Source organism: Micromonospora sp. NPDC003944, assembly GCF_053605225.1.
This window is the reverse complement of the sequence record NZ_JBSGIV010000011.1, coordinates 57,672-115,342: the sequence shown is the minus strand read 5'-3', so window position 1 is coordinate 115,342 and position 57,671 is coordinate 57,672. Positions and strand designations below refer to the sequence as shown.

Annotated in this window: 47 protein-coding genes (2 of these 47 cut by a window edge); 29 read left to right on the top strand and 18 right to left on the bottom strand. The window is 72.0% G+C overall.

Annotation, left to right across the window (positions count from 1 at the left end; all coding sequences use genetic code 11):
* The 6 genes in view from ACWER9_RS08140 to ACWER9_RS08115 are tightly spaced (at most 42 nt apart) and all read left to right on the top strand, a layout consistent with a single transcriptional unit that may run on beyond the window.
* On the top strand, positions 1-497 hold the 3' portion of the coding sequence (locus tag ACWER9_RS08140) for an aliphatic sulfonate ABC transporter substrate-binding protein (RefSeq protein WP_452301123.1). It extends 466 nt beyond the left edge of the window; only the last 497 of its 963 coding nucleotides appear in the window; its start codon lies off the left edge, out of view; the stop codon is at positions 495-497.
* Positions 494-1,327 (top strand): ABC transporter permease, encoded by an 834-nt coding sequence (locus ACWER9_RS08135; RefSeq protein WP_452301122.1) that lies wholly within the window; start codon positions 494-496, stop codon positions 1,325-1,327. Before ACWER9_RS08140 ends, ACWER9_RS08135 begins: the two co-directional genes overlap by 4 nt.
* Entirely contained in the window at positions 1,300-2,031 is a 732-nt protein-coding gene (locus ACWER9_RS08130) for an ABC transporter ATP-binding protein (protein WP_452301121.1), read from the top strand. Before ACWER9_RS08135 ends, ACWER9_RS08130 begins: the two co-directional genes overlap by 28 nt.
* A 14-nt stretch (positions 2,032-2,045) precedes the next feature.
* On the top strand, positions 2,046-3,452 hold the full coding sequence (locus tag ACWER9_RS08125) for a selenium-binding family protein (protein WP_452301120.1): 1,407 nt from the start codon (positions 2,046-2,048) through the stop codon (positions 3,450-3,452).
* A complete protein-coding gene (locus ACWER9_RS08120) occupies positions 3,449-4,078 on the top strand; it encodes a hypothetical protein (RefSeq protein WP_452301119.1) in 630 nt (209 codons plus the stop codon). The genes ACWER9_RS08125 and ACWER9_RS08120 overlap by 4 nt, the downstream gene beginning before the upstream one ends.
* A gap of 42 nt (positions 4,079-4,120) precedes the next feature.
* Positions 4,121-5,137 (top strand): methyltransferase, encoded by a 1,017-nt coding sequence (locus ACWER9_RS08115; protein ID WP_452301118.1) that lies wholly within the window; start codon positions 4,121-4,123, stop codon positions 5,135-5,137.
* Positions 5,138-5,229: 92 nt separating this feature from the next.
* Here ACWER9_RS08115 and ACWER9_RS08110 read toward each other — a convergent pair whose 3' ends face one another.
* Positions 5,230-6,081, bottom strand: coding sequence for an alpha/beta fold hydrolase (locus ACWER9_RS08110; RefSeq protein ID WP_452301117.1), 852 nt, complete (start codon positions 6,079-6,081; stop codon positions 5,230-5,232).
* 138 nt (positions 6,082-6,219) lie between these two features.
* Between ACWER9_RS08110 and ACWER9_RS08105 the strand changes: the two genes are divergently transcribed.
* Complete coding sequence (locus tag ACWER9_RS08105) at positions 6,220-7,086, top strand: metallophosphoesterase family protein (protein ID WP_452301116.1); 867 nt, start codon at positions 6,220-6,222, stop codon at positions 7,084-7,086.
* On the opposite strand, the gene ACWER9_RS08100 is transcribed toward ACWER9_RS08105, so the two are convergent.
* From ACWER9_RS08100 to ACWER9_RS08090, 3 genes are all read right to left on the bottom strand, one after another.
* On the bottom strand, positions 7,076-7,747 hold the full coding sequence (locus ACWER9_RS08100; protein WP_452301115.1) for an HAD family hydrolase: 672 nt from the start codon (positions 7,745-7,747) through the stop codon (positions 7,076-7,078). The genes ACWER9_RS08105 and ACWER9_RS08100 overlap by 11 nt on opposite strands.
* 484 nt (positions 7,748-8,231) lie before the next feature.
* Positions 8,232-10,619 (bottom strand): galactose-binding domain-containing protein, encoded by a 2,388-nt coding sequence (locus ACWER9_RS08095; RefSeq protein ID WP_452301114.1) that lies wholly within the window; start codon positions 10,617-10,619, stop codon positions 8,232-8,234.
* Positions 10,620-10,743: 124 nt separating this feature from the next.
* Complete coding sequence (locus tag ACWER9_RS08090; RefSeq protein WP_452301113.1) at positions 10,744-11,796, bottom strand: GDP-mannose 4,6-dehydratase; 1,053 nt, start codon at positions 11,794-11,796, stop codon at positions 10,744-10,746.
* Between the two features lie 210 nt (positions 11,797-12,006).
* On the opposite strand from ACWER9_RS08090, the gene ACWER9_RS08085 reads away from it, so the two are divergent.
* From ACWER9_RS08085 to ACWER9_RS08040, 10 genes are all read left to right on the top strand, one after another.
* Positions 12,007-13,125: a sugar transferase gene (locus tag ACWER9_RS08085; RefSeq protein WP_452301112.1), complete on the top strand. Its 1,119-nt coding sequence runs from the start codon at positions 12,007-12,009 to the stop codon at positions 13,123-13,125.
* Positions 13,118-14,683 (top strand): oligosaccharide flippase family protein, encoded by a 1,566-nt coding sequence (locus tag ACWER9_RS08080; protein WP_452301111.1) that lies wholly within the window; start codon positions 13,118-13,120, stop codon positions 14,681-14,683. The genes ACWER9_RS08085 and ACWER9_RS08080 overlap by 8 nt, the downstream gene beginning before the upstream one ends.
* The gene (locus ACWER9_RS08075) at positions 14,680-15,525 is read left to right on the top strand and encodes a class I SAM-dependent methyltransferase (RefSeq protein WP_452301110.1); all 846 of its coding nucleotides are present in this window, start codon (positions 14,680-14,682) and stop codon (positions 15,523-15,525) included. The genes ACWER9_RS08080 and ACWER9_RS08075 overlap by 4 nt, the downstream gene beginning before the upstream one ends.
* Entirely contained in the window at positions 15,525-16,832 is a 1,308-nt protein-coding gene (locus ACWER9_RS08070) for a glycosyltransferase family 2 protein (RefSeq protein ID WP_452301109.1), read from the top strand. The genes ACWER9_RS08075 and ACWER9_RS08070 overlap by 1 nt, the downstream gene beginning before the upstream one ends.
* Positions 16,825-17,988, top strand: a complete 1,164-nt coding sequence (locus ACWER9_RS08065; protein WP_452301108.1) for a glycosyltransferase — start codon at positions 16,825-16,827, stop codon at positions 17,986-17,988. The genes ACWER9_RS08070 and ACWER9_RS08065 overlap by 8 nt, the downstream gene beginning before the upstream one ends.
* Entirely contained in the window at positions 17,985-19,301 is a 1,317-nt protein-coding gene (locus ACWER9_RS08060) for an O-antigen ligase family protein (RefSeq protein ID WP_452301107.1), read from the top strand. The genes ACWER9_RS08065 and ACWER9_RS08060 overlap by 4 nt, the downstream gene beginning before the upstream one ends.
* The gene (locus tag ACWER9_RS08055; protein WP_452301106.1) at positions 19,298-20,245 is read left to right on the top strand and encodes a glycosyltransferase family 2 protein; all 948 of its coding nucleotides are present in this window, start codon (positions 19,298-19,300) and stop codon (positions 20,243-20,245) included. Before ACWER9_RS08060 ends, ACWER9_RS08055 begins: the two co-directional genes overlap by 4 nt.
* Positions 20,245-21,444, top strand: a complete 1,200-nt coding sequence (locus ACWER9_RS08050) for a glycosyltransferase family 4 protein (RefSeq protein WP_452301105.1) — start codon at positions 20,245-20,247, stop codon at positions 21,442-21,444. The genes ACWER9_RS08055 and ACWER9_RS08050 overlap by 1 nt, the downstream gene beginning before the upstream one ends.
* On the top strand, positions 21,444-23,462 hold the full coding sequence (locus ACWER9_RS08045) for a hypothetical protein (protein WP_452301104.1): 2,019 nt from the start codon (positions 21,444-21,446) through the stop codon (positions 23,460-23,462). The genes ACWER9_RS08050 and ACWER9_RS08045 overlap by 1 nt, the downstream gene beginning before the upstream one ends.
* Positions 23,463-23,530: 68 nt before the next feature.
* A complete protein-coding gene (locus ACWER9_RS08040) occupies positions 23,531-24,394 on the top strand; it encodes a TylF/MycF family methyltransferase (protein WP_452301103.1) in 864 nt (287 codons plus the stop codon).
* A 73-nt stretch (positions 24,395-24,467) separates the two neighbouring features.
* On the opposite strand, the gene ACWER9_RS08035 is transcribed toward ACWER9_RS08040, so the two are convergent.
* A complete protein-coding gene (locus ACWER9_RS08035) occupies positions 24,468-25,514 on the bottom strand; it encodes an LCP family protein (RefSeq protein ID WP_452301102.1) in 1,047 nt (348 codons plus the stop codon).
* A gap of 176 nt (positions 25,515-25,690) precedes the next feature.
* Here ACWER9_RS08035 and ACWER9_RS08030 point away from each other — a divergent pair, with 176 nt between their 5' ends.
* From ACWER9_RS08030 to ACWER9_RS08005, 6 genes are all read left to right on the top strand, one after another.
* Positions 25,691-25,840, top strand: a complete 150-nt coding sequence (locus ACWER9_RS08030) for a hypothetical protein (RefSeq protein WP_278146409.1) — start codon at positions 25,691-25,693, stop codon at positions 25,838-25,840.
* Positions 25,837-26,379 (top strand): hypothetical protein, encoded by a 543-nt coding sequence (locus ACWER9_RS08025; protein WP_452301101.1) that lies wholly within the window; start codon positions 25,837-25,839, stop codon positions 26,377-26,379. The genes ACWER9_RS08030 and ACWER9_RS08025 overlap by 4 nt, the downstream gene beginning before the upstream one ends.
* Positions 26,369-27,919, top strand: a complete 1,551-nt coding sequence (locus ACWER9_RS08020) for a glycosyltransferase (protein WP_452301100.1) — start codon at positions 26,369-26,371, stop codon at positions 27,917-27,919. Before ACWER9_RS08025 ends, ACWER9_RS08020 begins: the two co-directional genes overlap by 11 nt.
* 6 nt (positions 27,920-27,925) lie before the next feature.
* Positions 27,926-28,789 carry a choice-of-anchor P family protein gene (locus tag ACWER9_RS08015; protein ID WP_452301099.1) on the top strand — a complete coding sequence of 288 codons (864 nt, stop codon included), beginning with the start codon at positions 27,926-27,928 and terminating at the stop codon, positions 28,787-28,789.
* A 7-nt stretch (positions 28,790-28,796) separates the two neighbouring features.
* Positions 28,797-29,957, top strand: coding sequence for a non-hydrolyzing UDP-N-acetylglucosamine 2-epimerase (wecB, locus tag ACWER9_RS08010; RefSeq protein ID WP_452301098.1), 1,161 nt, complete (start codon positions 28,797-28,799; stop codon positions 29,955-29,957).
* A gap of 128 nt (positions 29,958-30,085) precedes the next feature.
* Positions 30,086-31,561, top strand: coding sequence for an acyltransferase family protein (locus tag ACWER9_RS08005; RefSeq protein ID WP_452301097.1), 1,476 nt, complete (start codon positions 30,086-30,088; stop codon positions 31,559-31,561).
* Between the two features lie 66 nt (positions 31,562-31,627).
* On the opposite strand, the gene ACWER9_RS08000 is transcribed toward ACWER9_RS08005, so the two are convergent.
* From ACWER9_RS08000 to ACWER9_RS07990, 3 genes are all read right to left on the bottom strand, one after another.
* The gene (locus ACWER9_RS08000) at positions 31,628-32,869 is read right to left on the bottom strand and encodes a YeiH family protein (protein ID WP_452301096.1); all 1,242 of its coding nucleotides are present in this window, start codon (positions 32,867-32,869) and stop codon (positions 31,628-31,630) included.
* Positions 32,869-33,015, bottom strand: coding sequence for a hypothetical protein (locus ACWER9_RS07995; protein ID WP_452301095.1), 147 nt, complete (start codon positions 33,013-33,015; stop codon positions 32,869-32,871). The genes ACWER9_RS08000 and ACWER9_RS07995 overlap by 1 nt, the downstream gene beginning before the upstream one ends.
* A 366-nt stretch (positions 33,016-33,381) precedes the next feature.
* A complete protein-coding gene (locus ACWER9_RS07990) occupies positions 33,382-35,256 on the bottom strand; it encodes an adenylyl cyclase (protein ID WP_452301094.1) in 1,875 nt (624 codons plus the stop codon).
* Positions 35,257-35,715: 459 nt separating this feature from the next.
* Between ACWER9_RS07990 and ACWER9_RS07985 the strand changes: the two genes are divergently transcribed.
* A complete protein-coding gene (locus tag ACWER9_RS07985) occupies positions 35,716-38,757 on the top strand; it encodes a BTAD domain-containing putative transcriptional regulator (RefSeq protein ID WP_452301093.1) in 3,042 nt (1,013 codons plus the stop codon).
* 7 nt (positions 38,758-38,764) lie between these two features.
* Here ACWER9_RS07985 and ACWER9_RS07980 read toward each other — a convergent pair whose 3' ends face one another.
* From ACWER9_RS07980 to ACWER9_RS07950, 7 genes are all read right to left on the bottom strand, one after another.
* On the bottom strand, positions 38,765-39,376 hold the full coding sequence (locus tag ACWER9_RS07980; RefSeq protein ID WP_452301092.1) for a dihydrofolate reductase family protein: 612 nt from the start codon (positions 39,374-39,376) through the stop codon (positions 38,765-38,767).
* 16 nt (positions 39,377-39,392) lie between these two features.
* The gene (locus ACWER9_RS07975; protein WP_452301091.1) at positions 39,393-39,947 is read right to left on the bottom strand and encodes a hypothetical protein; all 555 of its coding nucleotides are present in this window, start codon (positions 39,945-39,947) and stop codon (positions 39,393-39,395) included.
* Between the two features lie 17 nt (positions 39,948-39,964).
* Complete coding sequence (locus ACWER9_RS07970) at positions 39,965-41,809, bottom strand: prolyl oligopeptidase family serine peptidase (RefSeq protein ID WP_452301090.1); 1,845 nt, start codon at positions 41,807-41,809, stop codon at positions 39,965-39,967.
* On the bottom strand, positions 41,810-43,588 hold the full coding sequence (locus tag ACWER9_RS07965) for an N-acetylglutaminylglutamine amidotransferase (protein WP_452301089.1): 1,779 nt from the start codon (positions 43,586-43,588) through the stop codon (positions 41,810-41,812).
* A 98-nt stretch (positions 43,589-43,686) separates the two neighbouring features.
* A complete protein-coding gene (locus ACWER9_RS07960; RefSeq protein WP_452301088.1) occupies positions 43,687-46,359 on the bottom strand; it encodes a glutamate--cysteine ligase in 2,673 nt (890 codons plus the stop codon).
* Between the two features lie 212 nt (positions 46,360-46,571).
* The gene (locus ACWER9_RS07955) at positions 46,572-47,924 is read right to left on the bottom strand and encodes a cellulase family glycosylhydrolase (RefSeq protein ID WP_452301087.1); all 1,353 of its coding nucleotides are present in this window, start codon (positions 47,922-47,924) and stop codon (positions 46,572-46,574) included.
* A gap of 124 nt (positions 47,925-48,048) precedes the next feature.
* Positions 48,049-48,651: a dihydrofolate reductase family protein gene (locus tag ACWER9_RS07950; RefSeq protein WP_452301086.1), complete on the bottom strand. Its 603-nt coding sequence runs from the start codon at positions 48,649-48,651 to the stop codon at positions 48,049-48,051.
* A 211-nt stretch (positions 48,652-48,862) separates the two neighbouring features.
* On the opposite strand from ACWER9_RS07950, the gene ACWER9_RS07945 reads away from it, so the two are divergent.
* Positions 48,863-49,840 (top strand): aldo/keto reductase, encoded by a 978-nt coding sequence (locus ACWER9_RS07945; protein ID WP_452301085.1) that lies wholly within the window; start codon positions 48,863-48,865, stop codon positions 49,838-49,840.
* Here ACWER9_RS07945 and ACWER9_RS07940 read toward each other — a convergent pair.
* Positions 49,834-50,598 (bottom strand): YqjF family protein, encoded by a 765-nt coding sequence (locus ACWER9_RS07940; RefSeq protein WP_452301084.1) that lies wholly within the window; start codon positions 50,596-50,598, stop codon positions 49,834-49,836. The two genes, ACWER9_RS07945 and ACWER9_RS07940, sit on opposite strands and share 7 nt — an antisense overlap.
* A 37-nt stretch (positions 50,599-50,635) precedes the next feature.
* Entirely contained in the window at positions 50,636-51,811 is a 1,176-nt protein-coding gene (locus ACWER9_RS07935; protein WP_452301083.1) for a winged helix DNA-binding domain-containing protein, read from the bottom strand.
* Between the two features lie 271 nt (positions 51,812-52,082).
* Between ACWER9_RS07935 and ACWER9_RS07930 the strand changes: the two genes are divergently transcribed.
* From ACWER9_RS07930 to ACWER9_RS07920, 3 genes are all read left to right on the top strand, one after another.
* Entirely contained in the window at positions 52,083-53,006 is a 924-nt protein-coding gene (locus ACWER9_RS07930; protein WP_452301082.1) for an RNA polymerase sigma factor, read from the top strand.
* Between the two features lie 111 nt (positions 53,007-53,117).
* Positions 53,118-54,002 (top strand): alpha/beta fold hydrolase, encoded by an 885-nt coding sequence (locus ACWER9_RS07925; RefSeq protein ID WP_452301081.1) that lies wholly within the window; start codon positions 53,118-53,120, stop codon positions 54,000-54,002.
* 133 nt (positions 54,003-54,135) lie between these two features.
* Entirely contained in the window at positions 54,136-54,597 is a 462-nt protein-coding gene (locus ACWER9_RS07920; RefSeq protein ID WP_452301080.1) for a DUF5709 domain-containing protein, read from the top strand.
* Between the two features lie 54 nt (positions 54,598-54,651).
* On the opposite strand, the gene ACWER9_RS07915 is transcribed toward ACWER9_RS07920, so the two are convergent.
* Positions 54,652-56,232 carry a DHA2 family efflux MFS transporter permease subunit gene (locus tag ACWER9_RS07915; RefSeq protein WP_452301079.1) on the bottom strand — a complete coding sequence of 527 codons (1,581 nt, stop codon included), beginning with the start codon at positions 56,230-56,232 and terminating at the stop codon, positions 54,652-54,654.
* A 305-nt stretch (positions 56,233-56,537) separates the two neighbouring features.
* On the opposite strand from ACWER9_RS07915, the gene ACWER9_RS07910 reads away from it, so the two are divergent.
* Positions 56,538-57,671 carry the 5' portion of an aldehyde dehydrogenase family protein gene (locus ACWER9_RS07910; protein ID WP_452301078.1) on the top strand. Its footprint extends 291 nt past the window's final position, so only the first 1,134 of its 1,425 coding nucleotides appear in the window; its start codon is at positions 56,538-56,540; its stop codon lies off the right edge, out of view.

Below are 57,671 nucleotides of genomic sequence, written 5' to 3'. Positions count from 1 at the left end.
ACAACATGACGCTGAAGGACATCCAGGTCAAGTACCTCAAGCCCGCCGAGGGTCGGCCCGCGTTCGACGGCAACCAGATCGACGCCTGGGTGATCTGGGACCCGTACTTCGCCCTGGCCGAACAGCCGGGGGTCCAGGTGCTCGCCGACGCGACAGGCCTGGCCAGCAACCGCGAGTACGTCCTGGCCTCGCCGAAGGCGGTCGACAAGCGGTCGGACGAGATCCGGGCGTTCCTGCAGCGCTACCGCGAGGTGACCGACTGGGGCATCGCCCACCCCGAGGAACGCGCCAGCACCCTCGCGCCGGAGCTGAAGATCCCGCAGGACGTCACGAGCCGGGCCCTGGCCCGCAGCGCCAAGCCCCTCGCCCCGGTCACCCCGGCGATCGGCGACGAGCTCCAGGCGATCACCGACAGCTTCATCGCCCTGGACCTCATCCCGGGGCCTGTCGACCTCCGCTCGCGGGTCGACGACCGGTTCAGCGCGGTGTTCGAGTGAGCCGGACGACGCTCGTCGAGGCGCCCGACGAGGTCACGGCGGCGGCGCCTGTCGTACCCCGTCGTCAGCGGCCGGCCCGGCGCTGGCGACGGGTGGTGAGCCCGGTGGTGCTGGTCCTGGGCTGGGAGTTGGCCGCGCGGACCGGGCTGCTGGCGGCCGAGAAGCTGCCCGCACCGAGCGACGTCCTGGCCACCGGGTGGCGGCTGAGCCGGGACGGCACACTCGCCGTCCACCTGCTGGACTCCCTCACCCGAGCCGGGGCGGGCCTGCTGATCGGCGGTCTCCTGGCCCTGGTCCTGGGCACCGTGGCCGGGCTGCTGCGGCTCGGCGACGACCTGGTCGACCCACCGGTGCAGATGGCCCGGATGCTGCCGCACCTCGGGCTCGTCCCGTTGCTGATCATCTGGGTCGGCATCGGTGAGTCACTCAAGATCAGCCTGGTGGCGCTCGGCGCGTTCTTCCCCATCTACTTCAACACCTACGCCGGTATCCGGGACATCGACGAACGGCTTGTCGAGGCGGCCCGCACCTGCGGCCTGGGCCAGGCCGCCCGGCTGCGCCACGTGGTGCTGCCCGGCGCGCTTCCGTCGCTCTTCCTCGGCCTGCGGCTGGCGATCGGGGCGGCCTGGCTCAGCCTGGTCGTCGGCGAGCAGGTGAACGCCCAGACCGGGATCGGCTTCCTGATGATGGAGGCGCGCGAGTTCAGCCAGAGCGACGTGGTGGTCCTCGGCCTGCTCGTCTACGCCCTGCTCGGGCTGATATCCGACCTTGCGTTGCGCGTTGCGGAGAGGAGGATGTTGACATGGCGTCGCGGACTGCGGGCCACCTGAACGGCACCGAGCCGGTGCTGACCGCCCACGCGGTGCGCCGGGCGTTCGGGCCGACGGTCGTGCTGGCCGGGGTCGACCTGACCATCGCCCGCGGTGAGGTGGTGGCCCTGCTCGGCGGCAGCGGTTCCGGCAAGAGCACCCTCCTGCGGATCCTCGCCGGGCTGGACGGCGAGGCCGGCGGGACGAGCGTCGTGCACGGCACCGCCGCCGTGGTCTTCCAGGAGCACCGGCTGCTGCCGTGGAAACGCGTGGCCGACAACGTCGGGCTCGGGCTGTCCGGCGCGGACGGCCCGGGGCGGATCCGGCGGGCGCTGGCCGAGGTCGGTCTCGCCGAGCGGGATCGCGCCTGGCCGGCCGAGTTGTCCGGCGGGCAGGCGCAGCGGGTGGCCGTGGCGCGGGCCCTGGTCCGTGAACCGGACCTGCTGCTGCTCGACGAGCCGTTCGGTGCCCTGGACGCGCTGACCCGACTGCGGATGCAGATCCTGCTGCGCCGGCTGCGCGCCGAGCACGGCTTCGCCGCCCTGCTGGTCACCCACGACGTGGAGGAGGCACTGCTGCTCGCCGACCGGATCCTGCTCCTCGACGAGGGCCGCATCGCCGCCGAACTGCCCGTCGACCTGGGCCCCACCCGTACGCCGGACGACCCGGCCTTCGGCGCGCTGCGCCGCCACCTGCTCGACCGACTCGGCGTTCCCACCACCTGACGAGCGGAGCTGCGATGACCCGCTGGACCCCCGACCCCACGTTCTACCCCTCGCCCCGAGAGGCGGTGACCGCACCGGCGGAGAAGCTCGCCTACGTGGCGGCCTTCGACCGGGCGGCAAGCCGTCCGGACGCCATCGCTGTGCTGGACACCGACCCCGACTCCCCCGACTACGGCCGGGTCGTCGGCTGGACCGACCTGCCGTACGTCGGTGACGAACTGCACCACTTCGGCTGGAACGCGTGCAGCAGCGCGCTCTGCCCGACCGCCCCGCACCCGCACGTCGAGCGGCGCTACCTGATCGTGCCCGGCCTGCGGTCGTCGCGCATCCACGTGCTCGACACCCAGCCCGACCCCCGTCAGCCGCAGGTCGTCAAGGTGATCGGGGCGGAGGAGCTGGCCAAGCGGGCCGGCTACTCGCGGCCGCACACCGTGCACTGTGGCCCGGACGGCATCTACCTCTCCGCCCTCGGCGGCGCGGACGGCGAGGAGGGCCCGGGTGGCATCGCCATCCTCGACCACACCACCTTCGAGGTCCGCGGGGCTTGGGAGGCCGACCGGGGGCCGCAGTTCCTGGCGTACGACGTGTGGTGGCACCTGACCCAGGACGTGCTCGTCACCAGCGAGTGGGGCACCCCGTCGATGATCGAGGACGGCATCATCGGCGAGTTGCTGCTGGGCCGGCGCTACGGGCACGCCATCCACTTCTGGGACCTCGCGAAACGCCGACACGTGCAACGGGTCGACCTGGGTGATGCGTACCAGATGCCGCTGGAGTTGCGGCCGGCGCACGACCCGACGAAGTCGTACGGGTTCGTCGGGGTGGTGATCAGCGTCGAGGACCTGTCCGCGTCGATCTGGTTGTGGCACCGCGACGGGGACGCCTGGGCGGTCACCAAGGTGATCGACATCCCGGCCGAGCCGGCGGACCCGAAGGACCTACCCGACCTGCTCAAGCCGTTCGGGGCGGTGCCGCCGCTGGTGACCGACATCGACCTGTCCGTGGACGACAGGTTCCTCTACGTCTCCTGCTGGGGCACCGGGGAGCTGCGCCAGTACGACGTCAGCGACCCCCTGCACCCGGTGCAGACGGGTTCGGTGCACCTCGGCGGGATCGTCCGCCGGACCCCGCACCCGTCCGCGCCCGACGAGGCCCTCGCGGGTGGCCCGCAGATGGTGGAGGTCAGCCGGGACGGTCGGCGGGTCTACGTCAGCAACTCGCTCTACGGCGCGTGGGACGACCAGTTCTACCCCGACGGGGTGGGCGCCTGGCTGGCCAAGCTCGACGTCGACGTGGCCGCCGGCGGGCTCACCCCCGACGAGCGGTTCTTCCCGCACGGGGAGGAGTTCCGGGGCCTGCGGGTGCACCAGACCCGCTTGCAGGGCGGTGACGCGTCCTCCGACTCGTACTGCTTTCCGTGACCGTCACCACCCTGGCGACGCTCGCCGCGCTCGGCGCGTTCCATGGTCTGAACCCGGCGATGGGGTGGCTGTTCGCGGTGGCCCGCGGCCTGCAGGAGCGCGACCGGTCGGCGTTGCTGCGCGCCCTGCCGCCGATCGCGGCGGGGCACCTCGCCTCGGTGGCGATCGTCGCGGCGTTGGTCGCCGCGACCCGGTCGGTGACGGCGAGCACCGCCCTCGCGGTGGTCGGCGGGGTGCTGCTCGTGGCCTTCGGGCTGTGGCGGCTGCTCTCCGAGCGGCACTTCCGCTGGGCGGGGATGCGGCTGTCGGCGGCGCAGCTCGCCGGTTGGTCGTTCCTGATGTCGTCGGCGCACGGGGCGGGGCTCATGCTGTTGCCGGTGCTGGTGGCCGAGCCGGTGCCAGGGGATCACTCCGGGCACCTGGCCGCCGCGCCGGTGGGCGCGCTGTCCGGCCTGGCGGCGGCCGGGGTGCACACCGTGGCCATGCTCGGCACCGCCCTGGTGGTGGCACTGCTGGTCTACCAGGTGCTCGGGGTGGGCGTGCTGCGTCGGGCCTGGTTCAACGTGGACCGGCTCTGGGCGGGGGTGCTGGTGGCCGCGGGGTTGGTGACGCTGATCCGGGCGTGACCATCCATCGTGGAAACGTCCGATGTGTGATCTCATGGCCTGGTGATCACTCCCACTCCCCTCATGCGCCTGGTGGCCGGTGTGTGGGGCTTCAAGACACTCGCGGCCGGCGTCGAGCTGGGTCTGTTCACCCGGTTGGCCGGCGGTCGGACGATGACGGTCGAGCAGGCCGCCGCCGAGTTCGGGCTGCCCGACCGACCCGCGGACCTGCTGCTGGCGGCAAGTGCCTCGCTCGGGCTGCTGGAGAAGGCCGGCGACGCGTACCGCAACTCGGAGTTGGCCGAGCAGTTCCTGGTCGAGGGTCGCCCGTACTACTTCGGTGCGCAGGTCCGCTACTCGGACCTACGCACCTACCTGCCCTGGCACCGCATCGGCGACGCGCTGCGCACGGACCGGCCGTTGACCTGGGACCCGGAGGCCCAGCAGTCGATGTTCGACACCGCCGACCCGGAGATGCTGGCGCAGTTCTGGGACGCGATGTTCTCCACGTCCAGCTTCACCGCGAGCGCGTTGGCCGACGCGTACGACTTCTCCGCGCACCGCCGGCTGCTCGACGTGGGCGGCGGTGCCGGCGCGTTCCCGATCGAGTTCTGTCGCCGCCTGCCCGACCTGCGGGCGACGGTCCTGGATCTGCCACACGTCTGCGTACGGGCCCGGGAGCGGATCGCGGAGGCCGGCCTGACCGGGCGGATCGACGCGGTGGCCGGCGACTTCCTCGCCGACCCGGCGCTGCCGGGCGGGCACGACGTCATCCTGCTCAGCATGATCCTGCACGACTGGGACGAGCCGACGAACCGGGAGCTGCTGGCCCGGTGCCACGCGGCGTTGCCGCCCGGCGGGGCGATCGTCGTCTGCGAACTGCTGCTCAACGACGAGCGCACCGGGCCCCCGGAGGCCGCCCTGATGGGGATGAACATGCTCGTCGAGACCGAGGGCGGCCGCAACTACTCGGGCGCCGAGTACGCGGCCTGGCTCACCGACGCCGGCTTCGTGGACGTGCGGACGGTGCCGTTCGACGCGCCCGGCGCCAACGGCGCGGTGGTGGCCCGCCGGGCCTGAACGCGGACGACACCCGGCCCCGGGTGCGAAACCATGGGCCGGGTGTCGCAGCGCCGTGCTGGCGCTGGCGTCCGAGCGGCTACCGGTACGGGTCAGGCGCGAGCCTTGGCCGGCTGCTTCATGAAGTCCATGATCGCCTTGTTGACCTCGTCGGCGTGGGTCCACGGGATGCCGTGCGGCGCGCCCTTGAGCGTGACGAGCTGGCCGGTGGGCATCATCGGTGCGAGCCGCTGACCGGTCACCGGGTACGGCAGCACCCGGTCCTGGTCACCCTGGACGATCAACACCGGAATGTTGATCTTCGGCAGGTCGGGGCGGAAGTCTTCCTGCCAGGCGTCCACGCTGTCGTGGGTGGCCTTGCCGGAGGCCATCGCGCCGATCTGCCAGTGCGCCCGGTACGCCTCCTCGCTGACCCGCTTACCCATGTTCTGGTCCGGGTTGAAGAACGCGTCGCAGAAGGACGTCAGGTAGGCGAAGCGGTCCTTGATGATGGCGTCCTGGAAGCCCTTGAAGAGGCCCCGGTCGACGCCCTCCGGGTTGTCGCTCGCCTTGGCCAGCATCGGTTGCAGCGGGCTGAGCAGCACGGCCCGGCTCACCCGTTGCGAGCCGTAGTTACCCAGGTAGCGGACCACCTCGCCGGTGCCCATCGAGTGACCGACCAGGGTCACCTCGTTGAGGTCCAGCTCGGTCATCAACACGTCCAGGTCCGCCGCGAACGTGTTGTAGTCGTACCCGAACGCCGGCTGCGCCGAGTTACCGAAACCGCGTCGATCAATGGTGATCGTCCGGTATCCGGCGTTGAGCAGCGCGGTGGTCTCCTTCTCCCAGGTCGCGCCGTTGAACGGGAAGCCGTGGATCAACACCACCGGCTTACCGGAACCGTGATCCTCGTAGTACAGGTCGATGGGTGCGGAGTTTTCCGTCCCCACGGTGATGAAAGGCATGTCTACTCCTGCTCCGGTCTGGGCTGTCGGACGCCCCGCGCTTTCCCGCCCGGCCACCGGATATGCGGCCGGTCAGATCGGCCCGAACAGCAGGAAGAGGGGTTTCCCGACCCTCCCGCGCCGTCCTAACCTCGGAGGGTGAAACTTCCGCCCCGGCTGCGGGCCGTCAGTGACCTGCACGTCGGGCACCCGCACAACCGCGCGTTCGTCCAGCAACTGCACCCGGACAACCCCGGCGACTGGCTGCTCGTCGCCGGCGACGTCGCCGACCGGTTCGCCGACATCGAGTGGGCGCTCGGGCTGCTGAGCAGCCGCTTCGCCCGGGTCGTCTGGGCACCGGGCAACCACGAGCTGTGGACGCCACCCCGGGACCCGGTCACGGTGCGCGGCGAGGAGCGCTACCGCGAGCTGGTGCGGATGTGCCGACGGCTGGGGGTGCTCACCCCGGAGGACCCGTACCCGGTGTGGGACGGCGACGGCGGCCCGGCCACCATCGCCCCGCTCTTCGTGCTCTACGACTACACGTTCCGGGTGCCCGAGGCGCACACGCGGGAGGAGTCACTGGCCCTGGCGTACCGGGCCGGGGTGGTGTGCACCGACGAGACGCTGCTGCACCCCGACCCGTACCCGAGCCGGGAGGCCTGGTGCGACGCCCGGGTCACCGAGACCGAACGCCGGCTTGCCGAACGCGACCCGGCGCTGCCGACGGTGCTCGTCAACCACTACCCGCTGGTGCGGGAACCGACCGACGTCCTGCGGTACCCGCTGTTCGCCCAGTGGTGCGGCACCGTCCGCACCAGAGACTGGCACGTGCGCTTCGACGCGGCCACAGTCGTCTACGGGCACCTGCACATCCCCCGCACCACCTTCCACGACGGGGTGCGTTTCGAAGAGGTCTCCCTCGGCTACCCCCGCGAGTGGCAACCCCGAGGGCCCGTGCCCGACCCGGTACGCACCATCAACCCGGCAGACGACGTACGCCGACGCTCGTCCGTCAGCGGCTGAGCCCGACACCGAGGAGCACCTCGACGGCCTCGGACACCGAGTCCACGATGACGTCCGGCGCAGGCCCGACGAACGCCCACGAGTCGGGCCGACGCTTCGGCTGCAACCAGATCGTGAGCAGCCCCGCCGCATGGCCACCGGCGATATCGAGAACGAGGTTGTCACCGATCATCCACCCGCTCGGGCCACAGCCGCTTCCACAACGTTCAGCGGCGAGACGGAAGATCTCAGGGTCCGGCTTGCGAATACCGACGTCACCAGAGACGCACCAACCGTCGACAAGCTTGTCCAACCCGGTCTTGCGAATCTTCCCCAGCTGGTTGTCTGGCATCCCGTTGGTCACGACACCAATTCGCCAGCCTCCACGACGTAGTCGCTTCAAGGCATCTACGTCGTCCGGGTGACACGACACCAGCTCAGGCATCCGGCGGCGGTACTGCCCCCACAACTGCTTCGGCGGTGCGGACAGGTCGAACGTCTGACAGACGGTCGCGAAGAAGCTGTCCATCGGCCCCGAGTGGTGCGCGTCAGCCATGAGCAGGAAAGTCAGCGCGGCCTCATCGAGCCCTTGGGCGACGACAAACTCCTCCGCCCACGCCAGAAATGCCCTGTCACGATCCACCAGTGTGTCGTCAAGGTCGAACAACGCCAGCGGCTGCACACTTCGAACGATAGCCATACGTGCCCCGGAGCGGAACACGATGCACGTTCCGGCTCGCCTCGTCCACATAACGCGAGATCTTGGACAGTTTCCGTCGTCGTCGAACGGAAAGTGTCCAAGATCTACGGATCACCGCGCCTCGGCCTCCGACAATCCGAGGCGGCTGGCGACCCGCCGCCGCATCCGGACCTGCACGCTCGTTCGCAGCCGAAGCTTACGCTCCCGCGAACACCCGCACGCCTCGAAACCCTCGTAACCCAGCCCTGCCCCGAGACTGCCGCTCTACCTTGGCGCCGATCTTGCAGTTTCGGATGTTGATTCAGGCAGGATGCCCCTTTTGCTGGGACAGAAAGTGCAAGATCGCGCGGAGGCCGGTCGATCATGGAGTTGTGGTGCCTGGTTTGGGGGCCAGGGGGGCGGTTTGTTACCCACCACAACTCCATGATCGACCGGGTGGTGCGGGGTTGGCGAGCGAGCTGGCCGGTCAGCTGGCGTAGACCTCCAGGGTGGACAACTGCCCTGCTGGCCAGCCCGTGTTGCCGGTTACGGTGATCCGCACGTGGCGGGCCTGGGTTGCGGTGAACGTCAGCGTCACCTGGTTGCCGCTGGCCGGGTTGAAGACCCGCCCCGCCGAGCCGACGAGCGTGCCGAAGCTGCCCCCGTCGGTGCTTCCCTGCACGGAGAGCGTCTGCGTCCGCGTCGCCCAGGCCGACGACGGCGGCAGCTTCAGCACCACCCGCCCGACCGTGCGCGTCGCGCCCAGGTCGACCTGCACCCACTGCGGGAAGGCGTTGTTGTTGCTCTCCCAGTAGCTGTTCGCGTCACCGTCGACCACGTTGCCCGACCCGTAGCTCTGGACGTGGCCGCTCTCGCTCGTGGACCGGCCCCGGGCCAGGTCCGCGTTGGCCGCGGCGTCCGTGGTGACGGTGACCGCCGAGGACGCGCTGGAGGTGTTGCCGGCGGCGTCGCGGGCGACGACCGTGAAGGTGTACGCGGTGGAGGCGCTGAGCCCGCTCACCGTCGCCGTGGTGCCGGTGACGGTGGCGACGACTGTGCCGCCCTGGCGGACCTGGTAGCCGGTCACTCCGGTGTCGTCGGTGGAGGCCGTCCAGGCCAGGGACACGCTCGTCGAGGTCTTGCCGGTGACGGTGAGGCCGCTCGGGGCGGTTGGTGGGTTGTCCGGGGTGGTGCTGCCCGCGTACACCTCGACCTTGGCAAGCTGGCCCGCCGGCCAGCCGGTGTTGCCGGCGATGCTCAGCCGGACGTAGCGGGTCGTGGTGGTCGTCAGCGTGCGGGTGACGGTGTTGCCGGTGGCCGGGTCGAAGGCGAACGCGGAGGCCCCGGCGATTGTCGAGAAGGAGCTGCCGTCGACGCTGCCCTGCACGGTGATGGTCTGGGTGCGTGCGCCCCAGCCGGAGGGCAGTCGTACCACCAGTTTGTTGACCTGGTGGCTCGCGCCGAGGTCGACCTGCCACCAGTGCGGGAAGGACCCGCCGCCGCTCTCCCAGTAGCTGCCGGCGTCGGAGTCCACCGCGTTCGACGCTGGGAAGGGGCCGTTCTGGCTGCTGGCCGAGGTGGATCGACCGGCGGCGAGGTCGCCGCCGGTCGGGGGTGGGGTGCCGACCATCGGTGGGGTGGGGCGGACCGGGGTGAGGGCGAGTTGTCCCTTGAGCATCCGGCCGCCGTCGGCGGTGATGCGCAGGTAGTAGTCGGAGGAGCAGGCGACGCCGTCCTCGTCGAGGGCGCGGATGTTCGCGCCGGCCGGGGTGGTGGCCTGGGTCTCGGAGGTCTTGGCGATCTGGTTGCCCTCGTTGTATTCGTCGTACATGGAGACGTACAGGCCCTGGGAGCCGAGCCGGACCATGTTGTAGATGTGCCGCCAGTAGAAGTCGCCGTGCTTGCGGTGGCCGCCGGCGAGGTCACCTGGCATCACACAGGGCAGGTAGTCGATGCCGCGTGCCGCGCAGTCGGCCATGTCGCCGACGTTGACGTTGTTGTAGTAGGAGTCCAGTTCCTCGACGGTCCTGGCCCGGTAGACCATCCACGGCGAGATCGCGTGGAACGCGTGGTAGACGTCGAGGAAGCCGGGGCGGGAGTCCTCGATGCCCTGCCGCCACCAGGTGGGGACGCCGCCGATGACGTAGCAGCCCTGGGCCTTGAACCAGTTGATGACCTCCAGGCAGGGCCCGGGGGTGAAGGGGCGGCTGGGCTCGCTGAAGCCGAAACCCCAGATGCAGACGACGGGTTTGCCGTTCTGCCGGGCGTACGCCGACGACGCGGTGTGCGCGGCCATCTTCGTCGTCCAGTCGGTCTTGATCTCCGACTGGAAGGTGAGCCAGTCGGTGACGTCGTACATGATGTAGAACTTGCGGTTGTAGCGTTCGGCGGCGGAGCGCACCTTCTGGGCCATCGCGTCGCGGGTCGGGCCCTCGTCGCCCATCGGGTTGAACCGTTGCAGGGCGGCGGTGTCGCAGCCATACTCCTGCATCCAGCGGAAGTGGGTGTCCACGGTCTGCTGGTCGTACGAGGAGAAGAGGGTGGCCGGCTGGCCGTTGCCCAGGTTGGGGTACGCGGTGGGGTAGCTGCGCGTGTACTCGCGCATGTCCGGCCAGGACACGATCGTGGTGTTGGCGGGCGACGGCGGCTGGAAGCGGTCGCGGCTCCAGTGCCACCACCCGCCGATCGGCGCGGAGTCGCCGGGAGCGCTGAACCACCCCTGGTAGCCGACGGTCACCTTGCCGACCACGTCCCCGGGGGGACTTGCGGCGTGCGCGGGGCTGGCCAGGTTGCCGAGCAGCTCGGAGCTGGAGGCGGTGGCGAGGGCGGACCCGGCCAGAACCGATGTGACGAACCTGCGGCGGGACACCGCCATGGGGACCACTCCTTCGGGACGGAAGGCATTGACGGCCATCGTGGCAGCAATGGATGCCGACCCGCAAGAGTTAGACTGTTCAATGAAATTCCTGATCAGATGACGGGAATTACGTGCTGGCAGGTCAGTGGCTGATGGCTTGCTCCAGCGCCCGCACCGGGGACAGGATCTGGCCGCCGGCCTGGCGGCGGCGGGCGTCGCGGACCGTCATCCGTACGCCCTCGGTGAAGCCGATCTTGGGGTACCACCCGAGCAGCTCCCGCGCCTTCCTGATGTCCAGCGCCATGTTGCGCACCTCCCCCGGCCACGGCAGCGGCTCGTAACGGGCCGCGTTGCCGACGCCGGACGCCTCCCGGACGGTGTCGTAGACCTCGTTCACGCTCGTCTGTCGACCCGAGGCGATGTTCACCATCCCCACCCCGGGGTGGTGACAGGCGACGGCGATCGCCTCGGCGACATCGCTGACGTGGATGAAGTCCCGGGTCTGCGTACCGTCGTCGTAGATCACCACCTGTCGGCCGCCGAGCAGCGCATCCGCCATCAGGGACACCACGCCGCAGTCGCTGCCCTCCTGCCGCGGCCCGTAGACGTTGCCGAACACCATCGAGGTGGACGACAGGCCGTGCTGACGGGAGTACCAGTCGAGGTAGTGAACGCCGGCGGCCTTGCTCACGCCGTACGGGCTCACCGGCGCGATCGGGTGGTCCTCGCGAACCGGCAGGTCGTGGGCGGCGACGCTGCCGAAGACGGCGCTGCTCGCCGCGTTGATGACCAGCCGTACGCCGCCACGGGCGCAGGCGTCCAGCACGTTGACCGTGCCGAACACGTTCACGTCGGCGTCGTACAGGGGTGACCGACGGGCCGCCGGGACGCTCGGCTGCGCGGCGAGGTGCACCACCACGTCCGGCTGCCACTGGTGGATGACCTCGACACCCTCGGGCGTACGGATGTCACCCGAGACGACGTCCGCCTCGGTCAGCCCTCCGTACGCGGCGTCGGCCAGGTTCTCGATCCGGCCGGTGGAGAAGTTGTCGAGCACCCGGACCTGGCTGCCCATCAGCATCAGCCGGGCGACCACGTGGCTGCCGATGAAGCCGGCCCCTCCGGTCACCAGCACGCGCCGGGGCATCAGGTCCGTCGGCGGGTCGACACCGACGGCGGGAACGGGCAGATCCATGGGGAACTCCTCGGAACGACGGGGCTGTCGGCCCACTGCGGCACCAGACGGCCGGGCACGACCGTAACCCACCAAACACCCAGCAAACGGACGTTTCACGCAACGATCTGGGCATATATGGGTGGTTCAAGACGAAGAGTCCCGTTTTTGCCAATCCGGGACTAATGGGGCATTTGTGACTAGTAGCTTACTCCCGGGGTGCTCGCCTGCATGCCCTCGAAGCACCTGACGGAGAAGGAGGTGTGCGCGTTGAGGAAGACCCCCGGTCCCGTCACCGCGGACTCGACTCCGTTGCCGGGCAACGACAACGCGAGCCCGCACGACCTCGCCACCACACCGAGATCCGAGGTGTCACAGCGCCCGGAGATCCCGCTGCAACTCCAGGAGCTGTTCGCCCGCTACGAGCAGACCACCCGGGTCGAGCAGCACAGACGGCGGGCCCGCGTGGTGGTGCTCGAGGCGAACGACACGGCCACGACGCCCGACCGCCTCGACGAGGAGTTCGACGTGGCCGTCCGACTCCCGGTGCCGACCTGCGCCGAGGAGTTCGCGCGGGTGCTGGCGAGCGTCCGCCCTCGACTCCTGCTCCTCAAGCACTCCCTGGAGAGCATCGACGACCGCATCGTCACCAGCTGCCTGAGTGCCGGTGTCGAGATCATGGTGCTGGCCCGACCCGTCTACGGCCTGCTGCGGGCGCCGGCCATGGCCCGCTTCGGCGGGCTGCCCTGGATCCGGCTGGGATCGGGCGCCGGCCGGCCCCGTGGCGAACGGCTGAAACGGTTCTTCGACGTCGGCGTGACCCTGCTCAGCGCCGTCGTGGTGGTGCCGCTGATCGCGGTGATCGCCGCCGTGGTGTCGTTCACCGGCCCACCGTTCTACCTCCAGCAACGCGTCGGCGCGGGCGGCCGGCTGTTCCGGGTCGTCAAGTTCCGGACCATGCGGGTCGGCGCCGAGCAGGCCACCGGGCCTGTCCTGGCCCTGCCGGACGACGCCCGGATCACCCGGCTGGGCCGCTGGCTACGGCGGTCCCGGCTGGACGAGGTACCCCAACTTTGGAACGTGCTGCGCGGCGAGATGAGCCTCGTCGGGCCCCGCCCGGAGCGACCGGAGTTCATCGCCGGCTTCACCCGGCTGCCCGACTACGACCTGCGGCACCTCATCCGACCGGGGCTGACCGGTATCGCGCAGCTCACCGGCGGGTACGCCGCCACCGTCGAGGACAAGCTCCGGTGTGACCTGCTCTACCTGAACTGCCGGTCGATGCGGGTCGACCTGGCGCTGCTCCTGCTGACCGTCGTCGAGCTGTTCCGGGGGTTCCCCCGTGGCTAGTACGGCCGACGCGGCCGGAACCCGGATCACCCGCAACACGGCAAGCATGCTGGCCGCGCGGGTGGTCATGGCGGTGTCCGGGCTGGTCTCGGTGCCGGTCGTCTACCAACGGCTCGGGCCCCGGGAGTTCGGGATCTGGGTCGTGCTCGCCGGCCTGCTGGCGATGGCCGCCCTGATCGACCTCGGGCTCGGCTCCGCACTGGTGCGCGAGGTGGCTCGGGCCGAGAGCGCGGCGGACCGGGACCTGGTACGCCGGCTGCTCGGGCTGGGGCTCGGCTGGGCCGTGCTGCTGGGCCTGCTCACCCTGGGGGCGCTCGGCGCCTGCTGGCCGTGGCTCGCCGGGCTGTTGCGCCTGGGTGACCTGGCCGACGAGGCGTGGCACGCCACCCTCTGGCTGGTGGTCGGCCTGGTGGCCGGTGCGGTGGAGCTGCCGTGGCGGGCCGTGCTCGAAGGGGGCCAACGGTACGGATCCCTCGCCGCGATCAGCGCCGGCACCGCGATCCTCGGCGCAGCCCTCGCCATCCTGGTGGTCCGCCTCGGCGGCGGCCTGGTGGCGTTGGCCGCCTCGGGCGCCGCGACCGGTGTGATCCGTACCCTCCTGCTCGCCGCGACGACCCGCCGCAAGTGCCCGGACCTGTCCCCCCGGTGGGGGCGCACGGACCTGGCCGACATCCGCCGGATCGGCGGCTACGGGCTGCGGGTGCAGGTGTCCAGTGGCGCCGGCATGGTCAACGTGGAGGTCGACCGTCTCGTCCTCGGTGGCGCCTTCGGCCCCGCCGTGGCCGGCGGCTTCGACCTGGGCAGCCGCCTGCTCAACCTGCTTCGACTGCCCCCGGGTTTCGCCCTCATCGTGCTCTTCCCCGCGGCGGTCGCCCGCACCGTCACCCGGGGCACCGGCTGGCTGGACTCGTTCTACCTGGCCGCCACCCGGTACCTCGCGCTGTTCCTCGCCCCGGCCACGGCGGCCCTGATGGTCAGCGCCGACCCGCTGGTCCGACTGTGGCTGGGGCACCAGGTCCCCTGGGCCGCGGCGAACATCATGATCCTCGCCCCCGCGTACGCCCTGAACCTGATCACCGGCGCGGCGACGATCGCCGCCCGCGCCGAGGGCCGGCCCGGCCTGGAGACCCGCTACGTGGTGCTCTCCGTCGTGCTCAACCTGGCCCTCACCGTGCCGTTGCTGCTGCTGTGCGGGCCGCTCGGCGTACCGCTGTCGACCGCTCTGGCGGTGGTGCTCAGCACCGGGTACTTCCTGGTCTACTTCCACACCGCAACGGCCCGGCCGCTGGCCCCGCTGGTGCGGGCGGTCTGGCCGCCACTGGCCGCGGCCGTCGCGGCCGGGTTGGTCACCGCGGCGGCCAGCCGGTACCTGCCGGACGGCCCGGGACGACTCGACGCCGCCCTCGCCGTCTCCAGCCGCACGGCGTTGACCCTGCTCGTCGCCGGCACGCTGCTTGCCGTCGGCGGACACGTGGGCGCGAGCGACCGGATGCGGCTGCACCGGCTGCTGCGCGCACCGGCCGCCGTGCTGTCACCGAGCACGGGAGGGCCACGATGAGCGTCGACCGTCGCACCGCCAGGTGCGTGGTGTGCGGGCCCCGGCAGGCCCACCGGCCCGAACTCGGCGGGCTGCTGCGCCGCTGCGCGGGCTGCGGCTTCGGCTGGACGGCGCAGGAGCAGGCCGAGAAGGACGGTCGCTACGACGAGGACTACTTCGCCGAGGGTGGTTACGACGACTACTTCCGGGCCGCGCCACGCCGTTTCGAGGCGCGGCGGCGACTGCGGTGGCTGCTCTCCACCGTCCGCCCCACCGTGCTGCTCGAAGCCGGTCCCGCCGGGGGGTACTTCCTCGAAGCCGCCCACCAGGCGGGCATCACCGCCAGCGGCATCGAGGTCAGCCACGCCGCCGCCCAGTTCGCCCGCGACCACCTGCACATGCCCGTACGCCAGGGCTACTTCGAAACCATCGCACCCACACTCACCGCCGACGTCGTCTGCGCCTTCCACGTCCTCGAACACGTCGAAGACCCCCGCGCCTTCCTGCACGCCGCCCACACCGCCCTCACCCCCGGCGGCTGGCTCGCCCTCGAAGTACCCAACATCGCCTCCGCCGCCGCCCACCGACTCGGCACCGACTGGCCCGCCATCGCTCCCGCGTACCACCGGTGGCACTTCACCCCGGACACGCTGAGCCGGATGCTCGTGGAGTCCGGGTTCCGGGTGATCTCCCACGACACGGTCTTCTCCCGGTTCTACTGGCAACCGGCGGCGCGGCTGCGCAACGCCCGCGACCTGCTTGTCGCCGACGTCGCGGCCAGCCGCTCGCCCCGGGTGACACACCCACGACTCGGCGACCTGTTGCGGATCTTCGCCCGCCGCGACGACCGGGCGGTGTCGTGATGGGCGCCCCGCTGCTGTCGGTGCTGCTGGTCAGCTGGAACACCCGAGACCAGACCCGGCAGTGCCTGGAGTCACTGGCGTCCACCGCCGACCCGGACCTGGACTACGAGGTGGTGGCCGTGGACAACGGTTCGTCCGACGGCTCCGCCGAGATGCTCGCCGACCAACCCCGGGTCCGGCTGATCCGCAACAAGCACAACACCGGGTTCGCCGCCGCGGTGAACCAGGCGTACCGCCGGGCGAACGGGCAGTTGATCCTGCTGCTCAACAGCGACATCCGGTTCCACCCGGGCGCGCTGTCCCGGTTGGTCGACCACCTGCGGGAACGGCCGGACGTGGCCGGGGTCAGCCCGCTGTACCTCAACCCGGACGGCACCTTCCAGCAGCACTACGTCCAACAGCCCAGCTTCGTCGCCACCATCGCGCTGGTGACCGCGCTGCGCCGACTGCCCGGATTCCGTCAGGCGCTGCACCGGTTCCAGATGCGGGGCGAGGACTTCAGCCGGCCCCGGCAACTCGCCTCGGGCAGCTGCATGCTGCTGCGCCGCAGGGTGCTGGGACAGCAGACCATCTTCGACGAGACGTTCCCCGTCTACTGGAACGACGCCGTCCTCGCCCGGCAGCTCGACCAGGCCGGGCACCAGCTGTGGATGCTCCCGGACGCGGTGGTGACGCACAGCCGTGGCGCGTCCTGCCGGCTGCTCGGGCCGACCATCCGCTTCCGACACCTGCTGGGCAGCCTGGTCGGGTACCTGCGGCTGACCCAGCCCCGCTACCGGTTGCCGCTGTTCCGGGCCGCACTGCTCGCCGACCACCTGGTCAAGCGACTCTTCGGTCGATCCGTACAGCTGGGTCTTGGTGACCTGCTCGCCGCGCTGCGCGGCGACGTCGGCCCGCTGCCCGACGGTGACACCCGCGACTGGGTGGTGCTGTTCAGCCGGACCCGATGGTCCGTCGACGGGCACTCGACGGTGCTGGGGCAGTTGGCGCCCGGGCAACGGTTGCTCTTCGTCGACCCGCCGGGACACCGGCCGCGCTGGCGGTGCGAGGTGACTCCGATCGGTTCGGCGGCCTGGCACGCCGTCGCGCCGACCGTGCTGCCGCTGGGTGGCTCGGTGCCGCTCGTCAACTGGGTCAACCGACGGGTCGCGGCCGGCGCGCTGCGGAGCTGGCTGGACCGGCACGCCGGCGCCCGCCTGCTGCGACTCGACGACGAGCGCGCCCGCCCGGTGCTCGGCCGCCTCGGCGAGGACGAGGTGCTGCCCGCCGCAGCGCCCCGAGCGATGGAGCGGACGGGCCGTGGCTGAGCACACCACCACCCTCCGACCGGCTGTCGAGACGATCGACCCGCCCGCCGACGACCGCGACTGGGTGGTCATCTTCAGCGGCACGCCCTGGGCGAACGGCGCCCACCGGCAGCACGCGCTGGCCCGCGAGCTGACCGTGGACCACCGGGTGCTCTTCGTCGACCCGGCCGGGCACCTTCCGCGCTGGCGGCCGGAGATCCGGCAGGTGACCGACGGCCTGTGGCAGTGCGACGGACCGGCCCTGCTGCCGTTCGGTCGGCACCTGCCCCCGGTCAACCGGGTCAACCGCTGGCTCGCCGCACGCCTGCTGCGCCGGTGGCTCCGGCGGCGGGCGGCAGCCGTACGACTGCTGTGGCTGGACGAGGACCTGGCCGCGCCGGTCGCCGCACGGCTGGACGCGGCGGCCGTCGTCTACGACGCCACCGACCTGGACTGGACGTTCACCCGGCCCTGGAACCGTTGGCACCTGCGTCGCGCGCTGCGCTCCGCCGTCGGCGCCGCCGACCTCGTCCTCGCCTCATCCACCGCCCTACCGGACCGGATGCCCGCCTGCGACCCGGCGCCGGTGGTGCTGGCGAACGGGTGCGACCCGGACCGCTTCGCGCCGGACGGCCCGGTCGCGCCCTGGCTGCTCGGCCTGCGCCGACCACTGATCGGCTACAGCGGGGCGGTCGACACCCGGGCCTTCGACGCCGACCTCGTCGCCGCGGTGGCGCGGGCCCACCCCGAGTGGACGTTCGTCCTGATCGGGCCGTCCACCCGGGCCGGCCGTGCCCCGCTGGCCGGCCTGTCCAACGTGGTGCTCGTCGACGCCGTCCGCTTCGCGGACGTGCCGGGCATCCTGCGGGCCTGCGACGTCACCATCATCCCCTACCGGGTGGGCGGGCTGATCGACTACGTGCACCCGAAGAAGTGCTACGAGTACCTGGCCCTCGGCAAGCCCGTCGTCGCGACACCGCTGCCGGCGCTGGCCGCGCTCGCCGACACCATCACCCTCGCCGCCGACCCGTCGAGCTTCGCGGCGGCGCTCGCCGACGCGCTCGACCGCGCCGGAGCGCCGGAGGACGCCGCCCGACGCCGGGAGGTCGCCACCCGCAACAGCTGGTCGGCGCGGGGCGTCCAGCTGCGTGCCCTGGTGGCGGGGCTGCCGCGATGAGGGCGCCGATCGTCGCACCCGGTGTGGTGCTCGCCGGTGCCGGGCTGGGCGCGGTGGTCTCCGGGGTCACCCTGCTACCCGGGCCGGTCGGCCTGGCCGCCGCCATCGGAGTGCTGTGCGCCGGCGCGTTCCTGCTCTGGCCCTGGGCCGTGCTGCCGGTCGGCATCATCGGCGGCGCGGTGGTCGGCGCGGTACTCAGCGGCGGCGACGTGCGCGGCTACATCGCGGTGAAGGTGCTGCTGCTGGCCGCCGGCGGGGTCGCACTCGTGGTGCGGCACTGGCTGGGGGTGGAGAAGCGCGGCCGGCGCACCGTCGCCGACGTGGGCATGCTGGTGCTCGTCGGTCTGACAGTCGTGGCGGCCGCCTACGGTCTGGCCGTCGGAAACCTTCCGGCGGAGGTGCTTGTCGCCGCGTACCAGGTGGCCACGATCCCGGTGTACTTCTTCGTCGCCACCCACACCCTCACCACTCCCCGTCGGATCCTGGCCGCCGGCATCCTGTACGTGGTGCTGGCGGGGGTCTTCACCGCCATCTCGGTGACGGCACCGGGGCGGCACGGCGGGCTGATCACCCTCATGGCGATCCCCGCGCTGATCTGGGTCGCCGGCCGGGTGCGGGGTTGGCGTCGGGCCGGCGCCCTCCTGCTCGGTGGGTTCTTCGCCGTCGACGTGCTCCTCGCGTCGTACCGCGGTATCTGGCTCGCCGCGGCGCTGACCGGGCTGCTCATGCTGGTCCGCGGCGGCCGCACGGTCCGCGCCGGCCTGGCCGCCACCGCCGTCGCGGCGGTCGCGGTGGCCGGGATCCTCGCCCTGCAACCAGGAGTACGCGAGCGGGCCACAGAGATCAGCAAGGGGTTCGAGCAGTCCGCCGGTTACCGGGGCGTCGAATCCGAGGTGGGCCTGGGTGTGTTCGCCGACCAGCCGCTGGTCGGGGCCGGCCTCGGGCAGACCACCCAGGACATCTACCTGTCCGGCTTCACCTTCACCGACGTCGGGCCGGTGTACCACGCCTTCTACGTGACGGTGCTCGCCAACCTCGGGCTGGTCGGCCTCCTGCTGGTCCTCTGGCCGATCCTGCGCAGCATCCGCGTCGGCCTGCGGGCTCGGGACGGCGTCGCGCTGCCGTTCGCGGCGCTCTCCTGCGGGTTCCTGGCCGCCGCCCTCTTCGCCGCGCCGACCGACGGGCACTGGGAGCTGGGCCTGCTGCCGGCACTGACCCTCCTCACGGCGCACCACGAGGGCGTACGGCGGCGACGGCTGGCCCGGCCACCGCTGCTGCGCGGCGCCCTGGCCCGAACGGGAGTGGCGGCATGAGAGCAGCCGACGCCACCGCCGTGGTGGTCACCCACAACTCGGCGCGGCAGATCGTCGCCGCCCTGACCGCGCTACGGCAGGCGCGGGTGCCGGTGCGGTTGGTGGACAACGCCTCCACCGACGGCACCGTCGACCTCGTCCGGCAGCGCTTTCCGGAGGTGACGGTCCTCGCCAGCGCCACGAACACCGGGTTCGCCACCGCCGTGAACCGGGCCGCCGCCGGGGTCGACACCGACGTGGTGCTCCTGGTCAACCCGGACTGCGTGGTCGCCCCCGGCACGGTGGCGGAACTCGTCCGGGTTCTGCGCGACCGACCGTCGGTGGGCATCGCGGGCCCACGGCTCGTCGACGCGCACGGCCGGGTGGCGATCAGCGCCCACCGCTTCGAATCCCTCGTCACCGTGCTGGCCAGCCGGTTCGGTGGGGCGTTGGTGCCGGTTCCGCTGCGGCGGCTGCTCAGCGGCCGGCAGCGCCGGGCCGCGTACGACGCCTGCGTGCGCGGGGCGCGACCGGTGGCCGTGGACTGGCTCTCCGGCGCCTGCCTGGCGGTGCGGCGCGAGCTGTTCGAGGCCATCGGCGGCCTCGACGAGGGCTACTTCCTGTACTACGAGGACGAGGAGCTGTGCCTCCAGGCGGCCCGACGCGGGGCCGAGGTGCTCTACGTGCCCTCGGTGAGCGCTGTGCACACCGGCGGCGCGAGCAGTTCCGACCCGGCCTGGATCTGGCCCCACCTGTACCGCAGCATGCTGCGGTTCTTCGCCCGCCACCGAGCCGGCACCCTGCGTGCCGTACGCGGCGCGGTGCTGTTGCGGGCGCTGATCGGTATCGGACTGGCCGGGGCACGGATGCCCCTGCAACCACGGGCCGGGACGGCCCGACTGCGGGCCTGGACCCGCGTCGGCCGCATCGCGGTCAGCCGACCTGAGACGAGAGGAGGAGCGTGATGCACGTCCTGACAACTGTTGTCGGCAAGCGCACCGAACACTGGACGGACCTGTTCGACGTCCTGTGCGACCAGCCGGACGTCACCCTGACCGTGCTCGCCGCGGACGTGTCCCCGGGGACCCGACGCGAACTGGCCCGGCTGGCCCGCCGGCACCGCCGACTGCGGTACTACGTGGTCCCGCACCTGCTCGGCGAGTCGGTGACCGGGCACATGGCCTCGGTGCTGTTCCGGCTCCCCGGACAACACGACGTGACCACCGCCCGCCCGGACGTCCTGCACGTCATCGGCGAGGCCGCGTACCTCACCACCTGGCAGGCCCTGCGGCTGCGGCAACGCTGCTGGGCCGGGGTGCCCACCACGTTGTACGCCGCGCAGAACGTGGTCACCCGCTTTCCGGTGCCGTTCCCCCGGATCGAGCGGCAGTCCTACCTGTCCGTCGACCACGCCTTCCCGATCACGCCCGCGGCGTTGAACGTGCTGCGGATCAAGGGTTACCGGGGCCCGGCCACGATCGTGCCGCTCGGTGTGGACACCCGCCGGTTCCGCCCACAGCCCGCCGAGCCGGCCGCGCACCCGTTCACCGTCGGGTTCGTCGGGCGGTTCGAGCCGCACAAGGGCGTGGGCGACCTGCTGCGCGCCGCCGAGCTGATCGACTGCGACGTGTCACTCGTCGGCGACGGCAGCCTCAGCGGCGAGATCGAGCGGGCCGCGGCGCGCCGGCCGGGCCGGGTGCACCGGCACGGCTGGGCCGGGCACGCGGAGCTGCCCACGCTGCTCAACGGCATGGACGTGTTGGCGATGCCGTCGGTCGAGGTGGTGCAGCGCAACACCCTGCCGTGGATCGGCATCCCGCTGCGCGAGCAGTTCGGCCGGGTGCTCGTCGAGGCGATGGCGTGTGGCGTACCCGTCGTCGGCAGCGACGTCGGCGAGATCCCGTACGTGGTGGGCGACTCCGGCCTCGTCTTCCCGGCCGGCGACGTCCCCGCACTCGCCGCCCGCCTCGCGCGACTGCGCGACGACCCCGCACTCGCCGGACAGCTCGCCAACCGAGGGTTGTCCCGCGCCGGCGCCGAGTTCGGCTGGGACCGCATCGCCGACACCCTCTGCACGACCTGGCGCGGACTGCGGTCCCCGACCCGGTCCCTCCGCACACCGCCCGCCGAGGCCGGGCACCCAACCAGAGAGGCGATCGCCTGATGAGCGCGTCGATAGATGTCAAAGGTCTGCTCGGTGCCTCCTGGCGCCGGGTGGGCGTGCCGCTGCTCGGCCTGTGCGCGGGCCTGGCCGCAGCCCAGGGAGTCACCCAGCTCCTTCCGGCCCGCTACGAGGCGGAGGCCAGCGTGCTGGTCAGCGCCGAACAGACCGACGAGGACCGGCCGGTGGACCTGACCCTCGCACAGAACCTCACGCCCACCATCGCCCGCCTGGTCGGGTCTCGGGAGGTCGCGCTCGAAGCGGCGCGGTCGCTGCAACTGCCCGAGCGGGCGGTGGTGGGCCACGTCAGCGGCGAGTACGAACTCGGGCTCCAGATCATCACCGTGCACGCGAGCGCCGGCACCGGTACGCAGGCCGCCGCGATCGCGAACGCCGCCTCCCGGGCCGTCAGCCAACAGCTGGGCCGGCTGGACATGGGCGGCTCCACGAGCATCAACGCCCGGGTGCTCGACACCGCCAGCCCGCCGGCGCGGCCGGCGTTCCCCAAGCCGCTGCTCAACGGCGTGCTCGGGGCCCTGGCCGGGCTGCTGGCCGGCTGGGGCGCGACCATTCTGCGCGACCGCTTCGACAGCCGGCTGCGCGACATCGGTCAGATCGAGGCGCGCCTGGGCCTTCCGGTGGTCGGGGTGCTGCCGAAGCTGCCGCGCCGGTTCGCCCGCCATCACGCCGCCGCGCTGTACGCCCGCACCGACGTCGCCGACGCGGTACGCGCCGCGATCTCCACGCTGAGTGTGCTCACCGCTCCCCTGCCCCGTCGGCGGTTGTTGGTCACCAGCGCCCATGACGACGACGGCAAGGCGCTGGTGACCGCCCTGCTCGGTCTCGGCATGGCCGACGAGCACTGCCGGGCCACGCTCGTGGACGGGGCGGTACGGGACCCGGTGCTGTCGGGCCACTTCCCGGACGCCCCGCACACCTGGCAGCAGGTGCTGGCACAGAAATCCCCGCCGGTGCGCCTTGTCGACTTCCCCACCCTGACCGTGCTGCCGGCCGAGCCCCGCGAGGGCGCCGACACCGAGGCCCTGCACGAGTTGGGTGGGCTGCTCAACGCGCTTGGCGAGGACGAGGACTGCGTGATCGTCCACGCGCCGCCGATCCTTGCCGGACGGGAGATCTCGGCGTTCGCCCAGCACGCGGACGGCGTGCTGCTGGTCGTCCGCGCCGGGCGGACCGACCTGGACGTCAGCACCCGGGCGGCCCGGCTCGTCCAACAACTCGGGCTTCCGTTGGCCGGTGTCGTGGTGATCGGGGCGGTGTCCCGGACGGACCACCGGCCGAGCAGCGAGCAACCGGCCCTGGTGCCGGGCGCGAGCCCGGATGCCCTGGCGCTGCCGGCGACGAAGGCGGGCGCCCAGGGCGCGGTGATCCGTGAGCTGGTCAGCGCCCTGGTCGAGGACAAGTCCGGGCCACCCGGACGACACCGCCGGCAGAGCCAGAGCACTGGCGAGTCGGCCGCGGCCGGCAGGACTGTGGAGGGCACGACGGTGCAGGGCACGACGGTCGAGCGCACGCCCGTCGAGCGCACGCCCGTCCAGAGCGCGACGCCCGACCGGGAGCCGATCGCGGGTACGACGACCGCGCGTGCCCCGGTCGCCACCGTGCCGGCGCCCGCGCAGGCGCCGGCCCTGCCGACCCGGATCGAGGACGCCGTCACCGAGCCGAACCCGCGGGTGACGGACGTCCCGGACCGGCCCGAGCAGGTGCCGACGCCCACCGCCCAGCCCGAGCCCGCGGGGCCGGCCTGGGGCGGCGCTCCCGCCGCGTCGGGTGTGCTCGGTCGGCCGTTGGCCCGGCCCGAGACGCCCTGGCGACCGCCGGTGGCGGAGGCGACGCCACGGGAGCCGTCCCGGGAGGCCCCGACGGGCAACCTGGCGAACCACTGGCCGGTCTTCGGGCAGGAGCTGCTGGCCGCCGGGCGGCCGAGCGCGGAGCAGCCCTCCACCGGGTCCATCGTCCTGCGCCGGGCCGTGGCCGTCGGCGACGCCGACCGCTGGGGCTGACGACGACCGGAGCAACGCCCGCCATCCGCCGAGCCGACCGCACGAGACACCGACAAGGAGATCAACCGATGAGTGAGATGTTGGTACCGACACAGGCGACCGAACCGTCGCTTGACGACCCCCGCGCCCTCTACTGCGACCTGCTGAAGAAGGCCTTGACCCGGTACGTCTTCCGTGAGACGTGGATGCCCTACCAGCCCCGCCAGGGGTCCCTGCACGGCAAGATCCTGCAACGCGGTCGGCACCTGCTGCAACGGAAGGGTCTGGAGTTGGTGCTCCAGTTCCCCTTCGACGCGGAGGCGCGGGCCACCGGCCGGGACTGGCCGCCGGAGGCGGAGACCATGATCGGGCTGCGTCGGTTGGACAACCTGGAGCGGTGCGTCAAGGACGTGCTGGAGCGGGGTGTGCCCGGTGACCTGATCGAGACCGGCGTGTGGCGGGGCGGGGCGGTCATCTTCATGCGCGGGATGCTGCGCGCCTACGGCGACCGGGACCGCGCGGTGTGGGTCGCGGACTCGTTCCGCGGCCTGCCGAAGCCGGCTCCGCACCGGGTCGAGGACGTCGAGGACGCGCTCTGGCAGGTGCCGTTCCTGGCCGTGTCGCTGGAGCAGGTGAAGGCGAACTTCGAGCGGTACGGACTGCTCGACGATCAGGTCCGGTTCCTCAAGGGGTGGTTCTCGGACACCCTGCCGACCGCGCCGGTGGAGCGGATCTCGGTGATGCGTCTGGACGGGGACCTCTACGACTCGACGATGGTGGCGCTTCGCTCGCTCTACCCGAAGCTCTCCGTCGGGGGCTACGTGATCATCGACGACTACCACGCGGTACGCGGCTGCAAGCAGGCCGTCGACGACTTCCGCGCCGAGCACGGCATCGTCGACGAGTTGCACCAGGTGGACTGGACGTGCCGCTACTGGCGGCGGTCGCGCTAGACCCGCGTCGACGGAGACGGCGGGTGGGAGATCCGAGGATCTCCCACCCGCCGTCGTCGTTTCGTTGGTCGGCTCAGTTGGCCGGCGGTGTCTGCGGGTTCGCGGCGAGCCACTGTGCCACCCGGTCCTCGCGCAGAGCGGTGAAGAGCGCCGAGGCCCGGACCTCGTCCAGCCGCACCGCCGACCCGGCCGGGGTCTGCAGGTTCGCGTCGCTGAACGGGACGGTGACGAACTGGACCGTCTCCGGCTTGACCTTGCGCAGCGCGAGAGCGAGGTCGGTGAGGTTCAGGTCCCGGTCGATGATCAGCGACTCGGCCGCCGTGGTGAGCACCCGGTCGAGCCGGGTCGGGCTGGTGAGCAGACTCGTCGCGGTGACCCGCTCGGCCAGCGCGCGTACCACGAGCTGCTGGTCGTGGATGCGGCCGAAGTCGCCGCCGGGCACGCCGTGCCGCTGCCGCATCAGGTCGTCGGCCGCCTTGCCGTCCAGGTCGTGGCACCCGGCGGGCCAGGTGACGCCGGTGTCCGAGGACGTGACGGTGTACGGCAGGCAGACGGTGATGCCCTCCACCGCGTCCACGAGCTTGCGGACGGCGGCGAAGTTGGCCACCAGCACACCGTCGAGCGGCAGCCCGGTGAGCTTGGCGACCGTCTCGGCGGCAAGTGCGGCCCCGCCGAAGGCGAACGCGGCATTGATCTTGTTTGGTCCGCCGGCCCAGTTCTGCCCGGCTGCGGGCACGTCGACGTAACTGTCCCGTGGGATGGAGACGACGCTTGCCGCCTCCCTGGCGGCGTCGACGTGCACCAGCATGATGGTGTCCGACCGCTGCCCCGGGTAGAGGTTCTGGTCCGGCTCGCCGTCGCGGGAGTCCGACCCGAGCAGCAGGAGGTTGAGCGGTCCCGACTCCCACCGGCGCTCGTCGTGGGTTCCCTGACCCAGGATGTCCTCGCGCTGCACCCTGCTCTCGTAGCGGTGCTTGAGGCCGAAGCCGGCGGTGACCAGGCCCGCGCAGAGCAGCCCGACCATCAGCAGCAGGGCGAGGCCCGCCTTCTTCCAGCCCGCCATCGCCCGCCACCGCGACGGCGCCGGCATGGCTGTGCGGCCGGGGATATCGGTCACCATCTTGACCACCTCTGCACGAACTCTCGGGGCGCTGAACCTGTTGCGGGGCAAGGGATGCAGCCATCTCGCCCCACTCGTGACGTATTTAATCACTCTTTAGGGTCTCTATGCCGCTTTATCCTCTTTGCCCGATTCTCCGGTGCGATTCTGGCCTTCGAGTTGACGAGGGAGTTGGCATGTACGGAGTACCCACCAAGGGGCCACACATCGGCGGTGGCCTCGCCGCCACCGGGGTCGCCATTCAGTCCTGGCTGCTGGTCGGCGTCGGGCTGGTCGTGCTGGGTCTGGCACTGTGGCTCGTCGCCATGCTGGGCCGCGAGCGATGACGGGTCCCCGACGCGGGCCCTGGCTGCGCGCCACCGCTGGCGGCCTGATCGGAGTCGCCATCGCGCTCGCCACGCTGTGGCGGTGGCACGACATCGCCAGCGCCGAGGCCTGGCTGAACGCCCACCTGGTGAACGCCGTCGGGTTGGCGGACAGCAAGTCCATCGGCGCAGCCGTGATCTTCCCACTGGACGAGCGCTGGGTCGGGTTCATGGTCTCCAGCGGCTGCTCGGTCGCGATGTTGCTGATCCCGCCGATCGTGCTCGCGTCGACGCTGATCGGGTTCCGCCGCATCTCACTGACGCGTGGGCTCAACGCCCTGGCGCTCGCCGTCGTGCTGCTGGTCACGGTGAACCAGATCCGACTCGGCGCGGTGGTGGTCTCCATGCAGACCTGGGGCTTCAAGCTCGGCTACGAACGCAGTCACGTGCTGATCGGCTCGGTGATCACGACCGCCGGTCTGATCGCCGTCACGATCCTCTTCGTGGTCCTGGTCAGCCGGACCAAGCGGATCTCCGGGGCGGCCGCAAGTGTCCACTGAGACCCAGTCGCTCGCCCTGCTCAACACGGCGGCGTTCCTGCTGTGCGTCAGCTTCTGCGCGTACGTGCTGAGCATCCTGGTGTTCCACCTGAAGAGCGGGCGTAGTCGGGGCGGCAGCCCGGACAGCTTCGACTGGCACATCATCGTGCCGTGCCGTAACGAGGCGTCGGTCATCGGCGACACCGTGCGGCGACTGCTGTGCGACTTCCCGCAGGCGACCGTCTGGTGCGTCGACGACGCGTCCGACGACGGCACGCTTACCGAGCTGGCGGCCTTCGCCGACCAGCCGCGGGTGCACGTCGTCAAACGACAGCTGCCCGACGCGCGGCAGGGCAAGGGTGCCGCGCTCAACGCGGCCTGGCGACGCATCGAGCAGTCGTTGCCCGCCAACGTGGACCGGACCCGGGTGATCGTCGGCGTGCTGGACGCGGACAGCCGACTCGACCCGCAGGGTCCCGTCGCCCTCTCCGGCCGCCAGTACTTCGGCGCGGCCGAGGTCGGCGCGGTACAGGTGGAGGTGCGGATGCTCCAGTGCGCGCCCCGCCGGTACGCGCAGCCGACAGAGGTCAGCAGCTGGGGACGGCTGCTGATCCGGCTCCAGGACATGGAGTTCCGCGCACCGATCGCCGCCATGCAGTCGCTGCGACGACGCACCGGCAGCGTGGCGATGGGCGGCAACGGGCAGTTCACCCGACTGTCGTTGCTCAACGAGATCGCCGACCAGCACGGCACCCCGTGGCACGGCGCTCTCCTGGAGGACTTCGAGCTGGGCCTGCACATCCTGCTGGCCGGCGGCCGCACCGAGTACTGCCCGGAGAGCTGGGTGGCCCAGGAGGCGCTGACCCGCGTCCGCCCGCTGGTACGGCAGCGCACCCGCTGGGCCCAGGGGTCGATGCAGTGTGGCCGCTACCTCGGCAGAGTGCTGCGCTCACCGCGAATCCGCAACTCGGCCACCCTGGAGATCGCCCACTTCCTGGCCGCACCGTGGACGCAACTGCTCGGCACACCGATCTACATCGCCTGCCTGGTGGTGATGTCCTACTACATCGACAACACCATGGGTGGCCTGCGCGGCTGGTGGAGCAGCGGCGGCTGGGGCGTACCCCCGCTGGTGCTCGTCTTCGGCATCGGACCCTTCGCCCTGTGGGGCATCGTCTACCGGATCCGGTGCGAGCCGCAGCTGTCGGTGCCCAAGGCCCTGCTGCTCGGCGTCTGCCACTGGCTCTACAGCTACGCCCAGTCACTTGCGGTCTGGCTGGCCTTCGCTCGCATGGTGACGGCCCGCACGGACTGGCAGAAGACCGCCCGTGCCGCCGATCCGCAGCCCGCTCCCGCCCGGGCGGTGGGCCGCGTGTCCGTCGGTCTGACGGCCGTGGGGCGCGCCGCCGTGCCGGCCCAGCCGCGCCGGGCCCAACCGGTACGCCGGTCCGGGCGCAGCGACGGGCCACGGTCGATCCGACCGCCCCGGCACCTCAGTCACCTCACCCACCTCACCGCCCCCACCACAGACCGCCCCACAATCGCCCACACCAGAAAGTAGACATCTATGCCACGAGTTAGATCCGGCCTCGCCCGCACCGCCGCGGTGCTGGCCGGTGGTCTCGCCATGGTCGTCCTGGCGGCCTCTCCGGCGATGGCCGACACCTCCCAGTCCTCCGCCTCGGCGCTACAGATCAGCCTGCTCGGTGGTGGCCTCGCCAGCTCCGGCACGGCGTCGGCAACAAACGACGGCACCACCGAGTCGATCTCCGGTAACCAGAACCCGCCGCTGGCCGTGCTCGGCGCGCAGACCGTCATCACCGCCGGGGTACTGGCCCAGAACGTCCGCGCGTTCAACGACGGCACGTCGGCGGCCTGCGCCGGTGTGCTCGGCACGGGCGGCTCGATCACCATCGGTCCCGGCGGGTCGTGCCTCGTCACGCCCGGCGCGGCGGTGACGCTGACCCTCGGAACCAGCGGTCTCGCCACGATCTCACTCGTCGCCGACGCCATCTACTCGTCGTGCACCGCCACCAGCAGCCCCTCGGCGACCGGCACCGCGACCCTGGCCAACGCCCGGATCGTCTCGACGCTCCTGGGCATCGAGACGACACTGCTCAACCTGCCGATCAACCCGGCACCGAACACCGGGCTGAGCATCCCGGGGCTGATCGATCTGACCCTCAACGGCCAGTCCAGCTCGGGCGTGGGGCAGCTCACCGTCACGGCGCTGAACCTCACCGCGCTCGGTGGGGCACTTGCGGGCGTGACCATCGGCACGTCGAGCTGCGGCGCCAACGCCGTCGCGCCGCCCATCCCGGTGATCCCGCTCGCCGGGGCACCGCTGGCGCTCGGTATCGGCGCACTGGTGGCCGGCACCACCGGCGGGTTCTCGCTCTACCGGCGTCGCCGCGCGGCAGCCCGGAGCTGAACCCGACATGCGTGCGAGCAGTTCGACACCGCGAGAGGTCCTGATCCTGGCCGGCACCAGGCCGGAAGGAGTGAAGACCGCGCCTCTGATCCGCCGTCTCCTCGACGATCCGAGGTTCACGGTACGGGTGGCGGATACCGGTCAACAGCCGGGACGCGTCGCCGAGGCACTCGCCCCGTTCGGTCTCCGCCCGGAGGTAAGCATGCGCCCGCAACGGCGTAGCGGCTCGCTTGCCGAACTGGCGGCGGCACTGATCACGGGAATCGACGGGCTGCTCACACACCACCGTCCAGCGGCGGTCGTGGTGCAGGGGGACACCACGACCGCCCTGGCCGGCGGCACGGCCGCGTTCTGGCGGCACGTCCCGGTCGTCCACCTGGAAGCCGGCCTGCGGACCAACGACCTGGACCGGCCGTTCCCGGAGGAGGCGAACCGGGCCATGCTCGCCCGGATCGCCGCGCTGCACCTGGCACCGACCCAGGCGGCCAGGGCGAACCTCATCGATGAGGGCATCAGCTCCAGTGCGATCGTGGTGACCGGCAACACCGTCGTGGACGCCCTCCAGGATCTCGTCGCGCGCGGCGCGGCGCAGGCACCGGATTGGGTCGACCCGGCCCGCAAGCTGGTGGTGGCCACGGTGCACCGCCGGGAGAACTGGGGTCACGGTGTGGCCGCCACAATGGACGGGCTGCGCCGCCTGGCACGGCAGTGCCCGGACGTCCAGATCGTGCTGGTCTCCCATCCCAATCCGCAGCTCAGCGCGGAGGTCACCGCGGGCCTGTCGGGCATCGGCAATGCCCGGGTCACGCCACCACTGCCCTATCCGCAGATGGTCGGGCTGCTGCGGGCGGCGGACCTGGTCGTGACCGACTCGGGCGGGCTCCAGGAGGAGGCCGCCACCCTGGGGGTGCCGCTGGTGGTCACCAGGGACACCACCGAACGTCCGGAGGCGTTGACCCCGGGCCGCGGCGAGTTGGTGGGCACCGACCCCGATCGGCTGCTGGCGGCCGGGCTCCGCCACCTCGCCACCGGGCGGGAACCCGTCGTCGGCTCGCCGTTCGGCGACGGTCGGGCGAGTGACCGCTCCGTGGTCGCCGTGGCAGGGCTGCTGAACGTACCGGCCCGTCGGGTCGAGCAGCGACGCCGCACCGCCGCTGCCGTCACCTGACGTCGGCTGATCTGGACAATCATCCAAAAATCCGGACAGACCTCCTTTGCCCACTGATAATTGGCACATCGATCGGCGGCGCTCCGATCCGTCGTTCCGACCAGCTCAGTGATCAGAGGAGTCGTCAGGTGCAGGCGAAGGTGAACGAGCAGCGTTCCGCGACGCTGCAGGGCCGGTACTCCGCCCAGCACAACGCCTTCGGCGTCCTGCGCCTGGCGATGGCGTGTGGCGTGATCATCGCGCACGCCGGCCCGCTCGGCTTCGGCCAGCACAACCTCGGGGCCGGTACGTTCGGCCGGCAGAGCGACCTCGGCACCCTGTGCCTGTACGGATTCTTCCTGATCTCCGGATTCCTCATCACCGACAGCGCCCTGCGCTCCACGCTGCACCAGTACGTCCGCGCCCGCCTGCTGCGGGTGTTCCCGGGGCTGTGGGTCTGCCTGCTGGTCACCGCGTTCGTCTTCGCGCCGCTTGCCGCGCTCCATGAGAACGGCAACCTGGACGGGTTCTGGGGGCACCCGGAGGGACCCTTCGCCTACGTCACCACGAACATCCTCGCCTCGATGGAGCAGTTCCCCATCTCCGGACTGCTGGCCGAGACACCGTACGGCCTGATCGTCGGCGGACCGAGCGCGTTCGACGGATCACTGTGGACTCTCCGCTACGACCTGGCGTTCTACGGCATCGTCGGCATCCTGGTGGTCACCTCGGTGCTGCACCGCGCACCGCGTGCCGTGCTCGTCCTGACCGCCGTCTGTTACGCCCTGATCCTGCGGGACTTCTTCACGGCACCGACCTGGAGCTCCCGCCCACCACAGCACGGTGCGATCGGGCCGTTCCCGCTGCTCGGCGCCTTCGCCGCCGACTGGACGCTGATGCTCGGCTTCCTGTTCCTGCTCGGTGCCGCCGCCCGCCTGTACGCCCACCGGGTCCCGATGAACAGGGACCTGGCCGTGCTGGCCGGCGTCGCACTGGTCGGCTCACTCTGGTTGGGCGGCTTCTTCGCGGTGGGTCTGCCCGCGTTCGCCTATCTGGTGCTCTTCGCGGCCGTCGCGCTACCGAAGCGGCTGTCCGGCATCAGCCGCCGGCACGACTACACGTACGGCATCTACATCTACGGCTTCCCGGTCCAGCAGATGATCGCCCTGTTCGGCGGAGCCCGGTTCGGAATGGTCGGCTACATCGTGCTGAGCCTGCTCGGCGCCCTCCTGTTCGCCGTCCTCTCCTGGCACCTGGTGGAACGTCCCGCCCTCGGGTTCAAGACCGGCAGCGGCCGCGCCCGGCACCGGCGCGCGGGCCGCACCCCCAGCCTGCGGCCCCTGCCGACCCCTGGTCCGGTGAGCGTGGCGGGAGCCGAGACGCGTACCGGCACCGGTCGGCACAAGGCCGGCGCCCGGCACAGCCGGTCCACGAAGGACATCCTGGCCACGGCAGCCAAGCCGCGCCGCGCCAAGCGGCCCACCGGGACGGCGGCGTCGTTCCTGGCGGTGCCGAAGCGGACCAGGAGGGACCTTCCGTTCGACCCGGTGCAGACACCCACCTCGCACATTCGAGCGGGTCGGTCGCACCGCGCACCGACCACCTCGACGACACCACCCCGCTGAGTGCGACGGGGCCGGAGCCAGCGTGGCTCCGGCCCCACCACCGTCGGCCCGGACGGCCCCGCCGACTCAGGCCGAGAAGTTGCGGAACAGCAGGGACGCCAGGGCGAGCGCCAACGCCAGGTTGAACACCGTGGCACTCGCGAACACCGCCACCGGCCGCCAACCCGCCTCCCGCAGCGACGCGACCCGGACCTCCAGACCGATGCTGACGAAGGCCAGGATCAGGAACCACACGCGCAGGTCGTTGACGATGGCGATGGTGGCCTTGCCGTCCGCACCTGCCGCGTCGAGGTACCAGGTGGCGATGACCGAGGCCGCGATGAAGCCGAGGACGAACTTCGGGAACCGCGTCCACAGCTCGCCGAGCCCCGGTCGGGCCGCGCCGGGCCGTCGTTCCACCCGCAGGGTGAAGTACGCGGTGAGCGCGACCGCGACCACACCCATCAGGGCGTTCTGGGTGACCTTGACGATGCTGGCGATCTGCAGCGCCTCCTCACCAGCGAGCGCTCCCGCGGCGGTGACCGCGGCGGTGGTGTCGATGTTGCCACCGATCCAGGCGCCGGCTACCGCGTCGGAGAGCCCGAACACGTCGGCCAACCAGGGCAGGACGAAGATGGACGGCAGCGCAAAGACGATGACCAGACTCGCCGTGTAGGCCAACTGCTCCCGACGTGCCCGCACCGCGCCGGCTGCGGCGATCGCCGCGCTGACCCCGCAGATCGACACCGCCGACGCGAGCAGCGCCCGCAGCTTGTCGTCGAGGCCGAACCTGCCGGCCAGCCACCAGGTGAACAGGAAGACCCCGCTGATCAGCAGGATCGCCTGGGCGATCGCCGGACCGGCGGCGCTGGCGATGACGGCCAGGTTGATCGACGCGCCGAGCAGCACCAGGCCGGTCTTGATGAAGAACTCGGTCCGGAACGCGGCGGCGATCCGGTCCCGCCACCCGAGCAGTGTGACGGCGACGTTGCCGAGCAGGCCGAGCAGGATCGCGTAGACCGGGTACTCGATCGCCGCTCCGATGTCCTCGACGGCCGTACCCTCGGCCCAGGCCGGGACGTTCTGCTCCAGGTAGCGGGTGAGGGCGGCGAGACCGAGCACGACCAGCAGGCCGAGCGCCGTCCACGCCCAGAAGGTGCCGTCACGCGCCACCGTGGTCGGCTCGGTGGTGCTCGACGAGGTGCTGGTCTCGCCGTCGGCGGGTGCGCCGTCGACGCGGGTCTCGTTCTCGACGCGGGTGACGTCGTCGACGCGGGTGGCGTCGGTCGCGCCGGGCTCGCTGCCCGTGCGGGTCGCGTCGGCGGTCATCAGGGCACCAGCCCGGCGGGGATGGCACCGAGCAGGACCAGGGCAAGCAGAGCCAGGCCGAGGATGGTCGCCACCCAGTCCTCGTTGAACGCGAGCCGGGTGTCGCCGGCCGTCGGTGGGGTGGACGGTGACTGGTCGGATGTCATGGCGTACCTCCATGGTTGCGAACCGATCCGGCCGTGCCGGATCGGTCGGACGTGCGGTGGCGACCGTGCGGAGCCGCGTTGGTGCGCGGGGGTCACGGGTCGATACGCGAGCCGGCGGCGTGGCCGGAGAAGGAGTGCGGTGCTGCGGCGCTCAGTCGGTGCCCGGTGCGCCCGGACAGAGCTCGCTGGCGGTCCGCATCAGGTCGACGACCAGACGCGAGGTGAGGAGCGGCCCTACCGGCATTCACCTATTTTCCTACCGACTCGATAGGAATTCAAGCCCGTCGACGCGGAATCTCCTCGGTGGCACCACACGACGGTGCCGGAGCCAACGTCGGCTCCGGCACCGTCGGTACGACCGAACCGCTACGGGGTCGGGTACTGGTTCAGGTAGATCGGAGCGCCGACCCTGGTCATGTCGGCCGCGTCCCCGACGCCGTTGACCACGTGGTCGATCGTGCCGGCGCTGAGGTTGACGGTCATGATGTGGTGCAGCCGCACCCCCGGCCGCTTCGGCACCTCGAAGCCGTTCTCGGTGTGGATCGACGGGTTGTTCTGGTTGAAGACGTACACCCCGCCGCCGTACAGGGTGTGGTGACGCACCCGGTCACCGACCTTGTACCCGGCCCAGCCCTCGACCGGGCCGTTCATCCAGTCGGCCTGCGTCGGCGGGTCGTACGGCAACTCGTTCTGGTAGAGGATCGTGGTGCCGTGCTCGCCGTTCCACACCGTGTTGTACCGCTGGAAGTGCTCGACGAACAGGCCGGTGGCGGTCACCCGGTCGCCGTTGATGACGGCTCCGTAGCGACCGGTGTTGGTGCGCCAGCGGTCGGTGTCACCGTTGACGCCCTCGGTGAAGCCCTCGACCCCGTGGTCGCCGCGCCACACCCAGGTGTGGTCGATGAGCACGTCGTCGCTGTTGACCTCCAGTGCGGTGTTGGTCCGTCCGATGTGCGGGCCGCCGACCCGGAAGTACACGTCGGAGAGGGTGGTCGGGTTGTGCGGGCTGCTCGCGTCGCGGCCGTGCCCGCGCCCGACCCGCAGCAGCACCGGCGACTCGACGAGGCCGGCGTCGATCGTGACACCGGCGACGATCACCCCGGGGACACCGGCCACGTCCAACGGGATCGCGCCGTCGACAGCGGTGAGCGTGGCGTGCCCGATCCCGAGCACCACGGTGTTCGGACGCCGGACCTCGATGCTGCGGGCGATGTCGTAGGTGCCCGGGGTGAGCAGCAGGTGCTTGCCGCGCGCCAACTGGCTGTTGATGACGCGTACCGAGTCGGACGGCTTGGCGACGAAGAAGTCGTCGATCCCGATGGTGCGCCCCGGGGTGATGCCGTCGGCCCAGGAGACGCCCCGGCTGTCGCGCTGCGCGGCGGGCACCCGGACCTGGTAGCGACCCTTGCCGTCGACGAAGAGGTAGGGCTTCTCCCGACTGATCGGGGTGGTCTCCAGGGTGGTGTACGGCGGGTCGGGGAACGTGGCGTCGTCCGGCGCGCCCTCGACCCCCGCGAACACCTGGTTCCAGACCGCGTTCGACCAGCCGCCAACCTCGCTGTTGCGGGTCAGCCACTGCTGCTGCGAGCCGTTCGTCGTGGCCGGCAGCCGTGAGTCGGCGATGAACCCGCCGCTGGCGTACTGCGGCCCGGCGGTGCAGTAGTCCATCAGCGACAGACCGCCGCCGCCGATGTTCAGTCGGCGCATCGACACCGCCTGGGACACCGCCCAGAAGTTCGCCGACGACCGGCAGCCGTCCTGGCCGGCCGCGTTGATGGTGAGCGAGAGGTTGGACAGGGTGCGCCAGAAGTTGACGAGCGCGAGGCAGTTGCCGGTGCCGCCGTCGGCGAGGCAGCGGTTGTAGACCTCCAGCTTGCCGTTGACGGTCACGTCGGTGGGCGAGGCGCCCAGGCCGGACACCTCGGTGTAGTAACCGACCTTGGCCTGCAACGGCTGCGCGGCCGTGCCGTACGTGCCCGGCTTGAACAGGTAGGCGTGCCGGTCGGTGCCCATCTCGTTGTCGACCTGCCGGGCGTGTGCCGCGTCGAGGGTCTGCTGGATCTCGGCGACCGGCATGGACGGGTCGAAGATCGTCACGTTCGGGCCGAAGTCGGGTGCGCCGTGCGTCGGGCGGCCGGCGCTGGCCGCCGTGCTGGTCATCGTGACGGCGGTGGTCGCCAGAAGGGCGAGCAGGAGGGTACGACCGGATCTCCGGCGCACGCGTCGGGACGGGGCTGTCATGTGGTTCGTCCTCTCCGCTGGCCGGGGACGTACGCCCGGCACAGCTGGGGCGGTGAGAGCGCTCTCTGACCCCTGCGGCCGACCGTGGGGTCGCACCGAAGGGTTGACATGTTTCTACCCCCTGAGCCGGCCGTACGCCATGACCACGAACGGCGAACTTCGGCCGCACGCCCACCACCAACCTGCGCGATCTTGCACTTTGTGTTGTCGAAGTGCGGGGTTGGCGAGATATGTCGCCGCGGAAAGTGCAAGATCGCCGGAGCAGAGGCGCCCGGGGACGGTGGCACCCCCTCCCCCAGTTCGTCGATCATGGAGTTGTGGTGGTGGACAAAGCGGTTGTCGGCGGCTGAAGCGGCCACCACAAGTCCATGATCGACGGGGTGAGGGGTGGGAACGGGCCGAGGCCGGCGGGTTCGCTGCGAATCGGCACCAGCTTCGGGTCGCGTTAGCAGCGCTACGATGACCGCCGTGCAGTTCGGGGTGCTCGGGCCGCTCGCCGTGACCACCGAGGCCGGCGAGCCGGTGGTGGTGCCCGGCACGAAGGTACGGGCGTTGCTGGCCGACCTGCTGGTCAACCGCAACCAGGTGGTCTCGGCGGACCGCCTCATCGACGACCTGTGGGGTGACGACGCCCCGGCCAACCCGGCCGGCGCGCTCCAGGTGCGGGTGTCGCAGCTACGCAAGGCGCTCAACGACGCCGAGCCCGGTGCCCGTGAGCTGGTGGAGTCCCGGCCGCCCGGCTACCTGCTGCGGGTCGACGCGGTCGACGTCGCCCGCTTCGACGAGCTGGCCCGCTACGCCGACGCCGAGGGGCTGGCCGAGGCTCTCGCGTTGTGGCGCGGCGAGGCGTACGCCGACGTGGCCGACGCCGAGTTCGTCCGCGCCGAGGTGGGCCGCCTCGCCGAGCAGCGCCTCGTCGTCCAGGAGCGGTTGGCGCAGGCCCGGTTGGCCCGGGGTGAACACGACCTGGTGGCCGTGGACCTCGCAGAACTGGTCGCCAAGCACCCCCTGCGCGAAGGTCTGCGGGCGGTGCAGCTGCGCGCGTTGTACGCGGCCGGACGCCAGTCCGAGGCGTTGGAGAGCTACGCCGAGCTGCGGGCCCGACTCGCCGAGGAGCTGGGCCTCGACCCCGGCCCGGAGCTTGTCGCCCTGCACCGCAGGATCCTCGAACAGGACGCCGGTCTGAGCGCCCCGCCGAAGGCGGCGTCCATCCGGACCAGCCTCCCCGCCGCACTCGACGAGTTGGTCGGGCGGGACGAGGCACTTGCCGAGCTGCGGGCGCTGCTGCCGGGGCAGCGGCTGGTCACCCTGGTCGGGCCGGGTGGCGTGGGCAAGACCCGGCTGGCCACCGAGACGGCGCGTGCGGCGTCCTGCCCGGACGGCGTACAGCTCATCGAGCTGGCTCCGCTCCCCGCGGGTGACGGCCGCGTCGCCGAACAGGTGCTCGGCGCCCTGGGTGCCCACGAGACCTCCGGCCCGACCCTCTCCCCCGTCGATCGTCTGGTCACGGCCCTGCGGCACCGGCAACTGCTGCTCGTGTTGGACAACTGCGAACACGTCGTCGAACCGGTCGCCGAGCTGGTCGCCCGGCTGCTGCGCGACGTGCCCGGAGTGAGCGTGCTGGCCACCAGCAGGGAGCCGCTCGGGCTGACCGGTGAACTGCTCTGGGAGGTACCTCCGCTGCCGGTGCCGGACGACGGTGACCTGGACGCGGTCCGGCGCTCGGCGGCGGCCCGGTTGTTCGTGGCCCGCGCCGCCGCACAGCAGCGCGGTTTCCGCCTCGATGCGGAGAGCGCCGCCGCGGTGGCCCAGCTGTGCCGCCGCCTCGACGGTCTGCCGCTGGCGTTGGAGCTGGCCGCGACCCGGGTGCGGGCGCTTGGCGTACGCGGGGTGGTGGACCGGCTCGACGACCGGTTCCGGCTGCTCAGCACCGCGCAGCGGGACGTGCCACCCCGGCAGCGGACGCTCACCGCGGTGATCGGCTGGAGCTGGGACCTGCTGGACGAGCCCGACCGGGTGGTGCTCGCCCGGCTGGCGGTGTTCCCGGACGGCTGCACCCCGGAGGCCGCCGAACAGGTCTGCCAGACCGACCTGGACGCCCTCGCCCGGTTGGTGGACCGCTCACTCGTGGTGCTCGACGACTCGGGCGCGGCCCCCCGCTACCGGCTGCTCGAGTCGGTGGCCGCGTTCTGCCTGGAGCGCCTCACCGACGCCGACGAGGTCCGCACGCGGCACGCCACCTACTACACCGAGCTGGCCGAGCGGGCCGACCCCGAGCTGCGCGGCGCCGACCAGCGACGCTGGCTGGCGCTGCTCGACACCGAGCTGGCGAACCTGCGCTCGGCGCTGGCACACGGTGGCGGGCTGCGCCTGGCGGTCACACTGAGCTGGTACTGGTTCCTGCGCGGCCAGCTCAGCGAGGCCCGGCGGGCGCTCGCCGTGCCCGGCGACCCGGAGCAGGAGACCCGCGCGGCCCCCTGGCGGGTCGGCTTCGCCCTGTCGCAGGGCGAGGTGGTCGCGCCGGACGACGTGCGCGCCGCGGTGGCCGTCGACCCGGACAGCCACGCCGCCTGGTTCGCCGCCAACGCGGTGCTCGAACACGGCGACCTGGCCCTGGTGTCGGAGCTGCTGCCCACCGCCCCGGCCGACCCGTGGACCGAGGCCGCGGTGTTGACCTCTCTCGCCCACCTCGCGCACGCCAACGGCGACCAGACCGCTCTGGAGCGCACCGCGACCCGCAGTGCCGCGCTCTTCGCCGACCTCGGCGACAGGTGGGGCCGGCTCCGGGCGACCGAGTGGGTGGGTGGGTTGGCCGACATGAGGGGCGAGCACGAGCGCGCCGCCGCGCTGCACCGGGAAGGGCTGCGCTGGGCCGAGGAGTTGGCGCTGTGGCCGCAGGTGTGCGCCGAGCTGTCCTGGCTGGCGTGGCTCGCCGTGCAGACCCGCGACTACGCCCAGGGCCGGGAGCTGGCCGAGCGGGCGTACGACCTGGCGTTGGAGCAGGGCTCACCCGGCGCGCTGATCTTCGCGGAGATGAGCCTCGGGCTGGCCGCCCGCCGCGACGGCAAGCTCGACCTCGCCGTCACCCACCTCAGCCGCCTCGCCGACCTGGGCCGGGGTGAGAGCCAACCCGCGCTCTACCTGCCGATGATCCTGGTCGAGCTGGGCTACGCGGTCGAGCTGGGCGGCGACCCGGACGCCGCGTTGGCCCTGCACGTCGAGGCGTTCGAGGCGGCCGAGGCGATGGCGACGATGCGCGACGCGGTCGGCCCGCTGGAGGGGATGGCGGCGGCGGTGCGCTCCCCCGAGGTCGCCGCCCGACTGCTGGGCGCGGCGGCCGCCGCCCGGCTCGCCACGCGGTCCCCCGCCGCTCCCGCCGAACGGGACGAGATCGACCGGGTGACCGCGCGTCTGCGGGCCGAACTCGGGCCGGACCGCTTGGACACGCTGCTCGCCGAGGGCGCGCGGCTGAGCCCGAGCGAGGCTCGGGCCCAGCTCTGACCGGTGCTCAGGGGGTCACCTTCGGCTGGTACGAGGCGACGATCACGCCGCTCTTGTGCACCCGGGTGTCGACCAGGTCGAACGACGCCTTGAGGTCGGTCAGCGGCGTGGTGACGCTGGGGCCGCCCTCCAGCACGGGGTGGATCCAGAACCGGACCTCGTCCACCAGCCCGGCCCGGATCAGCTGGGCGGTGACCGAACCGAATCCGTACTGGATGATGTTCCTGCCCTCCTGGGCCTTGAGCGCGGTGACCGCCTCGACCAGGTCGCCCTGGAGCACCTCGGTGTTGTTCCAGGTGGGGTCGGTCAGGGTGGTCGAGGCGACGTACTTCTTGACGTTGTTGAAGTAGGCCGCGCCCGTGGTCGGGTCGCTCTCGTCCCGGGTCGGCCAGGCGGCGGACATGCCGTCGTAGGTGGCCCGGCCCATCAGCATCGCGTCGGCCTCCTCGGTCTGGGCACCGGCGAGGCTGGCAGCCTCCTCGTCGAAGTACGGCATGGTCCACATCGGGTTCTCGATGACGCCGTCGAGGGTGATGTAGGTCGAGTTGACGAGCTTGCGCATCGGGATCTCCTGGTTGTCGGTCGTGCTCTCCGGTGACACCCAGAACTCTGCCGGCACCCGCTTACGATTCGCTTCAGGTCCCCTTACCGGCGTCGCCGGCCGGGCCGGTCAGCGGGATCGGCAGCGCCTGCGGAGTCACCGTGCCACCGCCGGTCGAGTGGGCCGGAGCGGGGAGGTCACCGACACGGCTGTGCAGCCGACCACGCCCCGCCGGCCCGGCCCGGCGGGTCACCTCCACGGTCACCATCCGCACCGGCGGTGGCGGTGCGGTGAACCGGCCGACACCCCACCGCACCCAGATCGGGATCCGGCCGGCGTCCGCCTCCGCGCGCAGCTTCTGCACCGTACGGGCCCGGTCGGTGTGGTCGACCTCCACCACCACGGGTGGGCCGTCGGGGCGGGCACACGCCACGTCGAGAACCGAGTGCCGCTGCTCCAGTGGCGGTGGCAACGGCAGCACGCTCGGCGCGCGCCGGTAGACCCGCCAGCCCTGGGCCTCGGCCCACCGCACCACCGAGTCGATCACCCGCGCGGTGACCTCGTCGGTGTCCAGGTCGACGAAGGTCAGCTCGGCCAGCCAGCGACCCAGGTCCGCGGCCAACCGCTCGCCCTGCGCCGCGACCTCCACCGGCGCAGGATAGCGCCTCAGGCGATGACGCTCGCGGTGGCGGCGAGGTGCCGGGCCAGCCAGCCGGTGGTGGCGGTACGGGCCGCCTGCGCGTTGGCCCGCGCCAGGAAGTCGTGCCCCTCCCCGGCGAGCACCAGGTGCCCGTGCGGCACACCCCGCTCGGCGAGGGCCTGGGCGACCTGCGCCGACTCGCCCGCCGGAACGTTCGTGTCGTTGGCGCCGTGGATCAGCAGCACCGGCACGTCCAGCCTGTCGAGGTGGGTCAGCGGGGAGAGGTCGCGCAGCAGGTCGGCGTCCCGCTGCGGGTCGCCGTACTTGCTGACGGCGGCGGCGGCGATCCACGGCTCGGTGCCGGCGAAGAAGGTCCGGAAGTCGGAGATGCCGCACTCGGCGACCCCGGCGGCGAACAGCCCGGGGAAGTTCACCAGCACCGCGAGGACCAGGTAACCGCCGTAGGAGCGGCCCAGAACGCCGAGCTGACCGGGCCGGGCGACACCGGCGTCGACGAGGTGGTGGGCGCAGGCCGCCACGTCGGCGATCGCACCGTAGCGGCCGGCGAGGTTGTCGGCGGCGACGAACGAGCGGCCGAACCCGGACGACCCGCGGACGTTCGGCGCGAAGACCGCGATGCCCTGCGCCACGAGGGCCTGGAACAGGGGGTGGTAGCCGGGACGCTCCTGCGCCTCCGGGCCGCCGTGCAGGCTGATCGCGGTGGGCCAGGGACCGGGCCCGGCCGGGCGGTAGAGCCAGCCGGAGAGCGGTAGCCCGTCGCGGGCGCGCAGATCGACGAGTTGCGGGGCGACACCGGCGTCGTCGGTACGCACGGCGGTGTCCGGTCGCAGCGGCCGCGGCGTGCCTGTCGACGGGTCGACGAGCCACACCTCCCGGGGTTGCACCGGACCCTGTGCGGTGAGGCAGAGCAGGCCACCGTCGGCCGCGAAGACGGCGTCGCCGAGCACCTCGCCGGGGGCGGTGGCGGCCCGTTGCACACCGCTTGCGACGTCGAGCAGGCTCAGCTCGCTGCGCCCGCCGTAGGTGTTCCAGAGCAGCGCGCAGCGGTGCCCGTCCGGGCTGGGCGTGACGTGTTCCAGCTCGGCGTCCGGTCGCCCGGCGAGCCGGGTCGGCGGCTGCTCCGGCCGGGCCAGGTCGACGCGTACCAGCGCGGCGAGCTCGGAGTACGCGTCGGTGCGGGCCAGCACACTCGTGCCGTCCGCGCCGAACCAGCCCTGGTCGGTGCTGCCCCGCCCGGTGTCCGGGAACAGCCGCCGCCGAGCGCCGGTGGCCACGTCGAGCAGCTCCAGCCAGCGGGCGTTGCGGGGGCCGCGACGCAGCAGCGCCGCGCCGCCGTCGGGGGTCACGTCCAGGAGGGTGAGCAGGTCGCCCTGGGCGAGCACCCGCCGGTGCCCGGTGGCCGCGTCGACAAGGAGGGCGTGCCCATTCTCGTCGGTCTCGGTGACCATCATCAGCGCGCCGTCGGGCAACCAGCCGGCCAACGCGGCGCTGCGTCGGCCGAACCCGGCGACCTGGTGACGTCGCGTGCCGTCCGGACGCAGCACCCACAACTCGGTGCGGGGCGCGCCGCCGGGGGCGACGACGCAGGCCAGCCACTCGCCGTCCGGGGACCAGCTCAACGCCAGGACCGGCTCGTCGCCCATCGGCAGCGCGACGGGCGCCCCCACGTCGGCCTCGCAGACCCAGACGCCGGGCGTGCCCGCCCGGTCGGAGAGGAACGCCACCCGGCGGCCGTCGGGGGACGGCGCGGGGGCGAAGTCCTCGCTGGTGGGCGCCGGCGGCGACCCCGGCCGGTGGCTCGCGGGGCGCGCCCGCCGGGTGGTGCGCGGCGGCTCGATCCGTACGCTCATCTAAACCCCGATCCGCTGCAACCAGAGCTCCAGCAGCCCGAGCTGCCAGAGCGCGTTGGAGCCCAGCGTGGTCCGCCGGGCGTTCGGCGCGTCAAGCAACTCCTCCAGGTAGTCCTTGCGGAACAGGCCCCGCTCGCGCGCCGGCCGGGCGGTCAGCGCGTCCCGCACGTCGTCGAGCAGCGGGCCGGAGAGGTGCCGGATGGCGGGCACCGGGAAGTAGCCCTTCGGCCTGTCGATCACCTCGTCGGGGACGATGCCCCGACTCGCCGCCTTCAGGACGCCCTTGCCGCCGTGGGCCAGCTTCAGGGCCGGTGGACAGGCGGCGGCCAGTTCGACGACCTCGTGGTCGAGGAACGGCACCCGGGCCTCCAACCCCCAGGCCATCGTCATGTTGTCGACCCGCTTGACCGGGTCGTCGACGAGCATCACCAGGCTGTCCAGGCGCAGTGCCGCGTCCAACGCGGTGTCCGCGCCGGGGGCCCCGAAGTGCGCGGCGACGAACTCCAGGCTGGCGTCGTGGTCGAGCATCCACTCGGGCGCCAGGTGCCCGCCGAGCGCGTCGTGGCGACGGTCGAAGAACACCCGGGCGTACGCCTCGACGGCGTCCGCGCGGGCCACGTTTGCCATCGGCGGGTACCAGTCGTAGCCGGCGAGGATCTCGTCGGCGCCCTGCCCGGACTGCACCACCGTGATCCGCTGGGAGACCTCCTCGGAGAGCAGGTGGAACGCGACGCAGTCGTGGCTGACCATCGGCTCGCTCATCGCCGCGATGGCCTGGTGCACGGCGGGGACGAACCGTTTGGCGCCGATGCGGATCTGCTGGTGGTCGGTGCCGAAGTGGTGGGCCATCAGGTCGGAGTAGTGGAACTCGTCGCCGCTCTCCCCCGCCGCCGCCTCGAAGCCGATGCTGAAGGTGGCCAGCCCGGTCTGGCCCTGCTCGGCCAGCAGGGCGACGATCAGGCTGGAGTCGAGACCGCCGGAGAGCAGCACGCCGACCGGCACGTCGGCGACCATCCGCCGTCGTACGGCGGTGCGCAACGCCGCCATGAGCCGTTCCTGCCACTCGTCGGCGGACATGGCGGGGGCGGCGGCCCGGTTGAACTCCGGTCGCCAGTAGGTGGTGTCCGTGCTCCGGCCGTCCGCGGTGATCACCCGCACGGTGGCCGGCGGCAGCTTACGGACCCCGGCGAGGATCGTGCGCGGCGGCGGCACCACCGAGTGGAAGCTCAGGTAGTGGTGCAGCGCCACCGGGTCGAGGTCGGTGGTGACGTCACCGGCGGCGAGCAACGCCGGCAGCGTCGAGGCGAAGCGCACCCGGCCCGGCCCCTCGGCCAGGTAGAGCGGCTTGATGCCGAGCCGGTCCCGGGCCAGCACCAGGGTGTGCGTCGCCAGCTCGACAAGGGCGAAGGCGAACATCCCGTAGAACCGCTCGACGCAGGCCGTCCCCCACCTGTGGTACGCCTTGAGGATCACCTCGGTGTCCGAGGTGGACCGGAAGGAGTAGCCGGCGGCGGTCAGCTCGTCGCGCAGTTCCCGGTAGTTGTAGATGCAGCCGTTGAAGACCAGGGCCAGGCCCAGTTCGGGGTCGACCATCGGCTGGGCGCCGGCGTCGGACAGGTCGATGATGCGCAGTCGGCGGTGCACAAGCGCCGCCGGCCCCTGCTGCCACCGACCCTCCCCGTCCGGGCCCCGGGAGGCCAGGGCGGGGAGCATCCGTTCGACGGCGGCCAGGTCCGGTGGCGCCCCGTCGAGGCGGAACTCACCTCCGAAACCGCACATGGCACTCACCTCTCGTCGGCTGGATCCGCTCGGGCCGCTGACCGGTCCAGGCTTGGCGGACCGGGTTGCGTACCGATGACGGGTGGGTCAAGCGTCGGTTACACCGACGGTTCGTCGGGTCCACCGAGCAGCCAGGTGTCCTTCGACCCGCCGCCCCGCGACGAGTTGACGATCATGCTGCCGGCCGGCGCCACCCGGGTCAGCGCCACCGGCGCGACCTCGGCGGTGTCACCGAGGAACACGAACGCCCGCAGGTCGACGTGGCGGGGAGCGAGCGCGCTGCCGTCGAAGACCGGGTGGGTGGTGAGCGCGACCATCTCCTGGGCGATCCACCGGTGCGGGGCCGCGAGGATCTGCTCGCGGACGGCGTCCAACTCCTCCGCCTCGGCCCGGGGGCCGATCACCACCCGGTCACCGCCGTACCCGTCGACCGGCTTGAGGACCAGCTCGTCGAGCCGACCCAGCACCTCGGCCCGCTGCTCGGGCAGCCCACACAGGTACGTCGGCACATCCCCCAGCAGCGGCTTCTCGCCCAGGTAGTACTCGATCAGCCGGGGCACGTACGCGTACAGCGCCTTGTCGTCACCGACACCGTTGCCCAGCGCGTTGGCGAGCGTGAGCCGCCCGGCGTGCACCGCGGCGAGCAGCGGCCAGCCCAGCGGCACGCCGTCCGCGCCCGGCGCGTGCAGCAGCGCCTCCTCGTCCATGCGCAGGTAGATCACGTCGACCTCGCGGCGGCAGCCCTCGCGGACCAGCCGGACCCGGCCCTCCTCCACCAGCAGGTCACTGGTCTCGGTCAGCGGCACACCCATCTCGTCGGCGAGCAGCCGGTGCTCGAACCACGCCGGGTCGCCCGGACCGCTGCTGAGCACGACCACGGCGGGATCGTCGGCGGCGGCGGGCGCGGCGGCGACAAGCGCCCGGTACAGCATCGCGGGCGTCTCGTCGGCGGGCAGCAGACCCTCCGGCACCGGCAGCTCCGGCAACACCGCCTGGGTCAGCCGGCGGTTCTGCACCGCGTAACCGATGCCGGAGGGGACCCGCAGGTTGTCTTCAAGCACGTACCAGCCGCCGTCCGGGTCCCGGACGAGGTCGGTGCCGGACACCTGGGCGCGGGTGCCCCGCCGGCCCATCAACGCCCCGGTCGGGCGCAGCCCGGGTGAGGACTCCACCACCCACGCCGGCACCACGCCGTCGGCCACCACGGCGCGGTCGGCGTAGACGTCGCGCAGGAACGCGTCGAGGGCGCGGGCGCGCTGCACCAGGCCGGTACGCAGGGTCCGCCAGTCGTCGGCGGGCACCACCCGGGGCACCAGGTCGACCGGGAAGAGCCGGGTGCTCGCCTCGCCGGCCACGCTGAACGTCACGCCCCGGGCCCGCTGCTCCTCGTCCCGGTCGTGTTCGCGTTGACGCAGGGCGCCGGCACCGAGCCGGCGCAGGGTCGCGAGGATCGGGGCGTACGCCGGTTGCGGTCCGGTCGGTCCGAAGACCTCGTCGGCGGCGTCGGCGTACGTGGGCAACGCCGGTGGTGTCGGCGCACCCGGCAGCGGTCCGCGCACCCGGCCCCGGGTCTCGTCGAGCAGCAGGTCGACCACGTCGGCCAGCCGGCCACGTCGTTCGTACGCCCGCCGTTGCCGCGCGGCGGAGCTGCCGCGCTCCAGGGCGTAGCGGGTCAGCTCGCTCACCTGCTCCCAGTCCCCGGTGGCCTCCAGTTGGGGGCGCAGGTCGCTCACCAGGCGGCGGACCGCCTGGGCGGCCGGCACCGGTCGGGCCGACCGGGGCAGGTCGAGCAGGTCGCCCTCCAGCCCGGAGCGGGCCGCCCGCCACACGGCGGCGCGCAGCACGGGTGGTCGTACGGCCGTGCGCTCCACCCCTGCGCGCAGGGCGGCGACCTCCCGCCGGACGAGCGCCCGGAACAGGCCGGTGAGCAGGACGATTGTCTCCACGTCGGCGTTGGCGTCGGTGATCCGCAGCTCCACCGTGGGCACGTGCGCCGACGGCCGGACATCGAAGTAGATCATGGCTGGGTCGGTGATGGTCTCCGACGAGATCAGCTCGGCGACGAGCGCCTCGTGGTCGGCGGCGCTCGTCACCTCGCCCGGGTCGCCGGCGGTGGGCCACCGTTGCCAGACCAGGGACCGCACGCTGGCGTAGCCGCTGTCCTGGCCCATCCAGTACGGCGAGCTGGTGGAGAGGGCGAGCAGCACCGGGAGCCACGGCTGGACCCGGCGGGTGACCGCCACCGCCAGATCGCGGTCGGAGACACCGACGTGCACCTGCGCGCCGCAGATCAACTGCTCCCGGGCGAGCATCTGGTACTCGTCGAGCATCCGCCGGTAGCGGGAGGTGGGGGTGACACTGGAATCGCCGTCGGCGCGCAACGGCACCGTACCGGCCGCCACGATGCCCAACCCGGCCCGGTCGGCGACCTGGACGGCGGCCTGACGCAGCCGGGTCAGCTCCGCGCGGATCTCGTCGAGGGTGCGGCAGACCGCCGTGTTGGTCTCCACCACGCTGCGGTGCAGCTCGGCGGTGAACGAGGTGGCCGGCAGCCGGTCGAGCAACTCCCCAGCGCGGGGCACCAACTCCCGGGTGTGCAGGTCGACGACGTGGAACTCCTCCTCCACCCCGATCGTGGCCAGGTCCGCCGGGTCACCGTCGTCAAGGGACAGGAGCGGGTTCGGGCGGGGGGTGGGCAGGGCCCGGCCGTTGCCGGACCGGCCCACCGGCGGCCCGTCGTACGTCGGCGCGTTCGTGGTGTTGTCGGCCATGGTCACCCCGGTTCGCGTGTCGGTGGTCTCGACTGTCCGACGAGCGTTCCCAGGCTTGGTACCGGGGGTGTTTCCAGCGCGTTAAGGTGACGCGCCCGTTCTGTCCGGGCTGCTCAGGGTGGTGGCACGTGATGTCGGGGTGTCCCACCGGCCTGGACACCCCGACATCAGCCGTCTCGATTTGATCACTCACTGTCAAGGAGCAGCCGGGGTCACCTCATGTTCGCCACCACGAACGGCGCGTGGCCGTGCAGGTAGTTGGTCCACCCGCCGGTCACCGGCGCTCCCGGGCTGAGCAGGTTCGTGGTGTCGGTGCCGACGTCGAGCTTCCAGGCCGTCCAGGAGATGCCGTTCTGCTTCATCCAGTCGATCCAGGACTGCGCCTCCGGTAGGCAGGCCCGGCCGTCGAGGCCGCCGTCGGCGTTGCTGGCACCCCATTCGGTGACGAAGAGCGCCAGACCCGCGCGGATGGCCGCGTCACCCTTGGCGCGCAGCGACGCCCCGTGTGTGCAGGAGTAGAAGTGCAGGGTGTACATCAGGTTGGTGCCGCTGACCGGGCTGGCCGCCGCGACGTCCACGTCCTGTGACCAGGTCGGGGTGCCCAACACCACGATGTTGTCCGGGTCGGCGGCGCGGATCGCGGACACCACCGCCTGGTGGTACGGCTTGATGACGGTGGTCCAACTGACCTGCAGGGGCTCGTTGTAGGGCTCCCAGATGACGTTGGGCAGGTGGCCGTACCGGCGGGCCAGGTCACCGAAGAACGCCACCGCCTGCGACTGGTTGTTCTGCGCCTCGTGCGCGTGCCAGTCGACGATCACGTACACCCCGGCGGTGACGGCGTTGTTGATGATGGTCTCCACCTGGGCACGCGCCTTGTTCGGATCGCTCAGGTACGCCCCCGCCGGCTCCACCCCCATGGCCGCGCGGATCACCTGGAGGTTCCAGTTGTCCCGCATCCAGCGCAGCGCGGAGAGGTTCTCGGCGTACGGGGCGGTCTCCCAGTTGAGCCACATGCTGCTGATGCCGCGCAGCTGCACCCGAGCGCCGGACCTGTCGCACATCGTGGTGCCGCAGACCCGCAGTTGCCCGTGCCGCTCGACAGGCGTGCCGGTGGTCGGCGGTGGCGTGGTGGGCGGCGGGGTCGTCGGCGGCGGCGTGGTCGGGGGCGGGCCGCCGGCGCAGGACGCGCCGTTCACCGTGCAGTTGACCGGAGTGCCGGTGCCGTTGACGAGAAAGCCGAACGAGGTGGAGGCACCGGCGGCGAGGGTGCCGTTCCAGGACACGTTGGTGAAGGTGTAGTGGCTGCCCGAGGTCGTCTGCTGCACGTTCCACGACTGGCTGACGGTCGAGGATGACGGCAGGTCGAACTCGACCCGCCAGCTGGTGATCGGTGTGGAGGTGTCGTTGGTGACGGTGACCTGCCCCTGGTAGCCGTTGCCCCAGTTGTTCGTCACGGAGAACACGGCGGTCGCCGCGCTGGCCGGGGTGGCGGCGGCGATCGCCGCCCCACCGGCGAGCAGGCCGGCGACGGCCAGAGTCGTGACGAGTCTCAGTGTGCGCATGCGGAACCCGCTTCGGATCGACGGTGGTGGTCTGAGGCGGGGCGGCGCCTGCGCGCACCATATCGATCATTGACTATGGGAGCAAGGCCGGGGGCGGGCCCGGTCAGGCCGGCCCGCGTACCGCTCAGGTCGCTCGGCGTACCCGGTAGGCCAGGTGGGTGACGCCGTCGCCCTCGACGACGCTGAACGGACCGTCCAGCTGAAGTGGCGCGATCTTCAGGTCGGCGAAGAGCGGGATGCCGCTGCCGAGCAGGACCGGCACGAGGTCGACGCGCACCTCGTCGAGCAGGCCGGCCTCGACGACCTGGGCGGCGATGGTTCCGCCGTTGACGCCGACCTCCCTGTCGCCGGCGATCGCCTTCGCCCGGGCGATCGCGCTCTCGATGCCGTCGGTGACGAAGACGAAGGAGTCGTTCTCGGTGGCCCAGCCCTCCGGCACGCTGTGGGTGACCACCACGACCGGCACGTCCAACGGATGCCGACCACCCCACCCGCTGGTGATGTCGAAGAGCCTCCGGCCGACGACGAGCGCGCCGGTCCGCTCGGTGAGGGCCCGCAGGTGCCGGGCGCTCGTGGCGGAGGTCCGGAAGGTCAGCTCGGGGTCGGCCGTCGGCGTCTCGACGTCGCCGTTCTCGTACCACTGGAAGAGGTACTCGAAGCCACCGTGGGACGCGTCCGCGATGTAGCCGTCCAACGACATCGTCGCCCCGGTCGTCACCTTCGTCATCGATCCACTCCTCGGTCCGTGCCGTGTCGGCTCGTCGGCGAGGCCGGCTGCCTCCGGCCCTCGACAAATGGTCGAAGCCGGCGCGACAGTTCTCGACACGTCCGCCGACCTTTCCAGTGTCGGCCGTCGCCGTCGGGGGCGCAGCGCGTTGAGCAGCCGCGCCCGAACCCGTCGGGTGCGAGACGCCGACGCCGGTCGTAGCGTGGTGCGCATGCGAACCACCACGCTGGGCAGCACCGGCCCCGAGGTCGGCGTCATCGGCCTCGGCTGCATGGGTATGAGCCACGGCTACGACATCACCGGCCCCCGCGACGACGACACCTCGGTCTCCGTCATCCGACAGGCACTGGACCTGGGCGCGACGCTCATCGACACGTCCGACGTGTACGGGCCGTACACCAACGAGGAGTTGGTCGGGCGCGCGCTGGCCGGCGGACACCGGGATCGGGCCGTCCTGGCCACGAAGGTCGGCCTGGTGGCCACCTCCCCCACCGGCGGCCCGGGCAACTCACCGACGATCGGCAAGGACGGCCGCCCGGAGCACATCCGCGCGGCGATCGACGAGAGCCTGCGCCGGCTCGGCACCGACCACGTCGACCTCTACCAGTTGCACCGGGTCGACCCGGCGGTGCCCATCGAGGAGTCGTGGGGTGCGATGGCCGAGGTCGTGGCGGCCGGCAAGGCCCGGCAGATCGGGCTGTCCGAGGTGAACGTGACGCAGGTCGTGCGGGCCCAGGCCGTGCACCCGGTGGCGTCGGTGCAGTCCGAGCTGTCACTGTGGACGCGCGAGGTGTTGACCGAGGTGTTGCCGTACTGCGCCGCGCAGGGCATCGCCTTCCTGCCGTTCTCCCCGTTGGGTCGCGGGTTCCTCGCCGGCCGGTTCACCTCGTTCGACGACCTGCCCGCCGACGACTTCCGGCGCGGCCTGCCCCGTTTCCAGCAGGACGCGCTGCGCGCCAACCTGGCCATCGTCGCCCGGGTCCGGGAGATCGCCGACCGGGCCGGCGTCAGCCCCGCGCAGGTCGCCCTGGCCTGGGTGCTCGCCCAGGGTGAGCAGGTCATCCCCATCCCCGGCACCAAGACCCCGACGTATCTGGTGGACAACTGCGCGGCCGCTGACGTGCGGCTCAGCGCCGAGGACCTGGCCGACCTGGACGCGCTACCCGCACCCGAGGGCAGCCGCTACTGAGACTCCGGCGGCCCGGCAGCACGCGGCCGGGCCGCCACCGGCGGGCCGAACCTGACCCCGACACCCGGCGAGTAGAGCACGCTCGCCGGCGGCCCGACCGGCGCCGGCAGCCCGGCGGCGGCCACCAACTCGTCATCCAGGTGCAACACCTCGGCCCGGTGCAGGGGCCAGCTCGGATGCCAGTTCGGCAGGTGCAGCGTGCGCCCGTACGCCCGGGTGTGCAGGCCCCAGCGGGCGGTGACGAAGTGTTCGAGCGGCGTCGGCTCGACGATCCGCTCCCCCACCCGCACCGCCATCCGGCTCGTCGTACCCGCCGGACCCGGCCAGCGCCGCCGGCAGCGGTAGCTGCGACTGTCGCCGTCGCGATCCACCCGCATCGACGACCAGAGGTACGGCAGGCGCAGCGTCGCCCGCGCCACCAGCACCGGCAGCAGTCGGGACGCGTCGAGCGACCGGAACACGACCGCTCGTCGGCCGGCGTCGTCGACCGAGTAGAGCCGGACGTTGGTCTCGGCGAAGGTGCCGAAGTATGGCACCCCGGGGCCACGGCCGAAGCCCAGCCCGACCATCCGGAAACCGATCAGGCCGACGTAGCTGACCCCCTGCACCGTGTCCGGGCGAGTACCGACGGGCAGTAACGGCGCGACGACCTCCGGGGCGACCGCCCAGTGCAGGAAGGTGAGGTCCTCCCAGCGCTGGCGCAGGAGCGCCCAGGGGAACGCCTGCCGGGGCGCGTGGTCGACCGGTTCGGGGTGCACGCTCTCATGGTGGCCCAAGCGGTGGGCCGACGTGGTCTCAGGCGTGCGGACCGACACTGACGGTGCCGATGGTCAGCGAGGTCGTGCCCTCCAGGATCTCGCCGACCCGGTCGACCTCCCGCTCCAACGCCCGCTGCCGAGCGGCGCCGAGCGCTCGCAGCGGCTCGACGGTGACGCGGATGGAGCGGCCGGACCGGCGTTGGTGCCACACGCCGGCGACCACCCCGTCGACAAGCAGCACGGGATAGTTGCCGGCCTGCCCACCGGCGAGCGCCCGCTCGGCGGCCGCACCGGGGAAGAGCCGTTCGCGGGGGTGGCTGCCGACCGCGTACGCGTCGAAGTAGGGCAGCAGCCGCAGCCCGGACGGCCGGTCGTCGGGGAACTGGGTGTCGTCGGCGGCCACCCAGGCCTGGCTGCCCTCCACCGTCACCTCGGTCAGGTCGACCGAGTCGAACAGCCACGTCGCCCACCCCGGCGGAACGGCCATCCACCTGGCGAACTGCGCCGGGGTGGCCGGCCCGTACGCGTGCAGGTAGCTGCGCACGAGTGCGGCCAGGGCGGCTCGGCCGGGCATCGGCGTGAACTCGGGCAGCCACCGGGCCGGGCTGGTGTAGGTGGTGGCCCGACCGCGATTCGGACCGAAGCAGATCACGCCGCCCCGGGTGGCGGCGGCCATGGCGGCCACCCACCGCGGCCATTTGTCCTGGAAAGCCTCCATGACCAGGTCGCCCGCCCACGGGCCGACCCGGGCGACGACCTCCTCGGTCAGCTCGGCGGTGGTCAGGTCGGCCTCGGCGACCGCCTCGGCGATGGCCGCGAGGACCTGATCGGTCTGCTGGGGCGTCAGCAGCGCCACACTCCGCTCCCAGGGCGGGGCCGGCAACGCGGACAGCGCGCCGATCCACATCGGCAGGTCCGCTGCGGCGAGCAGGTGCACGGTGCCGCGCGGCCCACGGGTCTTGACCAGGGTGCGGTCGGTCCAGAGCGCCCGGCGCACCAGGGCGCGGGTCGCGCCCGGCACCCGCAGCCCGACGGACAGCTCGGCGGCCGACGCGATCTGGGCGTGCGCGCCACACATCGCCGACACCACGTCGGCGAGGCGTCCGGCATCCGGTGCGGCAACCGGGCCCGAAACAGCGTTCGCCGCCGGTGCGGCGAGCCAATGCCGCTGAAGACGTCGGGCGGACACCTGCGCCCAGCTCAGCTCGGTCATCGCCGGCAGCCGTCGCAGCCGTGGACGTCGGCCGTGCACCACCCGAGGGCTTCGACAGCGCAGATCCTCATGCCGCCCAGGCTACGAGCGACGTGTGTCACTTTCCGGCGACCGTCGTCGGCCTCGGGAACGGTGAGCCTCGACTCTGCCGCGGTGCCGGCTCGGAGCGGAGACGTTCACACGCCGTAGGCTGGGAGCGACGACAGGCACCGAGCAGGCCGCTCATATCCCGACAGGTGTGCTGATTCAGGACGTGCGGGAGGACATACGCGTGACGCAGAGCGACGCGGAGCTGGTGGTGCTCGCGCAGGCGGGAGACGCCGCTGCGCTCGGAGCACTGCTGGCCCGACACGAGGCCGGGATGCGCGCCGTCGCGCTGAGCGTCCTCGGTTACGGGCCGGACGCCGAGGACGCGGTGCAGGACGCGATGGTCGTCGCCCTGCGTCGTATCGGCGAGGTCCGCGACCCGACCGCCGTCGGCAGCTGGCTGCGGACCATCGTCCGCAACAGCAGCCGGATGGCGTTGCGTGGGCCCCGGGCCGTTCCGGTCGCCGAACCGGAGTGGTTCAGCCGCCCCGCCGACACTCCCACCCCCGAGGAGGCGCTGGACCGGGCCGCGATGCGCGACTGGGTGTGGGACTCCATCGGGCAACTGTCCGAACCCGACCGGCTCGTCACCCTGCTGCGGTACTTCAGCGACGCGTCCTCGTACGAACAGATCGCGGCCGTGTGCGGCGTGCCGGTCGGCACCGTCCGCAGCCGCCTCAGCCACGCCCGTCGTGCGCTCGCCGGCGGCCTGCGCACGGCGGCAAGCACGGCCCACGCGGACGTCGCCGCCTCGAACGACTCGCGGTGGCGTGCCGGCCGCGACATGATCACCACGGCGATGGACGGGGACTTCGAACGGGTGGTCCGCGAGAGCTGGTGGCCGGACGCCGAGATGATCGTGCCGGGCGGCCCACGCGGTGGCCGCGACCTGGCGATCAACGGGATGAACTGCGACCTGGCCGCCGGGGTACGGCAGCGGCTGCGCAACGTGGTCGGCAGCGGCGACGTGCTGATCTGGGAGACCGACCTGATCAGCCCGCCCGACGACCCGGAGCACTGCCCACCCGCGGCGCTGTGGTTGCAGGTGCTGCACGAGGGCCGGGTGCGCCACCTCACTCTCTTCCACCCGGTCCCCGCGCTGGTCTGAAGAACATCCCCGACCGAGCGAACTTTCTCCTCGGCCCGCGCATCTGGTCCGGTCATGCACCAGCTGCCGTGCCGGCGGACGCCGCACGGGTCTCGGATCGGGAGATAGTTCATGGGTTCCACCAGGCACGACGTCAGCGCCCTCGCACCCGGCGCCCACACGTTCACCGTCGACGGGGTCCGGCAGGTCTACCACGTCGCCGGCACCGGCCCGGTCTGCGTGGCGCACTCCGGCGGCCCGGGCATCGAGTGGTCGTACCTGCGGACGCCAGGCCTTGAGACGCACTTCACCATGGTCTACGTCGAGCCGATCGGCACGGGTGCGTCGGGACAGCTCGACGACCCCGGCGACTACCGTCTCGACACGTATGTCCGGTTCCTGCATGCCGTCGTCGAGCTCCTCGGCGACGACCGGGTGTACCTCCTCGGGCACTCGCACGGCGGTTTCGTCGTCCAGCGGTACGCGCTCACCCACCCGGACCGGGTCGCCGGCCTCGCCCTGTACGACACGTCACCCGTCACCGGCGCCGAGTTCTGGGCCGAGGCCATGGCCGGCCTCGCCGCCTACCCGCAGCGGCACCCGGACCGGCCGGAGGCGGCGGCGGTCCCCGCCGCCTTCGGGCAGATCGGCGGCGCGACTGACGACGAGTCGTTGGGCGCCGCCCTGCGCGCCGCCCTGCCGGTGTACTTCGCGGACTTCTGGGGTCGACAGGACGAGTTCGCCCCGTTCCAGGCGGCCGTCCGGATCTGGTCGACGCCGGCCGGCGCGCAGGATCCGACGCCCTTCGACGTACGGGACAACCTCAGCGAGATCACCGTGCCCGTCGTGGTGATCGTCGGGGCGTACGACTTCATCTGCGGGCCCCGCTGGGCCGAGCAACTGCACGCGGGGCTTGCGGACTCGCGACTGGTGACGCTGGAGCGAAGCGGGCACTTCGCGCACATCGAGCAGCCTGTCGAGTTCACCGACGCCGTGGTGGAGCTGCTGAAGCGGTGACCCACAGCGGCACCGCCCGTCGTCACGACCGCCCAGAGGTCGGTTCGTCACAGCGGGCAGGCCTCGGGGTGCGGTCGCGTTGCACGGTCATAGGCTGAGCACTTCGCTGCAGCGTGACGAAGAGGAGACCGCCGTGAGCCAGACCGAACGGATGGATTCCGTCGACGAGTGGAACGTGGTCGAGGACGACGGGGTTCTGGACGCCTCCGACACCCTCGACGACGACCGGGTCGGCGACCCGCTCGACACCGGCATCGTCGCCGAGGACCACTGGACGGCGGCGAACCGCTTCGGCACCACGCCCGCCGAGGAGCGGGCCGGTGAGTCCCTGGAGCAACACCTCGCCCAGGAGGTGCCGGATGTCGACCCGTACGCCGAGGGCGGCGACGACGAGGACGAGCTGACCCGCAGGGGGTACGAGTCGGAGGCGCGCGCCGGCCGTCTGGTCGCCTACGACGAGGGCGTCCGCGAGGACGACGAGGCCGAGTCGGTGGCGTGGGACGCCGGAATCGACGCGGGTGCCGCGAGCGCGGAGGAGGCGGCGATCCACGTGGTGGAGGACCCGGACGGGCCCGGCGACGGTCCGCTGCGCTGACGCCGTACCCGCCGGGCCCGGCACCTCGCGGGGTGCCGGGCCCGGCGGCGTCGGTCAGTGGATGACGACAGGCGTCTTGACCTGCTCGCCCTGCGGGTCGTCGAGCTGCGCCGGCTGACGTCGGCGCGGCAGCAGTGCGGCCGGGATGAACGTGAGCACGACGAGCGCGAACGCGACCCAGAACGTGGTGGCGAAGGACTTGGCGGCGAAGTCGAGACCGCGCTCGATCAGCGACGGGTCCACCGGCATCTGTTGCAGCAGCTCCGGCCGCTGCTGGGAGGCGATGGCCAGCCCAGCTTCGGTGACCGGCTTGCCGCTCTCGTCCACCAGGCCGGGGATCGGCCGGGAGCCGTTCAGCTCGTTGGTGAGGATCACCGACATCACGGCGGCACCGACCGACCCGCCGATCTGCTGAAGGATGTTGACCAGGGTCGAGCCGCGCGCCACATCCTGCGCCTGCAACGTCCGCAGCGCCGAGGTCATGATCGGCATCATCGTGCCGCCCATGCCCAGACCCATCACGAACAGCGATCCACCGAGCATCCAGTACGGGGTCTGCGGGTCGACCTGGGTGAAGCCGAAGAACCCGACGACGATGAGCCCCAGCGCGAACGGGACGGTGCGCCCGATCGGCACCCGGTCGGCGAGCGTGCCGGCGATCGGCATGGTGATCATCGCGCCGATGCCCTGCGGGGCCATCAGCAGACCTGCGGCCATCGCCGACTCACCGCGCACCTGCAGGAAGTAGCTCGGGAACAGCAGGCCGGCGCCCATGAAGGCGATGATGAACACGAACATCGTCACCGACGCGATGGTCAGACTGCGGTTGCGGAACAGGCGCAGGTCGAGCAGCGGGTGCCGGGGCTTGAACGAGTAGAGCACGAACGCCACCACCAACGCGCCGCCGACAAGCATCGGGGCCCACACCTTGGGCTCGGCGAAGGTGCCGGTCTCCGGCAGGGACGACACACCGTAGAGGAAGAGGGCGAGACCCGGCGAGAGCATGGCCATGCCGACGAAGTCGAACGACTCGGACGGCTCGGGCGCGTCCTTCGGCAGCGCGAGCTGCGCGTAGATGAGGGCGATCACGCCGACCGGCAGGTTGATCAGGAAGATCCAGTGCCAGCTCGCGGTGTCGATCAGCCAGCCGCCGAGGATCGGGCCACCGATCGGCCCCAACAGCATCGGGATGCCGAGGACGGCCATCAGCCGGCCGATCCGGTGCGGGCCGGCGGCCCGGGTCATGATGGTCATGCCCAGCGGCATGAGCATGCCACCGCCGAGGCCCTGCAGGACCCGGTAGCCGATCAGCTCGCCGATCGTGTCGGCCATGGCGCAGAGCCCGGACCCGATCGTGAACAGGGCCAGCGCCACCATGTAGAGCCGCTTGGTGCCGAACCGGTCCGCCGCCCACCCGCTGAGCGGGATCACGGTGGCGAGGGCGAGGGTGTAGGCGGTCATCGTCCAGGCGACGCGGGCGTAGGACGCGTCGAACTCACTCTGGAACTTGGGCAGCGCCACGCTGACCACCGTCACGTCGAGGATCGACATGATCGCGCCAAGGACGACGACGCCCGCCACCTTGAGCACCGCGCCGTCGAGTTTGTCCGATGTCGCGACGGATTGCTGTGTCACTAACTCTCCTGAAGTCGATTGGGCCGGCCGATGGTGGGCGGTGGCGGCGATGCCGCGCCTACCGGGCGCGGGGCGCGACGAGCCGGGGCAGGACGCGCGGAGGCAGACTAACCGCCAGGTGTGACGATTCGCCGCTGGATTTCGTGACCGGTGAGCCGCGTATCCGAACGGCCGTCCAATTGCAGCCGCTCGTCGGGGTGGCGGTCAGCCTCGCGCGTCGAGAAGGCCCGACCTCAGCCAGGGATCGCGGAACCCTGGATGAACCGCACCTGGTTGGGGTTCGGCAGCGGTGCGACCGTCGGCCCATGACACCTTCCACCCACACCGTCGCCGGTCACTGGATCGGTGGCGAGACCGTCACCGGCTCCGCCGGCACTCTTCCCGTCGTGAACCCGGCCACCGGAGAGGTCGTCGCCGAGACCCCGGCCGGCACCGCCGCCGACGTCGACCGAGCCGTCGCCGCCGCCCGGGCCGCCTTTCCAGCCTGGTCGGCGACCACCCCGCAGCACCGGGCGGACGTGCTGCGCCGCCTCGGTGCCGGCCTCGCCGCCCGTACGGAGGAGATCGCCCAGGCGATCACCGCCGAGATGGGCTCCCCGATCGGGATGTCCCGGACCGCCCAGGTGGCGTTCCCGGCCGCGGTGGTCGAGTCCGTCGCCGGCCTGGCCAACGACTTCGCCTGGACCCAGGAGGTCGGCAACTCGCTGATCGTCCGCGAGCCGATCGGCGTGGTCGGCGCGATCACCCCGTGGAACTTCCCGCTCCAGCAGATCGTCTCCAAGCTGGCCCCGGCGCTGCTCGCCGGCGACACGATGGTCTTCAAGCCGTCCGAGAACGCCCCGCTGACCGCCCGGATCCTCGCCGAGGTGGCCGCCGAGGCGGGCGTACCGGCGGGCGTCCTCAACATCGTCTACGGCACCGGCGCGACCGTCGGCGAGGCGATCTCCGCCCACCCCGACATCGACATGATCTCGTTCACCGGCTCCACCCGCGCCGGGCAGCGCATCTCCGCGGTGGCCGCGGCGACCGTCAAGCGGGTCGCGTTGGAGCTCGGTGGCAAGGGCGCGAACATCATCCTCGACGACGCCGACCTGCCGGCCGCGGTCGAGCGGGGGCTGATGATGGCGTTCAGCAACGGCGGTCAGGTCTGCGGCGCGTGGCCACGGATGCTGGTGCCCGCCTCCCGGCAGGACGAGGTCGTGGCGTTGGCCGTCGAGGCCGCGAGGCAGTACACCGTCGGCGACCCCGGCGACGAGGCCACCCGGATCGGCCCGATGGCGTCCGAAGCCCACCGGCAGAAGGTCGTCGGCTACATCGAGCGGGGCATCGCCGACGGCGCCCGGCTCGTGTTCGGCGGCCCGGAGCGGCCCGAGGGACTGCCCGTCGGGGCCTACGTGCGGCCGACGATCTTCGCCGACGTCGACCCGGCCTCCGCGATC

What these genes read in the sequence shown, in the direction of transcription:
- ACWER9_RS08075 (WP_452301110.1), top strand. Translation starts at nt 14,680, where the DNA reads ATGAGCGTCGACCGTCGCACCGCCAGGTGCGTGGTGTGCGGGCCCCGG.
- ACWER9_RS07935 (WP_452301083.1), bottom strand. Translation starts at nt 51,811, where the DNA reads ATGACCGAGCTGAGCTGGGCGCAGGTGTCCGCCCGACGTCTTCAGCGG.
- ACWER9_RS08055 (WP_452301106.1), top strand. Translation starts at nt 19,298, where the DNA reads ATGAGAGCAGCCGACGCCACCGCCGTGGTGGTCACCCACAACTCGGCG.
- ACWER9_RS08030 (WP_278146409.1), top strand. Translation starts at nt 25,691, where the DNA reads ATGTACGGAGTACCCACCAAGGGGCCACACATCGGCGGTGGCCTCGCC.
- ACWER9_RS08110 (WP_452301117.1), bottom strand. Translation starts at nt 6,081, where the DNA reads ATGCCTTTCATCACCGTGGGGACGGAAAACTCCGCACCCATCGACCTG.
- ACWER9_RS07960 (WP_452301088.1), bottom strand. Translation starts at nt 46,359, where the DNA reads ATGGCCGACAACACCACGAACGCGCCGACGTACGACGGGCCGCCGGTG.
- ACWER9_RS07970 (WP_452301090.1), bottom strand. Translation starts at nt 41,809, where the DNA reads ATGAGCGTACGGATCGAGCCGCCGCGCACCACCCGGCGGGCGCGCCCC.
- ACWER9_RS08025 (WP_452301101.1), top strand. Translation starts at nt 25,837, where the DNA reads ATGACGGGTCCCCGACGCGGGCCCTGGCTGCGCGCCACCGCTGGCGGC.
- ACWER9_RS08050 (WP_452301105.1), top strand. Translation starts at nt 20,245, where the DNA reads ATGCACGTCCTGACAACTGTTGTCGGCAAGCGCACCGAACACTGGACG.
- ACWER9_RS08090 (WP_452301113.1), bottom strand. Translation starts at nt 11,796, where the DNA reads ATGGATCTGCCCGTTCCCGCCGTCGGTGTCGACCCGCCGACGGACCTG.
- ACWER9_RS07985 (WP_452301093.1), top strand. Translation starts at nt 35,716, where the DNA reads ATGACCGCCGTGCAGTTCGGGGTGCTCGGGCCGCTCGCCGTGACCACC.
- ACWER9_RS08000 (WP_452301096.1), bottom strand. Translation starts at nt 32,869, where the DNA reads ATGACCGCCGACGCGACCCGCACGGGCAGCGAGCCCGGCGCGACCGAC.
- ACWER9_RS07945 (WP_452301085.1), top strand. Translation starts at nt 48,863, where the DNA reads ATGCGAACCACCACGCTGGGCAGCACCGGCCCCGAGGTCGGCGTCATC.
- ACWER9_RS08035 (WP_452301102.1), bottom strand. Translation starts at nt 25,514, where the DNA reads ATGGTGACCGATATCCCCGGCCGCACAGCCATGCCGGCGCCGTCGCGG.
- ACWER9_RS08085 (WP_452301112.1), top strand. Translation starts at nt 12,007, where the DNA reads ATGCCCTCGAAGCACCTGACGGAGAAGGAGGTGTGCGCGTTGAGGAAG.
- ACWER9_RS07955 (WP_452301087.1), bottom strand. Translation starts at nt 47,924, where the DNA reads ATGCGCACACTGAGACTCGTCACGACTCTGGCCGTCGCCGGCCTGCTC.
- ACWER9_RS07990 (WP_452301094.1), bottom strand. Translation starts at nt 35,256, where the DNA reads ATGACAGCCCCGTCCCGACGCGTGCGCCGGAGATCCGGTCGTACCCTC.
- ACWER9_RS08130 (WP_452301121.1), top strand. Translation starts at nt 1,300, where the DNA reads ATGGCGTCGCGGACTGCGGGCCACCTGAACGGCACCGAGCCGGTGCTG.
- ACWER9_RS08060 (WP_452301107.1), top strand. Translation starts at nt 17,985, where the DNA reads ATGAGGGCGCCGATCGTCGCACCCGGTGTGGTGCTCGCCGGTGCCGGG.
- ACWER9_RS08070 (WP_452301109.1), top strand. Translation starts at nt 15,525, where the DNA reads ATGGGCGCCCCGCTGCTGTCGGTGCTGCTGGTCAGCTGGAACACCCGA.
- ACWER9_RS07965 (WP_452301089.1), bottom strand. Translation starts at nt 43,588, where the DNA reads ATGTGCGGTTTCGGAGGTGAGTTCCGCCTCGACGGGGCGCCACCGGAC.
- ACWER9_RS07950 (WP_452301086.1), bottom strand. Translation starts at nt 48,651, where the DNA reads ATGACGAAGGTGACGACCGGGGCGACGATGTCGTTGGACGGCTACATC.
- wecB (WP_452301098.1), top strand. Translation starts at nt 28,797, where the DNA reads ATGCGTGCGAGCAGTTCGACACCGCGAGAGGTCCTGATCCTGGCCGGC.
- ACWER9_RS08045 (WP_452301104.1), top strand. Translation starts at nt 21,444, where the DNA reads ATGAGCGCGTCGATAGATGTCAAAGGTCTGCTCGGTGCCTCCTGGCGC.
- ACWER9_RS08125 (WP_452301120.1), top strand. Translation starts at nt 2,046, where the DNA reads ATGACCCGCTGGACCCCCGACCCCACGTTCTACCCCTCGCCCCGAGAG.
- ACWER9_RS08015 (WP_452301099.1), top strand. Translation starts at nt 27,926, where the DNA reads ATGCCACGAGTTAGATCCGGCCTCGCCCGCACCGCCGCGGTGCTGGCC.
- ACWER9_RS07925 (WP_452301081.1), top strand. Translation starts at nt 53,118, where the DNA reads ATGGGTTCCACCAGGCACGACGTCAGCGCCCTCGCACCCGGCGCCCAC.
- ACWER9_RS07995 (WP_452301095.1), bottom strand. Translation starts at nt 33,015, where the DNA reads ATGACATCCGACCAGTCACCGTCCACCCCACCGACGGCCGGCGACACC.
- ACWER9_RS08040 (WP_452301103.1), top strand. Translation starts at nt 23,531, where the DNA reads ATGAGTGAGATGTTGGTACCGACACAGGCGACCGAACCGTCGCTTGAC.
- ACWER9_RS08095 (WP_452301114.1), bottom strand. Translation starts at nt 10,619, where the DNA reads ATGGCGGTGTCCCGCCGCAGGTTCGTCACATCGGTTCTGGCCGGGTCC.